Origin of the sequence: Mycobacterium scrofulaceum (assembly GCF_002086735.1) — a bacterium.
Lineage (GTDB): Bacteria > Actinomycetota > Actinomycetes > Mycobacteriales > Mycobacteriaceae > Mycobacterium > Mycobacterium scrofulaceum.
The window spans coordinates 56271-110794 of record NZ_MVIJ01000006.1; the positions used below are offsets into that span (position 1 = coordinate 56271).

Genomic DNA, 54524 nt, shown 5'->3' on the forward strand with positions numbered 1-54524 from the left:
TCGAGGTGGACATAGCGGACGGCGTCACCAATTTCGTCGGCCACCGCCTTGCCCTCGTCGTCGAGGATGTCGCCGATCACCACCTTGGCGCCTTCGGACACCAGCAGCCGCGCGTGCTCGGCGCCCATCCCGCGAGCGCCGCCACTGATGAGTGCGACTTTGCCTTCTACCCGTCCCACAGGGACTCCTTTCGTTTTAGGTGTTCACCAAAGTGGTTGGTGCGTAAAGACCTTTCCCGGTGACCAGCGGCAGGTCGAGCGTGGTCCGGATGCCGGGCGGCGCGGCGATGACCGCGGGGATGGCGTTGACGATGCGGCCCGCGGCACCCGCGATCGCGGCGTGGTTGTGGTCGCCCTTGCGACTGCTCGGGATGATGTCGACGGCGTACGACGGCTCGCCGGTGATCTCGACGCGGTAGGAGCCGTCGCCGGCGGCGGGCTGGGGCAAGTCCGGTCGCAGGTCGGGCCGCAGACGGGTGACGTGTTCGATGACGACCGCGGGGTGACCCCTGACCATGCCCCGGATCTCGAACTGCAGCACGGCCACGGTGCCCTTGGCGACCCGACCCACCGCGATGTCGAAATCCTCCGGCGCCGGCTCGCGCTGATAAGACTCGCTGATCTCGTCGACCTCGATGCCCAGGCCGGCGGCCAGCTGACGGATGGCGGTACCCCAGGCGATGCTGAGGATGCCCGGTTGCAACAACATCGGGATCTCGTCCATGGGGCGGGCAAATCCCATGTAGTGCATCACCTCCGCGCCGTCGTAACTCGCGTAGTCGTGAATCTCCATGCAGCGCACCTGCTCGATGCGCTGGCAGGTCCCGGCGAGCGCGAACGGGATCAGGTCGTTGGCGAATCCCGGGTCGACTCCGCTGATGAAAATGCTCGAATTGCCCTGCCGGGCGGCCTCTTCGACGCGGTCGATGTACTTGTCGGGCATGACGCCCCACGGGTATTGCAGCAGCCCGGGCGAGGACCCGACGACGTTGACGCCGGCGGCCAGGATGCGCATGACGTCGGCCATCGCCTCGGGCAACCGGGTGTCGCCCATGGCGCAGTACACGACGCACTCCGGCCGGGTGGCCAGCAGGGCGTCGAGGTCCGAGACGGCCGCCACGCCGGTGACGACGCCGGGCTCGAGGCCGACGCCGCACAGTTCACCGGCGTCCTTGCCCACCTTCTCCGGGGTGGACACGCACACCCCCGTCAGCTCGAACTGCGGGTTGGTGATGAGCTCGGCCAGGGCCAACCCTCCGACGTTTCCGGTACCGACGTGGCCGACGCGGATCGCCATGAGAGTCTCCGTCCTTTGAGCGCCCAAAACTTTTCTAGACAGTAGTCCATTAAATTTGTGGCGCATACCGGCGGACTCCTCACACTCCGCCGGGCAGAATGACTCGCTGATGACACCGCGCGAAGATGTCCGGTTTCCCTCCGGTGGCGATCTGATCAGCGCCTGGCTCTACCGGCCGCCGGGCGGCGGGCCAGCGCCGCTGCTGGTGATGGCGCACGGCCTGGGCGCGGTGCGCAGCATGCGGCTCGACGCCTACGCGCAGCGGTTCAGCGCGGCCGGTTACGCCTGCCTGGTGTTCGATTACCGCAACTTCGGCGACAGCGAGGGCCGACCGCGTCAGCTGCTCGACATCGGCATGCAGCTTGCCGACTGGGCCGCCGCGGTCGCCTACGCCCGCACGCTGCCGGGTATCGACCCTCGTCGAATCGCCCTGTGGGGCACCTCTTTTGCGGGCGGGCATGTGATCGCCACGGCGGCCCGGCTGCCCGGCATCGCGGCCGTCGTCTCGCAATGCCCGTTCACCGACGGCGTCGCGTCGGCGCGCACGCTGAGCCCATGGATCTTCTCCCGGGTCGGCGCGCTGGCCGCCCGCGACCTGATCGCCGCCCGCTTCGGACGCTCGCCGGTGATGGTTCGCACGGTGGGCCGGCCGGGCGAGGTCGCCCTGATGAACGCGCCGGACGCCTATCCGGGCTACCTGAGGCTGGTTCCCGAGGGTGTGCACGTCCCCGAGGAGGTGGCCGCCCGGATCGCCCTGAAGATCACCGCGTATCGGCCGGGCCGCCTGGCCGCCAAGGTCACCTGCCCGATCCTGTTCTGTGTGTGCGAGGCCGACTCGGTGGCGCCGGCGGGGCCGACGCTGCGCTACGCGGCCAAGGCCCCACGCGGCGAGGTGAAGCTCTACCCCGAGGGCCATTTCGCGATCTACGTCGACGAGGCGTTCGACCGCGTCGTCGAAGACCAGCTCGCCTTCCTCGACAAGCACCTCAAGGGCGCCTAGCCGGCTAGGAACTCAAGGACCGAGCGGGGAACTCGTGCGGATCCCTTCGTCGCGGATCAGCCCGCGCAGCAGCGCGGTGCTGAATTCCGCGGCGATCTCCTTGGCGCTGCGGCGTCCACTCGGGCGCAACCACCGGTAGGCGCCCAGCGTCATGCCGATGTATCCGAGCGCCAGGACGTGGGAGTCGCACTGGTAGAACTCGCCGCTGGCGATCCCTCGGTCGATGAGGCCGTGGACGTGCTCGTAGACCTGGGTTTCCTTCTCCCGCACCGCGGCGACCTGCTCCTCGGTGAACCACTCGGCGATGTACGGCTGCTCCTGGAAGTACACGGCGGCACCTTCGGGATTGGCGGCGATCTGGTCGAGCAGGCGGACGGTGTACTGGTACAACGCCTCCCGCGCGGTCATCGAGGGATCGTCGTGCACGGCGGCCAGCGTGCGCTCGGCGGCCTGCTGGTAGATGTCGTAGAGAATCAGCGACTTGCTGGCGTAGTAGTGGTAGACGGTCGCCTTGTTCAGTCCGATCACGTCGGCGACGTCGTCCATCCGGGTGCCGTGGTAGCCGCGGGCGGCGAACAGCTTGGTGGCGACCGCCAACAACTCCTCGCGCCGCGTTCGTCCGTTCTCGGATGGCATCTGTACTCGCTATCGTCAGTGCCGGGCGGGACGGTGGTGTGCCGGGCAAGGCCAATTATCAATCAACTGGTTGGACAGTTTAGGCAAACGCCGGGTGTCGCCCCGACCAGGATGGGACTAGACTCCCGTTCAGAAAGCTCAAGTCGCGACTGGAGGGGTGGCCTGATGGATCCGAGCCCGGACTACGACGCTAGCGACGAAATCGAGTTCTTCTTCCGCTACGTCCCGTGGGGCCTGCGCGGTGTCGTCGACGGCAACGGCTACCCGCCGCCCGCCTACCCCCCGGTTTAGGCTGACATCCGGCCCTACAGGGCCTTCAACTCCTCGGCGACCTCGGTCACCGACTTCTTCGCATCCCCGAACAGCATCGTCGTCCCGTCGGCGTAGAACAGCGGGTTGTCGATGCCGGCGAAGCCGGAGTTCATCGACCGCTTGAGCACGATCACCGATTTGGCCTTGTCCACGTTGAGGATGGGCATGCCGTAGATCGGGCTGGACTGTTCGTTGCGGGCGGCGGGGTTGGTGACGTCGTTGGCGCCGATGACGATCGCGACGTCGGTCCGGCCGAACTCGTCGTTGATGTCGTCCATGTCCTTCATCGCGTCGTAGTCCACCTCGGCCTCGGCCAGCAGCACGTTCATGTGCCCGGGCATCCGGCCCGCGACCGGGTGGATCGCGTACTTCACCGGCACGCCCTTCTCCTCGAGCAGGCTGGCCATGTCCTTGACGGCGTGCTGGGCCTGCGCGACGGCCAGCCCGTAGCCCGGGACCACGATCACCTGGTTGGCGTAGGCCATCTGGATCGCGGCGTCGGCGGCCGAGGTCGCCTTGACGTGTTTGTCGCCGCCGTCCCCGCCGGCGCCCGGGGCCACGCCCCCGCCGCCGAAGCCACCGGCGACGATCGCCGGGATCGAGCGGTTCATCGCCTTGGCCATGAGGTTGGTCAGGATCGAACCGGACGCGCCGACGATCATGCCGGCCACGATCATCGCGGTGTTGTTCAGCGCCAGGCCGGCGGCCGCGGCCGACAGCCCGGTCATCGCGTTGAGCAGCGAGATGACCACCGGCATGTCGGCGCCGCCGATGGGCAGCACCACCATCAGGCCGAGCACGCCGGCGGCGACGAGCAGGCCGATCATCCACCACAGCGACGCCCCACCGGTGCCGGGATGGGCATGGATGCCGACGACGATCGCCGCGGCCACGGCGCCGGTCAACAGCAGCAGGTTGATCGGTTGCTGGGCCTTGCCGAAGCCGATCGGCGCACCGGAGATGATTTCCTGCAGCTTGCCGAACGCGACGATCGATCCCCAGAACGAGATCGAGCCGATGATCGCGGCGAACAGCGAGGCCACCACGATGTGCACGGTCGGCGACTCGCCATGCTGGAAGGCCGAAAAGCCCTTGGTCTCCATGAATTCGGACAGGGCGATCAGCGCGACGGTGCCGCCGCCGACGCCGTTGAAGAACGCCACCAGCTGCGGCATGGCGGTCATCTTGGTCAGCCGCGCCGGGGGCACGCCGAGCACGACACCCACGACCAGGCCCGCGATGATCAGCACCCACGACTCGGTGTGGCGGATCTTGATCAGCGTCGCCGCCACCGCGAGGGCCATGCCGACGGCCGCGATCAGGTTCCCCCGCACCGCGGTCTTCGGGCCGGTGAGGCCCATCAAGCCGTAGATGAAGAGGGCGAACGAGATGACGTAGAGGACGGTGACGAGGTAGTTCATTTGGCGGCCAGATCCTCCGTCTTGACGGGCGCGGCTTTCTTCTTGCCCTTGAACATGCCCAGCATCCGGTCGGTGACGATGAAGCCGCCGATGACGTTCAGCGTCCCGAACACCACCGCGACGAAGAGGATGATCTGCACCGCGAGCGACGGATGCTCGACCTCGCCGAAGACCACCAGCGCGCCCAGCACCACGATGCCGTGGATCGCGTTCGTACCCGACATCAGCGGCGTGTGCAGCGTGTTGGGCACCTTGGAGATGACCGCGAACCCGACGAACCCGGACAGCACCAGGATCGCCAGATTGGCCAATAGCTCGTCGTACATGTAGTCCTCTCTTACCGGGTCACTTGGCCCGGGTCACGCACGCCGCCGCGACGACCTCGTCGTCGAAGTCGGGGGCCAGCTTGCCGTCGGTGATCAGCAGGTCCAGCAGCGCCGTGATGTTCTTGCTGTAGAGCTCGCTGGCGTGCTCGGGCATCGTCGCGGGCAGGTTGAGCGGCGAGGCGATGGTGACGTCGTGCTTGACGACCGTCCGCCCCGGCTCGGTCAGCTCGCAGTTGCCGCCCGTCTCGCCGGCGAGGTCCACGACCACGCTGCCGGGCTTCATCGACTCCACCGCCGCGGCGGTCACCAGGCGCGGCGCGGGCCGCCCCGGGACCAGCGCCGTGGTGATGACCACGTCGAACCCGGCGATCGCCTTCTCCAGCGACTTCTGCTGCTGGGCGCGTTCCTCCTCGGTGAGCTCGCGGGCGTACCCGCCCTCACCGGCCGCGTCGATCCCGATGTCGAGCCACTGCGCTCCCACCGATCGCACCTGGTCGGCCACCTCCGGGCGCACGTCGTAGCCGGAGGTGCGCGCGCCCAGCCGTTTGGCGGTCGCCAGCGCCTGCAGCCCGGCCACGCCGACGCCGAGCACCAGGACGCTGGCGGGCTTCACCGTGCCGGCCGCCGTCGTCAGCATGGGGAAGAAGCGGGTCGACTCCGAGGCGGCCAGCAGGACGGCCTTGTAGCCGGCCACGTTGGCCTGCGACGACAGCGCATCCATCACCTGGGCCCGCGAGATCCGCGGAATGGCCTCGAGGGCGAACGCCTGCACGCCGGCCTCGGTGAGCGCGCCGATCGAGTTGTCCGCGTTGCGCGGCGCCAGGAACCCGATCAGGGTCTGCCCACGGCGCAGCCTGGCGACCTCTTCCTTGGTCGGCGGTGCCACCTTGACCACGATGTCGGCGGCCCAGGCGTCCCCGATGCCGGCGCCGGCCTCGGTGTAGAGCTGGTCGGGCAGCAACGCGCCTTCACCCGCTCCGGACTCCACCGTTACCGCCACACCGCTGTTGATCAGCGACGCCACCGCCTTGGGCACCAGCGCGACCCGCCGTTCGTCGGCGCCCGACTCGGCGACCACCCCTACCGTCGTCTGCGCATCTGTCATGGCGCGTACATCTGCTTTCCCGCACTTTCCTGCCGTGTGAATGTGCCGCTGGCTGGCCGCACGCTTCGCTACCTTAACGCCTGCCGGGTTTCACCCCCGCCGTGCGATCGCCCGGGCCCGGATACCTCGTCAGCTGCCGATCGACTCCCGTCGATGGTTCGTCACCCGGAGCGCGAGCAGTAGCGCCCGCACCGTTGTGGAGTCACAAGACGGCGTTGTGGCCGGCGACTACCAGAGCGGGATGTCCCGGCCGTGTTCCCCCGCGGGTCGGGGCCCGAAATACCGGCGCTCGGACTCGTCGATCGGCACGTCGTTGATGCTGGCCTCGCGCCGGGCCATCAACCCCGACGGGGAGAATTCCCACAGCTCGTTGCCGTAGCTGCGGTACCACTGCCCGCTCGCGTCGTGGCACTCGTACTGGAACCGCACGGCGATGCGGTTGTCGTGGAAGTCCCACAGGCTTTTTCGCAACGCGTAGTCGAGTTCGCGCTGCCACTTGCGGGTCAGGAAGGCCACGATGTCGTCGCGGCCGACGACGTGTTCGTCGCGGTTTCGCCATTGCGAGTCGGGCGTGTAGGCCAGGCTGACCCGCCGCGGGTCGCAGGTGTTCCAGGCGTCCTCGGCGGCCTGCACCTTCTGCAGGGCCGTCTCGCGGGTGAACGGGGGGAACGGGGGGCGGGATTCGCTCATGGCGTCCATATCTACCGCGAGCAGACACAAAATCGCACTAATCCGCCCGGCGGCAGGTGACTTTGCGTCTGCTCGTGGCCACGACGGGCACGTGTCCTATCGTGACGGCATGGACTTCGCGATGTCGGCCAAAGCCAACGACTACCACGAGCGACTGTCCGACTTCATGACCGAGTACGTCTTCGGAGCCGAGGCCGAATACGACAAGTACCGGGACGAAGCCGGCCCGAACGATCACACCGTCCCGCCGATCATCGAGGAACTGAAGGCCAAGGCCAAAGAGCGCGGCCTGTGGAACTTGTTCCTGCCGGCGGAGTCGGGCCTGACCAACCTCGAGTACGCCCCGCTGGCCGAGTTGACCGGCTGGAGCCTCGAGATCGCGCCCGAGGCGCTCAATTGCGCGGCCCCCGACACCGGCAACATGGAGACCCTGCACCTGTTCGCCACCGAGGAGCAGCGCAAGCAATGGCTGGAGCCGTTGCTCAACGGCGAGATCCGCAGCGCGTTCTCGATGACCGAGCCCGCGGTCGCGAGCAGCGACGCGCGCAACATCGAGACCTCCATCGTGCGCGACGGCGGCGACTACGTGATCAACGGCCGCAAGTGGTGGACCTCGGGGGCGTCGGATCCGCGCTGCAAGATCCTCATCGTGATGGGCCGCACCAACCCCGAGGCGGCGAGCCACCAGCAGCAGTCGATGGTCCTGGTGCCGATCGACACCCCGGGCGTGACGGTGGTCCGCTCCACCACGGTCTTCGGCTACCAGGACCAGCCCGGGCACTGCGAGATCATCTACGACAACGTCCGGGTGCCCGCGACCAACCTGCTCGGCGAGGAGGGCGGCGGCTTCGCGATCGCCCAGGCCCGGCTGGGCCCCGGCCGCATCCACCACTGCATGCGCGCGCTCGGCGGGGCCGAACGCGCGCTGGCCCTCATGGTGGACCGGGTGCAGAACCGGGTGGCGTTCGGCCGCCCGCTGGCCGAGCAGGGCGTGGTGCGGGAGGCGATCGCCAAGTCGCGCAACGAGATCGATCAGGCCCGGCTGCTCTGCCACAAGGCGGCGTGGACCATCGACCAGCACGGCAACAAGGCCGCCCACACGCTGGTCTCGCAGATCAAGGCGGTGGCGCCGCAGGTGGCCTGCAACGTGATCGACCGCGCGATCCAGGTGCACGGCGCCGCCGGGGTCAGCGAGGACACCGTGCTGGCCCGCTCGTACGGGTGGCATCGGGCCATGCGCTTGTTCGACGGCCCCGACGAGGTGCACATGCGGACCATTGCCCGCGCCGAACTCGGCCGGGAGAAGTCTCCCCTCGCCGCGGCGGTCACGTCGCATGACTGAGACGCTGCGGGAGCTGTCCGGCGCATGGAACTTTCGTGATGTCGCCGACGAGACGCCCGGGCTCCGGCCCGGACGGCTGTTCCGGTCCGGTGAACTGAGCCGCCTCGACGACGAGGGCCGCGCGACGCTGCGCGGGCTGGGTATCACCGACGTCGCCGACCTGCGCGCCGTACGCGAGGTTGCCCGCCGCGGTCCGGGACTGGTTCCCGACGGCGTCGACATCCACCTGCTGCCCTTCCCCGACCTGGGCGACGAGGAACAGACCGAAGACGACGCGCCGCATGAAACCGCGTTTCGCCGGCTGTTCCAGGGCGATCCCGACCAATCCGACGAGGCCGTCAACGAGGCCGCCGTGCGCCACATGATCGACGAATACCGGCAATTCCCGTCGCGCAACGGAGCGCAACGCGCTGTGCGGCACGTCTTTTCGCTGCTGGCAGCCGGGCGTTCGGTGCTCACGCACTGCTTCGCGGGCAAGGACCGCACCGGCTTTGTGATCGCCACGGTGCTGGAGACGGTGGGCGTCGACCGCGACACCATCGTCGCCGACTACCTGCGCAGCAACGCCGCGGTACCGCAACTGCGCGACCACATCTACGAGATGATCCAACAGCGTTCCGACGTCGAACTGACCCCGGAGGTCGTCACGTTCACCAAGGCGCGGCTGGCCGACGGTGTCCTCGGTGTCCGCCCGGAGTATCTGGCCGCCGCGCGTCAAGCCATCGACGAGGCGTACGGCTCACTGGACGCCTACCTGCGCGACGCAGGCGTCGCGCAGGCGGACGTCGACCGCCTGCGCAACGAACTGCTCGTCTGATCCGGCCGGCTACAGCTTGAAGTTGGCCTGCTTGGCCGCGGAGAGGTCGTCGATCTCCGACCAGTGCGCGGCCACATCCTGCACCGACGGCGGCGTGTCGAAGTTGGCGCCCTCGTTCTGGAACAGCGCCACCCGCTGCACCTTGCCGCCGCCGACGACGAAAACGGAAGCGGTATTGGGGTTTTCCTCGGTGCACAGGTAGGCCACCACCGGCGCGACGTACTCGGGCGTCAGCTTCTCGAGCACCTCCTTGGGCAGGATGTCCTCGGTCATGCGGGTCGCGGCGATCGGCGCGATGGCGTTGGCGTGGATGTTGTACTTCGCCCCCTCCTGCGCCAGCGTGTTGATCATGCCGACCAGGCCGAGCTTGGCCGCGCCGTAGTTGGTCTGCCCGAAGTTGCCGAACAGGCCGCTGGTGGAGGTGGCGACCACGATGCGACCGTAGCTCTGCTCCCGGAAATGCGGCCAGGCGGCGCGCAGCACGTTGTACCCGCCGTAGAGGTGCACCTTGAGCACGGCGTCCCAGTTCTCGAACGTCATCTTGTGGAAGGTGCCGTCGCGCAGGATGCCGGCGTTGCTCACCACCCCGTGCACGGCCCCGAACTCGTCGAGCGCCGTCTTGATGATGTTGGCGGCGCCCTCCGGTTCGGCGACGCTGTCGTAGTTGGCCACCGCCCGGCCGCCCGCGTCCTTGATCTCGTTGACGACCTGGTCGGCCATGTTGTGGCCGGCCCCGGTGCCGTCGCGGGACCCACCGAGGTCGTTGACGACGACGCTGGCGCCCTCGCGGGCCAGGGTCAGGGCGTATTCACGCCCCAGTCCCCCGCCGGCTCCGGTGACGACGATGACGCGATCCTGCACTCCGGGCATCAGGTTCCTCTCTCGGGTGAAAACTGCTTTCTGGCAAGCGATTTGCTGTGGCGGTTCAGAACATCCGGCGGGCCATCTTGAATGCCCGCGCCGTGTACGGCGGGTAGATGAAGCTCGACAGGTCGGGCCGGGTCGGCTTGGTCAACACCGACTTGCGGTGGCTGAACTCCTCGAAGCCGTAGCGGCCGTGATAGGCGCCCATCCCGGAGGCGCCGACACCGCCGAACGGCAGCTTGGCCGTCGACACCTGGAAGGCCAGGTGGTTGACCAGCATGCCGCCGGCCGGCACCTCCTTGATCACCCGCTCGCGGGTCCCGCGCGTCTTGGTGAACAGGTAGGCGGACAGCGGCTTGGGCCGCGAGTTGACGAAACGTATCGCGTCGTCCAGGGATTGGACGGTGATCACCGGCAGCACCGGCCCGAAGATCTCGTTCTGCATCAACGGGCCGTCCGGGTCGGGGTCGACCACGACCGCGGGCTGGATGCGCAGGGTCGACGGGTCGCATTTGCCGCCGACGATGACCTTGCCGTCCCCACCGGCGAGGTAGCCGCTGATCCGGTCGAACTGACGCTGGTTGACGATCCGCATCCCGTCGGGCTTGTCCGACGTGAACTTGGTGATCGCCGCGCCGATCTTGCTGACCAGCTCGTCGCGAATCTTGACGTCCGCCAACACGTAGTCGGGGGCGACGCAGGTCTGCCCGGCGTTGAGCAGTTTCATCCAGGCGATCCGCTTGGCCGCCACGTCCACGTCCGCGTCGGCCGCGACGATCACCGGGCTCTTGCCGCCGAGCTCCAGCGTGCACGGGGTCAGGTGCGGCGCGGCGCCCTCGTACACCTTGCGGCCGATCTCGGTGCCGCCGGTGAACAGCACCCGGTCCAGCCCCTGCGCGATGAGTTCCTGGCTCACCGCACCGTCGCCCTCCACCACGGCGATCGCGTCGCTGTCGAGGTATTTGGGCACCAGCTCGGCCATCAGGTGGGCGGACGCCGCGGCGATCTCCGACGGCTTGAGGATGACGGCGTTGCCGGCCGCGATCGCACCGACCGCCGGGCCCAGCGTGAGGTAGAACGGGTAGTTCCACGCGCCGATGATCAGCACGGTGCCGTACGGCTCGTATTCGATCCACCCGCGCCCGGGCAGCTGCGGCACCTCGAGCAACTGATATTTGCGGCGCGTCCATTTGCGCACCCGCTTGGCCGCGTACTTCGCTTCACCCGCCGTGGTTGCGATATCGGCGATGAACGCCTCGAAGGGGCTGCGGTCCAAATCCTCGGCGAGAGCGGCCGCGATCGCGGCCTCGTTCTCTTCCATCAGCTTGGCGAGCTGCAACAACTGCCGTCTGCGCCATTCGACGTCCCGGGTGCGCCCGGTGGCATAGGTCTTGCGCAGCCGCTCCACCGTCGCGGGAATGTTCGCCGGCGCAGATGCGGCGCCGTTGGCGACTGATGCCTTGGGTGTAACCGATTCGGTGGTCATCGTTGTCCTTCCCCTGCTTCGGTTCATCCCGGACGCGCCCGTTGCTCGTCGCACGAGCGCTCGTGGGTGATAACCGCGATCCTAACCATCCGGTTGGGAGAGCAGTAAGGAAGATCCTGCGGGGTGCGCTGGAGCCGCCGTCAGGGTTCGATCGCGCTGACGATCAGAGCCGTTCGGCGATGACGAAGTCGGAGAAGGCGTCCTTGTCGTCGTCCAGCTCGACGCTTTGCACCCTGCGGTTGAGGCGGTGCATCTCGTCGATCGAATTCTGCGCCGTCGCGCGCCAGCCGTGCTCGTTGAGCCACTGGGTGAGGTCGGCACGGTGCTCGTCGCGGTACATCAGCTCGCCGACGTCGACGGTCTCCTCCAGGCCCAACTCGTCGGCGACCTTCTTGAACCGTTCCCGCATCTTCTGGCGACGCTCCTCGGCGTGCATGGGGGCGGTTTCGGCCGAGACGCGGCTGCCGGCCGGGCTCAGCTCGCCGATCTGGGTGAACAGCTTGTCCTGGGCCTCGGCGGGGAGGTACATCAGCAATCCCTCGGCCAGCCAGGCGGTCGGCTTGGTCGGGTCGAAGCCGGCGGCGCGCAGCGCGGCCGGCCAGTCTTCACGCAGGTCGATCGCGACCTCACGGCGCTCGGCGGACGGGGTTGCGCCGCTTTCGGCCAGCGTGGCCGACTTGTAGTCCAGCACCTGCGGCTGGTCGATCTCGTAGACGACGGTGCCGGCGGGCCAGTCCAGCCGGTAGGCCCGGGAGTCCAGCCCCGACGCGAGGATCACCACCTGCCGGATCCCGGCGGCGACGGCGTCGGCGAAGTAGGAGTCGAAGAAGTGGGTCCGCACCGCCTGGTAGCCGCGCATGTGTTGGATCCGTGCGGCGGATTCTTCGTCGATGGCCTCGATCTTGGCCACGACCTTCGGGTCCAGCATGGCCTCCCACAGGACCGCGGCACCGGCGTTGTTGACCAGCAGCCGGGCATAGGGGTCGCGGATCAGCGGGTCGGGCTGCTCGGTTTCGATGGCCCGCGCGGCGGCGACCATCACCGCGGTGCTGCCGACACTGGTCTTGATGTCCCAGGTGTCGTCGTGGGTGCGCAGTGAGCTCATCGAGTTGCTCCTCGGGTCTGGGGGTGGACGTCAGGCTGTCGGTTGGCCGAGACGGGCCCGCAGCAGCGTGCTGCGGACCGCGTCCTCGGCCAGGTCTTCGGGTACTGGGCGGCCCAGCCGGGCCATTTCCTCGCGGTTGTCCACGGTCCGCACCTGCCAGCCGTGGTCGGTCAGCCATTGGGCCGCATCCGATCGGTCCGGCTCGTGATAGGTCAGCGCCTGCACGTTGACGTCGAGGCCGAGGCGTTCGCGCATCCGCAGCCAGCGCTGCGAATTGCTCCGCGAGTTCATGCCGAACGCCTCGATCGCGACCTGGCTGCCCGGTGCGCTCAGCGCAGTGAACATCTCGAACAGGCGGTCTTGGGCGTCGCTCGGCAGGTACGGCAGCAGGCCCTCGGCCAGCCAGGCGGTCGGTCGGGTGCGGTCGAATCCCGCCGCGGCCAACGCGGCCGGCCAGTCGTCGCGCAGGTCGACGGGGACCGGTCGGCGGCTCGCGGTGGGGGCGGCGCCATGCTGTTGCAGCACCGCGGCCTTGTACTCCAGCACTTTGGGCTGGTCGATCTCGTACACCGCGGTGCCGTCCGGCCAATTCAGGCGGTAGGCCCGCGAGTCCAGACCGGCGGCCAGGATGACCACCTGCCGGATCCCGGCCTCGACGGCGTCGGCGAAGTACTCGTCGAAGAAATGCGTGCGCACGGCCTGGTAGTCGATGCCGATGCGATGCGCGCGGCGACCGTCCTCGTCGCCGTCGAGCCAGGCCAACTCCGGATCGGTGAGCCGGGCCCATGCCGGACCGGCCGACGAGACGAGGACGCGGGCGAACTCGTCACGGATCAGTGGATTGCTCCCGGCGGTCTCCGCCGCCCGCGACGCGGCGACGCCCAGCGCGGTGGCACCGACGAGTTCGGTGATGGCCCAGCTGTCGCCGGCAGATCTCAGGGAAGGCGGTAACGACGCGTCCAGATCAGTCATGACCGGTCCATCGTACCGGGATAAGTTAGTTAGCCTATACGCTTTGTGCGCAACCTCACTGCGCCCGGGTGGGCGCCAGCCCGCTGGCTCCCCCGGGTCCGCGGAGCGCCCCTTCCAGCAGCCGCTGCATCGTCCCGGTGATGCCCAGGAGGTCCTCCGGGCTCTGGACGAAGCCGGCGTACAGGCCCACCCCGCACATCAGGACCAGCAGCGCCTCGACCAACGCCGCCGCGTCGATGTCGGCCGCGACCTCGCCGCGCCCGATCGCGTCATCGACGGCCCGGACCAGAAATTCGCGGACGATTCGCACGGAATCGTTTTCGGTCGTGCTCCATTCCGGATGGCGCTGCGATTCGAGTACCCCGGTGATTATCAGGGCCGATCCGGCGGGATTTTCGGAATTGGCGCGCACCGCAACGGAAATGAACGCGGCGAGCTGCGCCGGCAGCGTGGTTTCACGCTCGGCCTGTTCGATGCCGGTTCCGATGACGGCTTGATTGGTTTGCTCCAGCACCTCCCGATACAGGACCCGCTTGCTGGAGAAGTAATGGTTGATCGCCGGCCGCGTGAGGTCGGCGCGAGCCGCGATGGCCTGGAAGGTCGCGCCGTCGTACCCGCGTTCGCTGAACACCAGCCGAGCGGCCCGCATGATGCGCTGTCGCGTCTCGTCCGCCTTCGCGGCAGGTGGCCGTCCCGGCCGACGGCTCACCCCTGAAGACACCGTTAGAGTGTGCCACCGCCGTGGTGCGGCATCAGGGCATTTGGCGGAATGCTGCCAAATTTGCCGGCCCGGTAGTCCTCCAGCGCCTCGATCAATTCCGACCGCGAGTTCATCACGAAAGGCCCGTAATGGAATACCGGCTCCCGAATGGGCCGGCCGCCCAGAAGCAGCAGATCCATCGCGGTCGTGCGCGTCGATTCCTGCGCCCGGTCGGCGCCCACGGTGATGCGATCACCGGGTCCGAGTACCGCCAATTGCCCCTGGCGAATGGGGTGGGCGACGGGACCGACATATCCGCTCCCGGACAGCACGTAAACCAGCGCATTGAAGTCGCGCCGCCACGGCAGGTTCAGCCGGGCGCCGTTTTCGATCGTGGCGTGCGCGAGCGTGATGGGCGTGTGGGTGACGCCGGGCCCCCGGTGGCCGTCCACCTCGCCGGCGATGATGCGGACCAGCGCCCCGCCGTCGGCCGAGGCGACCAACGTCGCGTCGCCCCCGTCGATGGCCTGGTACCGGGGTGGGGCGAACTTGTCGCTCTTCGGCAGGTTCACCCACAACTGGACGCCGTGAAAGAGGCCCCCGCTCTCGACCAGTTCGGCGGGCGGCGTCTCGATGTGCAGGATGCCCGAACCCGCGGTCATCCACTGCGTCGCGCCGTCGGTGATGAGGCCGCCGCCGCCGTGGGAGTCCTGGTGGGCGAACCTGCCGTCGATCATGTAGGTGACGGTCTCGAACCCGCGGTGCGGATGCCAATCGGTCCCCCTCGGCTCGCCTGGCTGGTACTCCACCTCGCCCATCTGGTCCATGTGCACGAACGGGTCCAGCGCGGCGGCGCTGACCCCACCGAAGGCCCGGACGACGGGGAATCCCTCGCCTTCGTAGCCGCGCGGGCCGGTGGTGATCGACCGGATCGGGCGCTCGGTGTCGGCGGGGCCGGCGGTGCCGACGCGGGGCAGCGCCAGCGTGTTTGCCGTGATAGCGGGCATGTGTCCTCCATATCCAGAACTACCCATATAACCGGACCGCAGTCCAGTTATTCCCCCACACCCTCCGCGCGAGAAACTATTGCGTAGTGCAATATTTGCTGTAGGCGGATGGTCATCGCGACCGCCGGCCCGTTCAGCGGGCGCACGGCGGTCACCGGGGGAAGGATGCGTGCATGGGGCAAAAAACGACGGCCGTCGCTCCGGCACGCACGAGCCGGACAGTCTCGGACGCGGCGGGCCGATTTGCCGGCTGGATGCGCGCGAACCGGCTCGGATTGTTCTGCGTGGCAATCCTCGTCGGCCTCGGCGCCGGGCTTGGCGCCGTGGCGTTCCGCTACCTGATCTACGGCTTCACCTGGCTGGCGACCGGGCACGACGAGTTCGGCCAGGACGGTTGGGTGGGCAGTGACCACCTGCCCTGGCTGGGTCTCGGCTTCTTCGTCGTCATCCCCGTCGTCGGTGGCTTGCTCTACGGGCCGCTGATCTCCCGGTTCGCCCGCGAGGCCCGCGGCCATGGCGTCCCGGAAGTCATGATCGCGGTGGCGGAGAACGGGGGGCGCATCCGCCCGCAGGTGACCGTGGTGAAAGCCCTGGCCTCCGCGCTGTGCATCGGTACGGGCGGGTCGGTCGGCCGGGAGGGGCCGATCGTGCAGATCGGCGCGGCGCTGGCGTCCGGCTTCGGCCAGTGGGTGCGCATGCCGGAAAACCGGCTGCGGGTGCTGGTGGCCTGCGGCGCCGCCGGGGGCATCTCGGCCACCTTCAACGCCCCGATCACCGGGGTCTTCTTCGCCGTCGAGCTGATCCTGCGCGAACTCTCCGTCGAGGGGATCTTCACGATCATGCTGTCGTCGATGGTCGCCGACGTGGTCGCCCGCGTGTTTTTCGGCTCGGACCCCTTCCTCACCCAGCTGCCGGAAGGCATCGAGCTGAACCACATCGCCAACTACCTGCTGGTGGCGCTGCTCGCGGCGATCGCCGGGCTGATCGGGATCCTGTTCAAGAACGTCCTCTACAAGACCGAGGACCTGTGCGACCGCGTGTGGGGCGGGCGCCCCGATTGGGCGCGGCCCGCGGTCGGCGGGGTGGTGCTGGGTCTACTCCTGCTCGCGCTGCCGCAGCTCTACGGGGTCGGCTATCCGGTGATGTACGCCGCCTTCGCCCACCACTACGCGATCTGGTTCCTGGTGCTCCTCGCGGCCGGCAAGATGCTGGCCTGCAGCCTGACCATCGGGATCGGCGGCTCCGGCGGCGTGTTCGCGCCCTCGCTGTTCGTCGGGGCCACCTCGGGTATGGCCTTCGGACTGTTCGTCCAGCACACGATCGGCACGGCCGTCGGGCATCCCGCGCTCTACGCGATAGTCGGCATGGGCGCCGTATTCGCCTCGGCCACGCGCGCCCCGCTCACGGCGCTGGCGAGCACCGTCGAGATGACCGGCGACTTCACCCTCACCCTGCCGGTCATGCTGGCCGTCGCCGTCGGCACGACCGTCTCCCGCGGTGTCTCCTACGGCACCATCTACACCACCAAGCTGCTGCGCCGGGGCATCGACATCGACCGCCCGACTCCGACCCACGCCTTTGCGGACCTCACCGCGGCCGACGCCATGCACCGATTCGCGGTTCCCCTCGATCTCGCGCACCCCGGCGGCGACGGCCATCGCGACTTGACGGGCTTGCTGGGCCCGGTTACGCGCGTCCGCGAACCACAGGCGCTCTTCGCCAACGACAGCCTCGCCCAGGCGTTGCGCCAGCTCGTGCTCTACGGGCGCGACGGGCTGCCGGTCATCGACACCGAGGCGCGCTCCGTCCAGGGTTGGCTGACCAATCAGAACGTGTTGCGGGCGGTCGGCGCCTACTTCACCGACGTCCAGCCCGACGCCGTCGCCGGCCACCAGGCCGCCGAGCCCGCCGGCCCCCCATCGGCGACCCCCGAACACGACCCACACAGCCAGCTCGAGGGCTATTGCATCGTCGAACACACGCTGGACGGTGACTCGGTCGCCGTCGGCCGAAGCCTCGGCGACCTGGACTGGCCGGCGGGCCACTTCCCGGTCTCGGTGGTGCACCACCGGCAGCTCGTCGAGCCCGAGGCCTCCCTACGGCTCGCCTCGGGCGACCGGGTCAACGTGCTCGCGCCCAAACACAATGGGCACCAAGCGGATTCGGCGTCCGGCTAGGACGCGCTACGCGCACTGCTCGCGGCGTCCTTCTCCGTGGACGAGCCCTCGTGGGTCAGCTTCCCGCCCGCGTTCTCCAGGTGCGCCCGGACGAACCACTGGAACTTCTCCAGGTTTCCGGCCTGGTCGATCAACAGGTCCTGGGTGACCGGGTCGAGTTCCTCGGTCTCCCCGATGTACTTGCGGATGTCCTCGACGATCCCGGTGTAGACGAGATCCAGCGCGGCCAGGTGCGCCTGGACGCAGTCGCGCCCGACGGAATAGTCGTCCCAGGTGCGGTCTTTGATGATCGCTCCGGGCGTGCCCTGCGGCGATCCGCCGAGGGCGGCAATCCGCTCGGCGACGTCGTCGGCGAAACCACGGACCGCCTCGACCTGCGGGTCGATCATCTCGTGCACGCCAATGAAGTTGGGCCCCACCACATTCCAGTGGACGTGCTTGAGCGTCAGGTGAAGATCGTTGTAGGTGCTCAATTGCTTCTGCAGCAGTTCGGTCAACCGGGCGCCCTGCTTGTCGGTGAGCCCCGGGATGGTGAACTGTGTCATCGATTTGCCTCCGTTTCGCACACGGTCACGTGCTCAAAGGGGGTTACCCGGAGGTGGTGGCGGAAAACCCGGCCCGGGCGAGGCCATGACCACGTTTAGAGTTCGCTGATCTGCTGAACCGGCAGCCGGGCCCCCCGCCTCGGTTCGTAGGCCAGGCCGCTGGCCTCGAGAAGCCGCACCACTCGGTGGCGGTGCGGCCGCATCGGTTCGAGCAGTTCGAGCATGCCCGCGTCGTCGACCGGGTGGCCGACCAGCGTCCAGCCGATCATCTTGGGAACGTGGTAGTCGCCGACCGAGAGGGCGTCGGCGTCCCCGAACGCCCGTTGCGCCGTCTCGGCGGCGGTCCACTCCCCCACCCCCGGCAACGACGTCAACGCCGCGCGGGCCTGTCCGGCCGGGCGGGAGACCAGCCGCTCCAGTGCGGCCGCCCGTCGCGCACACGCCACCACGGTCTGCGCACGCCTCGGGTCGACATTGGCGCGGTGAAACTCCCACGACGGGATGTGGCGCCATGCCTCGGCCGATGGGGGCACGCGCATCCTGTCCGGCGCCGGTCCCGGGGCCGGCGAGCCGTACCTGGACACCAGCAGGCGCCACGACCGGAACGCGTCGGCCCCGGGCACCCGCTGCTCGATGATCGCGGGAATCAGCGCCTCCAGCACCAGGCCGGTGCGGCCCAGGCGCAGGTGCGGAACGCGCCGGTGCGCGGCGGCAACGGTTGGGTCCGAGGGAACGAAATCCGTGGCATCGTCGTCCAGGCCGAGCATCCCGGGAAGCCTGTCGACGAACTCCGGCGCCCCGCCGCCCCACGCCACGCAATGTGCGGCGTTGGCGGCAGCGCGGCTGATCCGGGCGGTGACGGGACCGGTGGGCAACAGGCTGGTCCGCCAGATGGCGCCGTCACCGGGCGCGTGGAAACAGGGATCGCCGAGCCCGCGCCGCAGCGGCGCCAACGTGTGCCCGAAGCTGGCCGGCCCGGGGAACGTGACAGTGCGCGCGCTTTCCACCGACCCATTCTCCGATTGACCGTTAACGATGTGCCAAGTCAATATTGCGATGTGATGACGCCGTTCGATGATCCGCAGGGCGAACTGGCCTGGATGTTCCTGCAGAGTACGAGCGAAGGGGGCGACCTCGACGAGGGTTTCGCGCTGCTCAGCGACGACTTCACCTACTGGTCACTGGTCACCCGCTCCTCCTGCGACAAGCAGGCCTTCCGCCGCACGGTCGAGCGGCGCAAGCAGGACCTGGAGCTGACCATCGACCTGGTGCGCTGTGTCAACGAAGGAGAGACCGTGGTGGTCGAGGCGCAGGCCAACGGCACCACCACCAGCGGCGTCGAATACGACAGCCCGTTCGTCTGCATCTTCGACACGCGCGACGGGCTGATCGTCTCGATGCGGCTGTACAGCGACACCCGGGCGCACGAGGCCGCGCTCCCGGGGTGGATCTGTTAGGACGCCGAGACGCTGATGTCGGCCTTGTTCGGGTAGAACGCGACATGCCCGGCGATCGCCGCGACCGCGGGATAGGGGTGCTCGTAGGTCCAGATCGCGTCCTCGACGGTGTCGCCGGCCGAACTGGTCACGCTGTAATAGCTGGCCTCACCCTTGAAGGGGCAATAGCTGCTGGTGTCCGTTCGGGTCAGCCGGTCTTGCACCACGTCGCTCATCGGGATGTACTGCACCGCAGGCAGAGTCGCTTCGCGCAATTCGAGGGCCGCCGTCGTGTCGGCGACCAGCTCGCCGTGGACGCGAACCTGCACCCGCCCCTTCGTCGGCTCGATGGTGATCGGGTGTCCGGCACTGGGCTCTTTGATTTCGGGGTGGCTCATGGTCTCCTCCTAGACGCCGATAGCCAGTGCAACACGGGTCGGACCGCGAGACTTCCCGATCACGGCGGTCCGAACGCGTAGCGGTGGTACTGCGCCATGTTGGCCATGGCTGGAACCAGCGACATGACCCGGCCCATCACGTGGTAGGCGCGCGGAAGTCGCTCGAAGGTGTCGGATTCAAACCACCGCACCCAGGAGAGCAGTCGAGTGCCGGGCACCGCCGCGAGTATCTCGCCCGGGCCGTCGATGCCCCAGCTCAACCTCGATCCCGACCGGCGCACCACGGCGTTCATCCACTGAGACTTGATCCCTACCCGGTTGAACGCGTCGAATTGCAGCTCGCCGCGGCCGAAGCGGTCTACGACCCTTCGCAGCAGCGTGATGCCGTCCTGTTCGCGCAGATACATGGTCAGGCCTTCGGCGATCATCAGCGCGGGCCGGCCAGTGGGTATCTTCGCCAGCCAGGCCGGATCGGTTACCGAAGCCGCGACGACGTGGCAGTGCTCGGCGGCGGGGTAGAGCCGGGTGCGCAGGTCGGCGACGTCGGGGTAGTCGATGTCGTACCACTCCACCAGCGGGCCGGGTTGGAGCCTGAAGTACCGGCCGTCCAGTCCGCAACCCATATGCAGCACAACGGCGCTCGGATGCGCGTCAAGGAATTGGCGAGCCCAGATGTCCAAGTGCGCGGTGCGGGTCGTCACCGATGCTGATTTGCGCGGGGTGATTGTGGTCTTGACCCAGTCGTACTCGATCCGCCCGACGGCCTCCTTGGCGTAACGGTCACCCAGGATCGCGTTTGGCAGGTCCGCGTCCAGCGCCTTGGCATACAGCGTCGCCAGCATCGTCTGCGGCGGCCCCTCGAGGTCGACGCGTATGCGGTCCACGGGCGGCGCCTATTCGGGTTGCGTGGCCGGTGTGTTCTTTCGGGGGGTCCGCATGGCCGCCCAGAACCGGGCAGCCTCGCGGATCGATTCCTCGACCGGGCGTGGCTGCCAGCCCAATTCGCGCCTGGCCTTGGTGCTGTCGACGTCGGCTTCGGACCGCATCATGCGCACCGACGCGAGGCTGAGCTCGGAATCCTTGCCGGTGAGCCGGGCCTTCAGGCTGCCCAGGGCGGAAAGGGCGTACAGCATCGGCACCGAAATCGAGCGCTGCGGCGGCGACACCCCGGCCTCGTCGGCGGCGATGCGTACGACGTCGTTCAACGCGATCATCCGCTCGGAGACCAGGTATCGCTCGCCGATGCGGCCCCGCTCGGCGGCCAGGATCATGGCCCGCGCGGCGTCGTCGACGCCGACGACCTCCAGCTGGATGCCGTTCATTCCGAAGGGCAGCTTGCCGAACACCGCGCCGGCGATGAAGGCACCGTGCGGGGTGCCGCCCCAGTCACCGCTGCCATAGGTGGTCGACACGCACATCGCGACGGCGGGCAGCCCGGCCTCGGCCACGTAGCGCATCACCAGGTCTTCGGCCTGCACCCGGGATTGGACGTAAGGGGTCTGGCCGCGCGGGCTGATCACGTCGTCTTCGGTCGCCACGTGCCCCCGTCGCCGGCCCACCGTCGCGTAGGTGCTGGTGAAGACGAACCGGCGCAGGTCGGGTTGGTTGACGGCGACGTCGAGGACGTTGCGCAGACCCTCGACGTTGGTGCGAAACAGCGGCGCCGGGTCACGCAACCACGCGCGGGTGTCGACGACGCAGTAATAGACGTCGTCGACGCCGTCCATCGCCTCGCGCAGTGTGGCGTCGTCGAAGACGTCGCCGTGAAAGCGGGTCAGCTCGAGGTCGTCGATCGAGCGGGTGTTCGCGTTGGGGCGCACCATCGCCCGCACCGGCACGCCGTCGGATACCAGCTGGCGGGTGACGTGCGAACCCAGAAAGCCGTTGGCGCCGATGACGAGTTTGGGTTTGACGCCCACCGATTCCCCTTCTGTCACGGTTGTCCGCCGCCGTTCTCCCGCATCCAGCGCGCGGCGTCTTCGTCGAGCGTGCCGAGTTCCTGTGCCTTGCGGCACCACTTCATTCCGGCCCGCAGGAAACGCAGCGGGTTGTAGATGTCTTCCTGACGGCGCCACAGGCCGTCGCCCGCGTAGGTGACGATCGAGATGTTCGTCGCGCTGATCACGCTTCCGTCGCCCGGGTCGCGCATGGGGTTGTCCAGTTCGCAGATGACCCGCCCGGTGGACTCGTCGATGACCGACCACAGCGAGGGGAACGCCACCATGTGGCTGCCGGGGTAGGTCGTCATCGTCCGCGTGATCCACTGGCGGACCTCGTCGCGGCCCCGCATCGTGCCGGCGGCGTGTTCGACGTATTCGACGTCGGGCGTGTACTGCTCGACCCAGGCGTCCCAGTCGTGCGTTTCGGCGGCCCGGGCCACCGTCTGCTCGAATTTCTCGAACGCGTCGGACAGCTCGCTGCGGGAGAAATCTTGCGTGATCATGATGCGGCACTTCCCGAAATCGTCGCGACGTTGCGGCTCATCGGCGGAGTGTAGCCTGGGCAGCACTGCGGCCGGTCAGGAGGACGAGCGCCGGTCAGGGAGGACGAGCATGGCAACCCAAAAGGCGATCCTTGCCGGCGGCTGTTTCTGGGGGATGCAAGAACTCATCCGCAAGCAGCCGGGTGTGGTTTCGACCCGGGTCGGTTACACCGGCGGCGACGTCCCGAACGCGACCTACCGCAACCACGGCACGCATGCCGAGGCCGTCGAGATCGTCTACGATCCGGCGGTCACCGACTATCGCACCGTGCTGGAATTCTTCTTCCAGATCCACGACCCGACAACGAAAGACCGCCAGGGCAACGACCGCGGCCCCAGTTACCGGTCGGCCATCTTCTACCTCGACGAGGAGCAGAAGCGGATCGCGCTCGACACCATCGCCGATGTCGAAGCGTCCGGGTTGTGGCCCGGCAGGGTGGTGACCGAGGTCAGCCCCGCCGGGGACTTCTGGGAGGCCGAGCCCGAGCACCAGGATTACCTGCAGCACTACCCCAACGGGTACACCTGCCACTACATCCGCCCGGGCTGGAAGCTGCCCCGCCGGGCCACCGCCGGCCAGTAGGCGCTCCCGCTTCCGTGACGGCAGTGTGGGCCCGCACCGCGGCGGCCACCGGATGTTGTCGGCCACAACATCGACATGGCGGCCCGGCGGGACCGAGAATCTAACGCAACGGATGTGAGAGGCGCTCCCTGCTGGGTGCGCCCTTCACATGCGCGGAACGTCCGTTGCCGAAGGGAGTCTCGGGGTCATGTCGTCTCAACCCACCGTCTGGGATGCCACCTACGATCTGTTGCGCACACTGGGTTTGACGACGGTGTTCGGCAATCCGGGGTCGACCGAGCAGACGTTCCTCAAGAACTTCCCCGACGACTTCACCTACGTGCTGGGCCTGCAGGAGGCGTCGGTGCTGGCCATGGCGGACGGCTTCGCGCAGTCGACGGGCGAGCCGGCCCTGGTGAACCTGCACACCGCCGCGGGGACCGGCAACGCGATGGGCAGCTTGATCGCCGCGTACAAGAGCAACACCCCGCTGATCGTCACGGCCGGACAGCAAACCCGGGAGATGATCTTGTCCGAGCCGTATCTGACCAACACCAGCGAATCGCTCCTCCCCCTGCCATGGGTGAAGTGGGCGTATCAACCCGCCCGCGCAGAAGACGTGCCCGCGGCGTTCATGCGGGCCTACACCGTCGCGGTGCAACCCCCGGCCGGTCCGGTGTATCTGTCCATCCCCCTTGATGATTGGGACAAGCCGGCGCTCGGGCCGGCGGTGGTCCGCTCGGCCAGCCGGCGCAGCGCCCCGGACGCGTCCCGCCTCGGTGAATTCGCCGACCGCATCAACAGGGCCCGCCGCCCCCTGTTGGTCTTCGGCCCCGAAGTCGATCGGGCCGGGGCGTGGGGCGCCGCCATCGCGGTCGCCGAGAAGGTGCACGCGCCGGTTTACGCGAGCGCGCTGCCCGACCGGGTATCGTTCCCCGAGGACCATCCCCTGTATCAGGGCATGCTGCCGATGACGATCGCGGAGGTGAACGCGGTGCTGCGCGGCCACGATCTGGCCATCGTGGTCGGCGCCCAGGTTTTTCGCTACTACCCGTACGTTGCCGGCGACCATCTGCCCGCGGGCACCGAGTTGCTGCACATCACCGCGGACCCGTGGCTGGCGGGGGCCGCGCCGGTGGGTGACAGCCTGCTCGGCGACACCCTGCTGGCGCTGCGGCAGCTGGACCCGCTGATCGAGTCCAAGTCCGACCGGCCTACACCCACCCCGCTGGACCGCGGCCCGGGCACCGTCGAAGCCGCCAGCGCGCCGTTGACCCCGGCTCAGGTGTACTCCGCGCTGAGCACGGTCAAACCCGCAGAGGCCGCGCTGGTCAACGAATCGACGTCGACCATGGCCGAGCAGGCCCGCTGGCTGCCCACCCTGCAGACGCATTCCTTCTTCGCCACCGGCAGCGGCGGGATCGGGTGGGGAGTGCCGGGCGCGGTCGGTGTAGCGCTGGGTGACCGCGCCCGCGGCCGCAAACGCGCGGTCGTCGCGACCATCGGCGACGGGTCGTTCCAGTATTCGATCCAGGCGATCTGGACGGCGGCGCGACACAAGTTGCCGATCGTGTTCGTCGTGATGCGCAACGGCGAGTACTCCGTCTTGAAGTCGTTTGCGTTGCTGGAAAAGACGCCCGGGGTACCCGGGCTGGATCTGCCCGGCCTCGATATCCAGTCGCTGGCGACCGGGTTCGGGTGCCGGGCCGTGACGGTGGGCGGTACCGAGGAATTGGTCAAGGAGTTCGAAGCCGCGCTCGGCGCGAACGGGCCCACCGTCATCGTGGTCCCCACCAAACCGCAACTCGCGCACCTGGGCTGACACCGGATGCGAGCCATCGAGGTCACCGGAACCGGCGGCCCGGAGGTACTGGACTGCGTTGACAGACCGGTGCCCGAAAAGCGCAGGGGCAGGTGCTGATCAAGGCCGAGGCGATCGGCGTCAACTTCATCGACACCTACTTTCGCGCCGGGCTGTACCAGCAGCCATTGCCGTTCGTCGTGGACAGCGAGGTCTGCGGGACGGTGGCCGGCATCGGTGGCCGGACGGACCGGGTGCGGGTCGGCGATCGGGTGGCCACGTCCGATGCCGTCGGACCGGTCCCGCCCGTGGACCCGCAGCGGCTCAACGCCGCCGTGTCGGTGTACCTGCCCCGCCGGATGCGCACCCACTTCAATCGAACATACGATGAGTTCGCCTGGCGCTCAAGCGAGTTATTCGATGCCATCCTGTCCGGCGACGTCAGCGTGACCACCGGAACCAAGTACAGCCTTTCCGATGCCGCCGACGCCCATCGCGACCTGGAGGCGCGAAAGACCCACGGGTCGACGGTCTTGATCCCCTGACACAGCCGCCCCGGGGCACGCGGCACCGATTAGGCTGCCGCTATGACAGCCGATTCCGCCGACGCGCAACTCGCCGAGCTCGGTGTGACGCTGCTGTCCCGCGCCGACGAACTGGCCGACACCATGCTGGGGCTCATGCGAAGCGATGTCGGTTTTCACCGGTCAGTGGCGCTGGTGAGCGACGACCAGTTGCGGAGCACGGTGCGCAACCACCTCGATTTCATCCTCGGCGTATTCGGTGAGCCGGAGCGCACCTATGACACCACCGCGGCCGCGATGACCGGTCGCAACCGGGCCGTGGCCGGGGTACCCCTGCCCGCGGTGATGGACTCCTACCGGATCTGCGCCCGATTCCTGTGGGACGAATTGCGCTCGGAGGCCATCCGTTCGGCGACGGTGACCGACGCCGGATTGGTGCGCGCCGCGTCGGCGATGTGGATGGCACTCGACGAGTTCACCACCGCGATGGTCACGGGATACCAGGACGAGGTGGCACGCCGACTCGTCGGCCGCCAACGGGAACGCTCGGCAATGGTGCAGGCGCTGATCGACGGCCGGCTGCCCGACACCGTGGAGCTGTGGAATGCCGCCGACGCCTTGCGAATCTCGGTGCACGGGCCGTATGTGGTCGTGTGCGCGGAATTGGCCAGCGTCGGCCGGTCGGTGTTGCCCGACGTCGAGGACCACCTGTCTGCCCTCGGAATTTCCTCCGCCTGGCGGCTGCAGCCCGACGTCGAGATCGGCATCGTGCGCCTCGGTCCGTCCGCAAAGCTGGACCTCGTGGTCGATCGGCTCCGCGAATATCCGGCCACCCGAATCGGCGTCAGCCCCCCGATCGATGACCTCGCGGATACCGCCACCGCATTGCGCCACGCACGCATCGCGATGACGGGGTGCCGGCCCGACCGCTCACCCGTCACCGTCTTCGACCGAGACCTGCTGGCGGTGACGGCCGCGGCCGCCCCCGATGTGATGGACCGCGTCGCGGCCAACGTCCTTCGCCCCCTTGATGATCTGCCCGACCACGACCGGGAGGCGCTACTCGACACCCTGGAGGCGTGGCTGGACAACGGGGGCTCCGCTGAGCGCGCCGCACAGGCGCTGTTCGTCCATCCCAACACGGTGCGCCAACGCCTGCGCAAGCTCGAGCAGCGAACCGGGCGCGCGGTGACCGAGCCCCGCGCCGCCGCGGAGCTGTGCATCGCGCTGGAAGCGGTACGCCGCGGCGCGAAACAGGTCACCGGCCCGGCGATTCGCTGACGACGCCCGGCTCAGCGCCGGTGCGCCACGATCCGACCGCCGTCTTTCGGCGTGTAGGCGACGCCCCGGCCGTGCCACTTCTCCCCGGGTGCCGTCGTGGTCTCGATCGTGAAGTGGCGCAGCACCGTTCGCAGCACGACATCCATCTCCATGTTGGCGAAGGCCGCGCCGACGCAGCGGCGGGTGCCGCCGCCGAACGGTATCCACGCGAAGGCCGACGGCTTGGTCCCGACGTACCGCTGCGGATCGAAGCGCTCGGGGCTCGGAAAAACAGCCGGGTTTTCGTGGATCTGGGCAATGCTCACCAGGATTGACTCCCCGCGCGGAATGACCCACTCGCCGAGTCGATACCGCGGTAGGTAGACGCGCCGGGCGGCGAAATCGATGACGGTCCGGGCCCGCTGGACTTCCAGGATAGTCGCCTGACGCAGCTCCTGGCCGCCATCCTGACCGGCATTGTCGGCCTCCTCCACCAGGGCCGCCAGCACATCCGGGTGACGCGTCAGCCGCTCGAACGCCCAGGCCAGCGTGGACGCCGTCGTTTCGTGACCGGCGGCCAGCAGCGTGAGCAGCTCGTCGCCGATGTCCTTGCGCGACATGGCCGAACCGTCGTCGTAGGTGCTGCGCAACATCAGTGCGAGCACGTCGGTGCGCTCGTCGAAGTTCGGATCGGCCCGCTCGATTTCGATGAGCCTGTCGATGATGGTGTCGTACTGTCGGCGCCACTCGTCCAGGCGCCCCCACGGGCTGAAGCGCCCGTAATTGCGTTGCGGCTTGGGCATCGTCGCCATCCGCGAGCCGAGCGTCACCCACGGCGGGATGAGCCGGCGCAGCTCGTCGAGTTCGGCTCCCTCGGCCCCGAAGACGGCGCGCAGGATCGCGTTGAGCGTGATGCGCATCATCGACGGGAGCGTCGCGAAGGGCTCCCCCTCCGGCCAGCCGGCGGTCTCGCGCAGCGTCTCCTCCTCGATGATCGCCTCGTACTTCTTCATGCTCTTGCCGTGGAACGGCGGTGCCAGCAATCGCCGCCGGCGGCGATGGTCCTCCCCGTCGAGGGCGAACACCGACCCCGAGCCGAACAGCCGGCTCAGGTTGGGCTGGATGTTGCCGAGCTCGTCCGGGCTGGTCGTGAAGATCTGCTTGGCCAGCTGCGGGTCGCCGACCACCACGACGCGGCCGTAGATCGGCAGGTTGAGGGTGAAGACGTCGCCGTGCCGACGGGCCAACCGCTGGATCATCGCCCGCCGCGACACCGCAAAGCCCAGCCCCTGCAACAGCTTCGGGAGCCGGGTCGCGGGGGGCAACCTGACGGCGGCGGTTGCCGGTGGGGCGGTGGTCACTTCACTCATGGCGGGCTACTCCCCCGTATCTGACCCCGGACGCCGGGGTGGTACTGCGGTGTACCAGAACGTTGGGAGCTACGGTACTCTGTGGTACCGCGGCGTGACAAGGGTGCCGTACCTATCGAAAGGGGCCGCCGTGAGCCCGATGGCGACACCAACGGCTGACGAAGCGGTCCTCGGCGACCCGTTCCGGGTCAGGTTGCTCGACGGCCTCGCCGCCTCGATCACCGAGCGCGGCTACCGCGCCAGCACCGTCGCCGACGTCGTCCGTCACGCCCGCACGTCCAAACGCACCTTCTACGACCATTTCGCGAGCAAGGAAGAGTGCTTCCTGGAGCTGCTCGGATCCGACAACGAGAAGCTGGGCGAGTACATCGCGGCGGCGGTCGATCCCGAGGCCGATTGGCACCGGCAGATCCGTCAGGCCGTCGAGGCGTACGTCGGCTACATCGAGGCCCGGCCGGCCATCACGCTGAGCTGGATCCGCGAACTCCCCTCTCTCGGTGCCGCGGCCCGCCCGGTACAGCGCCGCGGGCTGCAGCTGCTGTCCGGCCTGCTGGTCGACCTGAGCGCCAGCCCCGGCTTTCGACGGGCCGAGCTGCCCCCGCTGACCGCCCCCCTGGCCGTCATCCTGCTGGGGGGTTTGCGCGAACTCACCGCCCTCGCCGTCGAGGACGGGCGGCCGGTGCGGGAGATCGTCGAACCCGCCGTCGACGCCTCCATAGCCCTGCTCGGCCCGCGACACTAGAGTCAACCGCAGACCCCTCAACCCGACGGAGGACCTCCCGATGCGGCTATCGACCCGAAACCAGCTCAAAGGGACCATCACCGAGGTCGACCTCGGCAGCGTCATGGCAATCGTGAAGGTCAAGCTCGACGGCGGTGACCAGGTCGTCACCTCCTCCGTCACCAAGGACGCGGCCACCGAACTCGGGCTCACGGTCGGCCAGCCCGCGACCGTGTTCATCAAGTCCACGGAAGTCACCATCGGCGTCGACTAGCGCATGGCCAACACGATGCGCGCCGAGCGCTTCTACGCGGACACCAAAAGGGTTGCGCTCGAGGATGTTCCGATACCGGAGCCCGGTCCCGGCGAGGTCCTGGTCAAGGTCGCCTTCTGCGGGATCTGCCACTCGGACCTGAGCCTCATCAACGGCACCTTCCCGGCGCAGCAGCCCGTCGTGACCCAGGGCCATGAGGCGTCGGGCACCATCGCGAAGTTGGGCCCGGAGGTGACCGGCTGGGACGAGGGCGACCGCGTCGTGGTCGCCGCCGGCCGGCCCTGCCAACGCTGCGCGAACTGTCGGCGCGGCGACGTGGTGAACTGTCTGCGGATCCAGTTGATGGCGTTCGCCTACGACGGCGCGTGGGCGGAATACACCGTGGCGCAGGCGGCGGGTCTGACCCGGGTCCCCGACAACGTTCCGCTGGAGCAAGCCGCGATCCTGGCCGACGCGGTGTCCACGCCGTTCGGAGCCGTCGTGCGGACCGGGAAAGTCGCGGTGGGCGAGTCGGTCGGGGTGTGGGGCGTCGGCGGTGTCGGCACCCACATCGTCCAACTGGCGCGGTTGGTCGGCGCGGTGCCGATTATCGCCGTCGACATCAACCCCGCGGTGTTGGAGCGGGCCTTGGCCCTCGGCGCGGACTACGCGTTCGACTCCCGCGACGACGACCTTCACGACAAGATCGCCGGGGTCACCGGCGGCCGGCTGCTCGATGTGGCCTTCGACGCCGTTGGCCTGAAGGCGACTTTCGAGCAGGGGCTCGACTGCCTCACCCCCGGCGGCCGGCTGGTGGGCGTCGGGATGAGCGCCGAGGCGCCGACCGTCGGACCCACCTCGCTGTTCGGTTTGACCCGCAAGCAAGTGCTCGGGCACCTGGGCTACCAGAACGTCGACATCGAGACCCTGGCGAGGCTGGTTTCTGCCGGACGCCTTGACATTTCACGGTCGATCAGCGAGATCATCACCTTGGAGGACCTGCCGCACGGGATCGAGATGCTCGAGCGCCAAGACGGCAACCCCATCCGCATCCTCGTCCGGCCCTGAGGGCGCCGGCCCCGCCGCGACACATAACCGGTTGCGACGACACGCCGAAACGCCGCGCAAAGGTTTATGTTTCGTCGCGCAGGAAGGCCCGGACCCGGTCCAGCACCAGCTCCGGGCGCTGGTCGACGATCCAGTGGCCGACGCCGTCGACCAGCTCCACCTTGAAATCGCTGATGTGGTCGGCATATCCGTCGGTCAGGTCGGGCGTGATCACCGGGTCTTGGGTGCCGGTCAGCCAGCGCACCGGCACCTCGACGCGGGCGTCGTCGTACTCGCCGCGCATCCAGCGCATCATCTCGCCGGTTTGAAAGCTGCGATACCACCGCGAACCCGCCTCCGCGTGCCCGGGCTGCCGCATGCACTCGATGTAGAGGCGGGTGTCCTCCTCCGGCAGCGCGTACCCGCCGCCGACCCAGGAGCCCATCCACCGGCCGATCCGGGAGTCGAGATCGCTGATCATCCGCGGGCCGATGACCGGCAACGAGATCGGGATCTGATACCAGAACCGCCAGATATTGCGCACCGCCCGCAGATCGCGCTTCACCCACGGCGCCACAGTGTTCACGCCGAAGAACCCGGTCACCTTTTCCGGGTGGCGCAGCATCATGATGAACGCGACCGGCCCGCCCCAGTCGTGGGCGACCAGCTTGACCGTTTGAACATCGAGGCGATCCAGGACGGCGGCCAGGTCCTCGGCCATCTCGGCCTTGGTGTAGCTCGAGCGCGGCGCCGAACTCCACCCGGCGCCCCGCAGGTCCGGGCACAGCACCCGGTAGCCGTCGGCGGCCAGCGGGCCGATCTGGTGGTGCCACTCCCACCAGTTCTGCGGGAATCCGTGCACCAGCATCACCGCCGGCCCGTCGGCCGGACCCGCGTCCGCGACATGGATCGTCACACCGCTTCCCACGTCCACATACCTGTGTTCGACACCGTCCAGCTCCGGCATAGTGACCATGCCTTGAGAACGTAGCGGCCCGCCCCGGGTTAGGCCAGAAACCGCTCGGCATACGGCGCGAAGCGGCGACGCAAGTCGCTCTCCTTCAGCCCGAACATCTCGCAGGACGTCGCGACGGCGCCCAGCCGGCCGCGCCGGTGCGCCGCCAGGTAGCCCTCCACCGCCGTTCGGGCCTGCGCGGTGAACGGCTCACCGGCCAGGGCGTATACCCGCTCGGCCACACCGATTTCGTCGGTCATGAAGTCGTCGAACCGGACGTCGATCGAGCGGTCCGGGCCGATCGCGTCGCGGTCGCGGACCAGTGCGGACAGCATGTCGTCGAGGCGGTCGATCCACGACGCCGCGATCCGCTCCACCGGCACCGGCGAACGGTGCATGCGCGCCGAGTAAGTGATCATCGCGATCATGGACAGCGCCACCGGCACCGGATCGCGGTGCGTGAAAACCACGATGCTGCCGGGGAATACGCGCGCCAGCACCGGCACCTGCTCGAGGTGCTGGGGCGACTTGAGCAGCCAGCGCCGGCCGCCCCGCAAAAACTGCATGGCCTTGAGCTGGCGGGCGAGGTGCTGGTAGTGCGGCGTCTGGTCGTGGGCCTGGTAGTAGTCGCGCCAGCGCGGCACGTCGGCCAGGGTCTCGAACAGCATGGTCGAGAGGTCGTTGGCGAGCAGCTGGATCTCTTCGTGCACGTGGTCGGTGGTCATCTCGTGCATCAGCGGGAAATGGGGCATCACGGTGTTGATCACCGCGACCGCGACGTCCATCCGGGCCCGCCGCGGGTCGGGCTCGACGCCGGCCTCGGTCGGCAGGGGGAACGGCTCGACGCTTTCCCAATAGGGCATGGTGCGGAAGGTGGGCGGCGCGGCCAGCAGGTTGTGCAGGTGCGTGGTGCCGGTGCGGGGCAATCCGGCGATCACCACCGGAGGTTGCAGCGCGATGTCGTCGATCTCGGGGTGCCGGCTCAGCAGGTCGGTCAGCAACAGCCGATTCTTGAGCAGTTGCAGCAGCTGCCCGAAGAAGTTCACCACCCCGGCCGCGTGCAGCCCGTCGATCTCGCGCAGCGCGGCGAGGTAGACGTCGAGCCGCTCGCGATAGTCCGGCGCGCCGAAGTCGTCCAGGCCGGTGTCGGCGGCGGCCCGGGCGCGCAGCGCGTCGGCATCCAAGGGGCAGTCCGGGGCCAGCGTGGCCATCATGTCGAGGAGTTGCTGCGCCTCGGCGCTGAAGCGCGGCTGGGCGAGGTCGTCGAGGCGAACGGCGTCGGTCACGGCGACTTATGTTACTTTCGGTTTCGTAATGGTTGTGGATTTTGGCCGACCCCGTGACCCGCGCATCGACGGTGCGGTGCTGAGCGCGACGGTCGAACTGCTCGCCGAGACGGGCTATGTCGGGCTGTTGGTCTCCGCGATCGCCGAACGCGCCGGGACCAGCAAGCCCGCGATCTACCGGCGCTGGCCCAGCAAGGCGCACCTCGTGCACGAGGCGGTGTTCCCGATCGGCGCCGCGACCGAGCTGCCCGACACCGGGTCGCTGCCCCACGACCTACGCGAAATGGTCCGCCGCTCAATGGTTTTCCTGACCACACCGGCCGCCAGGGCGGCCCTGCCGGGACTGGTCGGCGAGATGGCCGCGGACCCGACCCTGCATTCGGCGCTGCTGGAGCGCTTCGCCGGCGTCATCGGCGGCGGCCTTACCGAGTTGCTGGACCGGGCCGCGGCGCGCGGCGAGGTCCGGCCCGACGTGACGGCCACCGAACTCACCGATGCCATCGCCGGCATCACGTTGATGGGATTGCTCACCCGCTTCACCGCACCCGACTCCGGACTCGGGGACGCCTGGGTCGATCGCACCACCACGTTGCTCCTGAAGGGAATCAGCGCATGACGCACGAAACGACGGCCGCGTGGCAGGACCTGCTCGGTACCCTCGCAGCCCTCGACCGCTCCTTCACCGAAGGCGACCGCGCGGTGACCGACGACCGGCACGTCGCCGACGGCTACCGCATGCTCGCCAGCACGCTCGGCGTGGCCTTCGACACCTACCTGTTCACCGAGCCGGGGCGGCCCCAATTCGTCGCGGTGAACACACCGTTTCGGCGGGACCGTCGCTGGGGCGGCGACAACACCGACGCCTACTACTTCGTCTGCCCGGTCGATCCGCGGCGGCGCTACCGGATCAGCGGCAATCGCGGTGACAGCATGTACTTTTCGGTGACCGCCTACAACGAGCCGTCACCGGGAGCGTGGTCCGACCGGGTAGTCGCGATCGTCCGCGACACCGACCTCGACGTCGACACCAAGGGAGACTTCACCTTCGAACTCGGCCCCACCCCCGAGGCCGCGGTGCTGATGACCCGCGACTACCAGGCCGACCCGCTGACCGGCCGCCCCGTCACCTGGCGGATCGAGGCGCTCGACGAGCCGGAACCGATCCGGCACGGCGACGCCGAAACCGCGGCGCGGCTGCGGGCGATCACGACCTGGATGCGCACCATGTTCGCGATCGTGCCGCTCGCCGTCGGGACGCGCGCCGACGACGAGCACGCCCTCGGCCATCGAACCGCCCATGCCGCAAACGAATTCGCCGATCCCTATCAGGTGCCCGACGCCAACTTCGGTTGGTCGGCCCGCGACGCCTGCTACTCCTATGGCAGCTTTGTGCTCGACGACGACGAAGCCCTGGTCATCACGCACCGGCCACCGTCGTGCCGGTTCTGGAACCTGGTGGTGTGGAACCAGTTCATGGCCACCTTCGGCGCCTCGGAGGGCCCCGACGTCCGCTGCTCGATCAACGGCCACAGCGCCGCGCCGAACAGCGACGGCTCGGTGACGATCGTCCTGTCCCCGGAACCGACCGGCCACCCGAATTCGCTGACCACGGTGGGCTATCCGCGCGGCAACCTCGCCTTCCGGTGGTTTTTGGCCGACGGGGTGCCGGAGCGGCCACGGGTGAAGCTGATGAAGGCGACCGAGGCGCCGACCGCTACCACCTAGCCCGTCGAAGCTGGGGCCTACGCACGCGAAAGGCCTTGAATTCGTCCATAGTCCCCACACTCGGCATCAAGCCGCCGCAACCAGCTCGATGGCCCGGCCGAGCGTGTGCAGCTTCGCCGCCGGCGTGTCGCCGGCGGGATACAGCCGCACGGTGTTCACGCCGGCCTTCCGCCACACGGCGAGCCGGGCGCGGACCATCTCCTCGGTGCCGATCAGCGTGGTGGCCAACACCATCTCGTCGGTGACCAACGCGGCCGCTCCGTCGCGGTCACCCCGTTGCCAGCGCTCGCGCACCTCGGCGGCGATGTCGGCCCAGCCCTGCCGGCTATAGGCCTGGTTGTAGTAGTTCGTGTTCGACGACCCCATCCCGCCGAGGCTGAACGCGAGCTCCTTCTTGCGGCCCGCGACCATGCCGCGCAGTTCCTCCTCGTCGGAGGCGAAGGCGACCTCGGCGCCCTGGCAGATGTCGACGTCGGCGCGCGTGCGGCCGGCCGCGGTCAGGCCCTCGTCGAGGTGGGCGAAGTACGCGGCGCCGGCGCCCTCCGGGACGAAGCTGGTGCCCAGCCAGCCGTCGGCGACCTGCCCCGTCAGCCGCAGCATCGCCGGTGACAGCGCGGCCAGGTAGATCGGGATCGGATGCTCGGGCCGCGTCGACAATCGCATCGGCACCGCTTCACCGCCGGGAAGGGGGATCTGAAACTGCCTGCCGGAGTGCGAGATTTTGGCCCCGGTGAACGCCTGGCGCACGATGGCGACGGTTTCGGAGATGCGCGCCAGAGGCCGGCTGAACGCGACACCGTGCAGGCCCTCGATCACCTGCGGGCCTGAGGCGCCCAGCCCGAGCAGGAACCGCCCGCCCGACAGGTTGGACAGCGTGATGGCGGTCTGGGCGACCATGACGGGCGAGCGAACGCCGACCTGCAAGACGCCCGAGCCCAGCAGGATCCGCTCGGTCCGCGCCGCGAGGTAGCCCAGCGCGGACGGGGCGTCGGAACCCCAGGCCTCGGCCACCCAGCACACGTCGAGGCCCAGCTTTTCCGCCTCGACGACGAAGGCCGTGGTTTCCCGGCCGGCGGTCGACACCTCGACCGTGGTGGCGCTCCGCATCAGCGCACCCCGTGTTCGGCCAGCCTCTTGATCGTCGCCAGTGTCTTGCCGATCGCGGCCTCGATCTCGCGGAGCCGCACGAACACGATCTTCTGTTCCTTGTCCGGCATCGCCTCGATCGCCACGGACAACCCCGACCGTCCAGGCCCCATCTGCATCCAATAGCTCAGGTCGGTGCCGCCGTCTCGCGGCGTCAGCCGGAATCGCCATGCCGCCGCGGGCCTTTCCGGCTTGCCGACCGCCCAGGCGAACTCGCGTGGCTCGTCGCACGCGACGATCTGCGAGGTGCTGCTCCACTGCCCGAAGGCCTCGTTATGGTTGTGCCCGACGAAGCGGGCGCCGACGCGCGGCGCGTCGGCGCCCTCGGCCCACTCCACGGCCTGCAGCTCGTTGCTCAGCGTGGGCATCAGCTTGATGTCGGAGACCAGGCTCCATACCCGGGCGGGATCCGCATCGATCCACGTCGATGCCTCCACCGTCGGTTTGTCCGCGTAGCGCGCGCCGGTCCACTCCACGCAGCCCATTGTCCCCCGCGCGCAATGCCCGGTTTGCGCGTGGGGGACGTGGGCGAACAGTCAGGCGGCCGCGGGGACCGGCTCGGCCGGCCGGTCGGCGGAGACCTTCTGCAGCACCGAGTCCGGGAAGGTCAGCCGGACGATCTTGCGGACGACGGTGCCGAACTGCCGCAGCAGCGGGCCGCGGTTGTAGGGGATGCCATAACGTTCGCAGATCGCCTGCACCTCCGGTGCGATCTCGGCGTAGCGGCGCGCCGGCATGTCCGGGAACAGGTGGTGTTCGATCTGGTGGGACAGGTTGCCCGACAGCAGGTGAAACAGCTTGCCGCCGGTGAGATTCGCCGAACCGAGCACCTGGCGGAAGTACCACATGCCGCGGGACTCGTCCTTGGTCTCCTCGACGGTGAACTCCTGGGTGCCGTCCGGGAAGTGTCCGCAGAAGATGATCATGTACGACCACACGTTGCGCATCAGGTTGGCCGAGAGGTTGCCCGCGAAGACGAACGGGGCGAACGGCCCGGCCAGCAGCGGGAAGGCGACGTAGTCCTTGAGGGTCTGCCGGCGGGTCTTCTTCCAGATCTCGCGCAGCACCTCACGCTTGTCGGCGAGCCGGATCTCGCCCGCGCGGATGCGTTCGGTTTCCAGCTCGTGCAGCGCGACGCCGTACTGGAACAGCACCATCAGCAGGAAGGCGTAGAGCGGGTTGCCCAGGTAGTAGGGGTGCCACTTCTGGTCCTCGCTCATCCGCAGGATGCCGTAGCCGATGTCGCGGTCCATCCCCACGATGTTGGTGTGCGTGTGGTGCATGTAGTTGTGCGAATGACGCCATTGATCGGCCGGGCACGCGGTGTCCCACTCGAAGGACCGGCCGGAGATCGCCGGGTCGCGCATCCAGTCGTACTGGCCGTGCATGATGTTGTGGCCGATCTCCATGTTGTCCAGGATCTTGGACAGGCCCAGCATCGCGGTGCCCAGCGGCCACGCGGGCGGCAGGAAGAGCAGCGCACGGCCGCCCACCTCGAGCGCGCGCTGCGCCTTGATGACGCGGCGGATGTAGTCGGCGTCCTCCGCACCCAGGCCGGCCAACACGCGTTCCCGGATGGCGTCCAGCTCACGGCCGAACTCCTCGGCCTGTTCGGGGGTCAGGGTGATCTTGTTCTGTGTCATGGCTTTTCCTCCAAGGCTTTCGTTGGCGTTAGAGCGAGAGATCGACATCGCCGACCGGGACGGACACGCAGATCTGCACGTCCTCGTCGGGCCCGGTCGACACCGCGCCGGTGATCAGGTTGCGCACCGTTCCGGCGGTCTTGCGCCGGGTGCAGGTGTGGCAGATTCCCATCCGGCAGCCGTTTTCCGGTGACAGGCCGGCCGATTCGGCCTGTTCCAGCAGGGGGCGGCCGTCATCGACGACGTCGATCCCGCTGTCGGAGAAGGTGACCCGTCCGCCCGACGGGTTGGCCGGCGCCTCGAACGACGGGGGCACGAAGCTCTCCGTGTAGACGTTGTCGCAGTGACTCCGGACTGCGTCGACCAGAGCCGTTGGCCCGCAGACGAACACCGCGTCGGGCGACGGCATCGCGGCGGCCAGGTGCGCGGCGTCGAATCGGCCGACCAGGTCGCCGCCGCCGGATCGGGTGTAGCCGTGCAGCACGCGGACGCCGGGCAGGCCGGCGAGCTCGGCGCGGTAGCAGGCCTCGTCGGCGGTGCGGGCGTAGTGGATGAACGCGATCTCACCCGGGTGCCCCTCGGCGACCAGCGTGCGCAGCATCGCCATCACCGGGGTGATGCCGCTGCCGCCGGAGACAAACAGGATCCGCCGCGGCCGCTGCTCCGGCAACACGAAGTCGCCGCCGACGCCCGCCAAACCGACGACCATGCCGCGGCGGGCGTGCTCGTACAGGTGGTTGGAGACCAGGCCGCCGTCGTGGCGGCCGATGGTCAGCTCGAGGCGGCCGGCGCCCTCGGCATTGGCCGGTGAATAGCAGCGGGTGAACCGCCGGCCGTCGATCTCGACGGTGAGGTTGACGTACTGGCCGGCCTTGACGGAGGCCGTGAAACTTTCGTTGGGGGCGAGGGTGAGGGTGACGCTGCGGGCGGTGGTGCGGCGCACGTCGACCACCTTGGCGCGGGCTTCGCCCAGCGTCCAGGTCGGCGCCACCAGCTCGGTGTACCGGTCGACGCCATGGGGACCGGTGAGCAGATCGAGGAGGTCTGAACCCAACACTCGCTTCCGAAAAGTCCGAGCGAGGGCCCGACGAGAAGTCTGAACGGTTTGAGTGAACATATGTACACCGTGCCGCCATACCACCCGGTCAGTCAAGGGTTTACTGCAGGTCTGTGGTAGGGTTCACATAGTGAACAGCCGTACTCCTAGCTCACGGGTGCGCGGTTCTGGTCGCGAGCGCTCACGCGAAAGCCGGTCGCGCGAGGAGCGCAAGGAGGCGACCCGTCGCGCCATCATCGCCGCGGCGCTCAAGCTCTTGCAGGACCGCAGCTTTTCCAGTCTGAGCCTGCGGGAGGTCACCCGCGAAGTCGGGATCGTGCCCGCCGCCTTCTACCGCCACTTCGAGTCGATGGAGGCCCTGGGGCTGGTCCTGATCGACGAGTCGTTCCGCAGCCTGCGCGACACGCTGCGCGACGCCCGCGCCGGCAAGCTCGATCCCAACCGGGTGATCGAATCGTCCGTCGAAATCCTGGTCGCCAGTGTCGCCCAGCGACGGGAACATTGGCGATTCATCGCTCGCGAACGCAACAGCGGGCTCAGCGTGCTGCGCTACGCCATCCGCACCGAGATCCGGTTGATCACGTCCGAGCTGGCCACCGACCTGGCCCGCTTTCCGCGCCTGCACGAGTGGACGACCGAGGACCTCAACGTACTGGCGACGCTGTTCGTCAACGCGATGATCGTCATCGCCGAAGCGATCGAGGACGCGCAAAGCACCGAGGCGCTGGAAGACATCCGGCGGATCGCCGTCAAGCAGCTACGGATGATCGCGATCGGGATCGCGGGCTGGAAGAGCACGCCTTAACGGCGGTTCGCGCGCCCCGGTCGGAGTGAACAGTCGAACACTGGCCGCGTCACTCCGTCGTCTGAGTGAAGTCCGGCGCCGCGTTCTCGTCGACGACCTCGTACAGCGACTGCCCGTCCTCGGGGGCCCCGTCGATCTGGCCGCGGTGCGCCCGCCCGGGCGGACCGTCGGCACCCACCTCCGCGACGTCGTCGGCGGAGACGTCCGGCTCCTCCTCGGCGAGCCGGGCATCGAGCGATTCGCCCTCGCGCTCCTCCCGCGCCGTCATGCCGAACTTGTTCGCCTCGCTCCAGCCCTCGGGGGGATCGACGACGATGTCGCCGTCGTCGTTGTGCACTTCGTCGGAATCGGTGCCTTCGCTGGCGTTCAGGGTGTCCCCGGGTCCGCCTTCCTCGGGGAAGTCCGCGGGGTCCACCGACTCGTCGCCTTGCGGGTTTTCGCTCATGCGAGGACGGTTGCCCGCCGGGTCGGGGGGCTAAACGCTACCGCGGCGCGCGCCACATCGCCCACATCGACGGGCCGCCCTCGGGCAACACGATCTCGCGGGTGACGACGAATCCGAAACGCTCGTAATACGGCACATTTTCGGGCTTGCTGGACTCGAGGTAGGCCGGGCAGTACTCCGCGTCGCAGCGGTCCAGCCGCGACCGCATCAGCGCCTGCCCGAAGCCCTGCCCGCGGACCGAGGGGTCGCTGCCGATCGCCGCGAGATACCAGTGCGGCTCCTCGGGATGCGTGCGCTTCATCAGCTCCTGCACGGCGCGCGCCTTGGTCGCGCGCAGGCCGAACACCCGCAGAAACGTCGGGGTCATCGCCAGTTCGCCCAGCCGTGTCTCGCGCCACCGGTTCGGCGGGTCCCACAGGGCCGCCGCGCCGATGTCCGGGCCGCCGCGGGCCACCTCGACGCCGCCGCACCCCAGATGATGGTGGCGCGTCATCGTCGCGAACACCCGGTACAGGTTCGCCGTCCTCGTCCCCTCGTCGGGCAGCAACCAGGTCATCACCGGGTCGTCGGAGAACGCGCGGGCCAGGGTGCGGCACAGCTCGCGGACGTCGGCCTTCCGTGCGGGGCTTGCCTGGGGAGTCATCCCAGCAGGCTAACGGGTCAACCGCAGCCCGGGTGTCATCGCCGGCTCCGGGGGTACGTTACGACGGTGACCGGCGTTTCGCGGCGCGCGTTCGGGCGGATGGCCGCCGGTGCGGGCATGTTCGGCGCCGCCGGCTGTGGGCGGCCTGGCAGCGACCGCGCCACGCCCGCCGCCCCGCCGCCGCCCGCCGCCAAGGCGGTGGGTGTCGTGCTCTCCCACGAGCAGTTCCGCACCGACCAGCTGGTGGCGCAGGCGCGGGCCGCCGAACAGGCCGGCTTCGGGCATGTCTGGGCCAGCGACCACATCCAGCCCTGGCAGGACAACGAGGGCCATTCGATGTTTCCATGGCTGACGCTGGCTTTGGTGGGCAACGCCACCGACCACATCTCGTTCGGCACCGGGGTCACCTGCCCCACGTACCGGTACCACCCGGCCGTGGTGGCCCAGGCCTTCGCCTCGCTGGCGATCCTCAGCCCCGGACGGGTGTTCCTCGGCGTGGGCACCGGGGAACGGCTCAACGAGCAGGCGGCGACCGACAGGTTCGGCACGTACGCCGAACGCCACGATCGCCTGATCGAGGCCATCACCCTCATCCGGGGGCTGTGGTCCGGAGCGCGAACGTCGTTCGCCGGCCGCTACTTTCAGACCGACGCGTTGAAGCTGTACGACACGCCGCCGACGCCCCCGCCGATCTTCGTGGCGGCCAGCGGACCCAAGAGCGCGACACTGGCCGGTCAATACGGCGACGGCTGGATCGGTCAGGCCCGCGACATCACCAACCCCACCCTGGTGGCCGCATTCGAGAGCGGCGCCCGGGCCGCCGGCCGCGACCCCGCCGGCCTGGGCAAGCGCGCCGAGCTGTTCGCCGTGGTCGGCGACGCCGCCGAGGCCGCCACCGCCGCCGGGCTGTGGCGCTTCACCGCCGGCGCCGTCGACCAGCCGAATCCGGTCGAGATCCAGCGCGCCGCCGAGGTCAACCCCATCGACAAGGTGCTGGCGAACTGGACCGTGGGCACCGACCCGGCCCCGCACATCACGGCGGTGCAGGAGGTCGTCGACGCCGGCGCTGTGCCGTTCCTGCACTTCCCCCAAAGCAATCCGGTGACGGCCATCGCGTTCTACCGCGCCAACGTGTTGCCCAAGGTGCGCTAGTTCGGCTTGCGCTCGACCTCGGGCTGGATGTAGACGACGCGCACCGCGGGCACCGTCTGCCGAACGCGCGCCTCGGCGTTCTTGATCACGTCGGCGGCCGTGGCGAACTCCTGTTCGGGCCCGAAGACGACCTTGGCGGCGACCACCATCTGGTCCGGGGCGAGGTATTCGGTGCGCAACTCCACCACGGAGTCGACATGCTCGGCCGCCTGCAGGGCGGACCGAATCATCATGCATTGGTGCATCGTTGCGCCCTCGCCGATCAGCAGGCTGTGCGTCTCGACGATCAGGACGACGGCGATCACCGCGAGCAGCGCGCCGATGCCCAGCGTGCTGACCGCATCCCACAACGGGTTTCTGGTGGCGGCCGTCAACGTCACACCGGCGAACGCCACGCTCAGACCGAGCAACGCGGCGCTGTCTTCCAGCAGCACCACCGGCGGTTCGGGGATGCGTGAATTGCGGATGAAACGCCACCAATTGTCGGAGCCCTTGAGCCGCTTGGACTCCCTGAGCACCGTCCGCAGGCTGATGCCCTCCAAGACGGCGGCGACGACGAGGATCACAATGGCGACGCCGGGGTCGGTCAATTGCTCGGGGTGGGAGAGTTTGCGGTATCCCTCGTACATCGCGGCGACCGCACCGAGCACGAACACCAACAGGGCCACGACGAACGAATAGAAATACCGGCTGCGGCCATACCCGAACTGGTGCAGGGCATCTGGACGCCTGAGCGCCTCGTGCTTGCCGACCATCAACAGCACTTCGTTGATGGTGTCGGCGAGGGAGTGCACCGATTCCGCGAGCATGGCCGAGCTTCCGGTGACCAGGAAGCCGACGAACTTCGCCGCCGCGATCCCGGCGTTGGCGGCGAAGGCCACGACGACGGACTTCGTTGTACCGTCGGCCGCCATCGCCTAGAGCTACCCCCGACACGGCCGGCCGAAACGACCCCAGTCTTGCCACGACCGCGCCCCGGCTTCCGGCGCCGGCGCGGAGTTTGCGCCCCGCGGGCCCGGGTACCCGCAGGCCACTTCGAGTGACAAGCCCAACTGGAAGGCAAGGCATGGACGCAATCACTTTTCTTCGCCACGACCATAAGAGCGTTCTCGGGTTGTTCGAGACGCTCGACGGGGCGCCGTCGGGGGCGGGCGCCGAAGCCAGCGGCCTGGAAACGGTGGTGAACAATCTCATCATCGCCGAGTCGCAGCACGAGGCCATCGAGGAGCAGTTCTTCTGGCCGGCGGTGCGCAGGGCGCTCGGCGACGGGCTCGTCGACAAGGCGATCGAGCAGGAGCAGGCGGGAAAGCAGCTGTTGCAGCGGCTCGAGGACGGCAAGCCCGGCGAGCCCGACTACCACGAGGCGTTGCAGGAGTTCGTCCGGGCGGGGCGCGAACACATCGCCTACGAGCAGGACGTGGTCTGGCCGCAGGTGGAGCTGGCGATCGGCCGGGAAGAGCTGGAGAAGATCGGCGAAAAGCTGGAACAGGCAAAGAAAATCGCTCCCACCCGGCCCCACCCGGACACCCCGCCCAACCCGACGGTGCTCAAGACGATGGGGATGGGCGCGGCGGTCGTCGACCACGTGCGCGACGCGGTGACCGGCCGCGGGGCGGACAACCCGCCCGATCCGCAGATCAAGTAGGCAACGCGAAGGCCGGGTGCTGGATATCTCAGCACCCGGCCTTCTCGTCTCCAATCAGCTTGTGGGCAGCCGTTGTTCGTGCGTGAAGGGCTTCTCGGCCTTGATGGCCGGGGATCCCTGCGGGTTCTGTTCGGCGCCCTTGTTCTGCCGGGTGTCACCGCCCAACCACTGCTCCTGCGGCTTCTCCACGTACTCCCATTCCATGCCCTCCGGCCACGGTCCCTGACCCTGGTTCCACGGGCCGCGGATCGATTCGCCGCCACCGTCGGACATGTTGAACGCGACGTTCTGGAAGCGCGGGTCGGCGGCCAGCTGCCCCGGCGGGAAGTTCACCGGAAGCTCGTTGAGCGCCGCGGTGAATTGCTGATAGTGGGCCACTTCACGGGTCATCAAGAAGTTCAGGGTGTCTTGCACACCCGGATCGTCGGTGAACTGCTTGAGGTATTCGTAGACGATCTTCGCCCGGGACTCGGCGGCCAGGTTGCTGCGCAGATCCACCGTCGGGTCGCCGTTGGCGTTGACGTAGGAGCCCATCCACGGCACGCCCTGGGAGTTGCTCACGTCCGGGCTGCCCCCGTTCAGCGCCAGATACAGCGGGTTGACCGCGACTTGATGAATGATCTGGTCGCGACCGTCGCCGCTGGCCACCGCGGGCATCCAGTCGCACGTCTCGTTGGCCATCTTCAGGTTGTCGTTGAGGCCGTCCAGCAACATGGTGATCATCGAGCCGACCATCTCGAGGTGGCTGAGTTCCTCGGTGGCGATGTCCATGAACAGGTCGTACATCTTGGGGTTCTTGTCGCGCAGGACGAACGCCTGGGTGAAGTACTGCATGGCGGCCTTGAGTTCGCCGTTGGCGCCGCCGAATTGCTCCTGCAGCAGGGTCGCAAACCGTGCATCGGGCTCGCTGACCCGGACCTCGAATTGAAGAGCTTTGTTATGGATGAACACTGGGCCTCCCCGGGGGGTTGAGATCGAGCTGGTCGACGGCGGGTACCCGGGGGCGATGTGAACAAACGTTGCCGGCCGCCACCCGCCGGCCTCCGCCGCCACGCCCACCGACGATCGGGACCGGACGGTTGCACGTCGTGCGCGATCGTGGAGAATCCGCCTCTATGGACTTATCGGACCCGAGTTCCCGGCACGGGCTGGCGCAGCGCATGGCCGAGCTCGCCCGCGACATCGCCGCCCCACGCTCGCTCGATCAGGTGCTCGCCGACGTGACCACCGCCGCGGTGCAGCTGATACCGGCGGCGGACATCGCGGGGGTGCTGCTGATCAAGGGGGCCGGGGAGTTCGAATCGTTGGCGGACACCGACAGCCTGGTTGCGCAGCTGGACAAGCTGCAGCACGACTTCAGCGAGGGTCCCTGCCACGATGCCGCCCTCAAGCAGACGATCGTGCGCACCGACGACCTGCGCGACGAACCCCGCTGGCCCCAATACGGGCCGGCCGCGGTGGAACGCGGTGTGTTGAGCAGCCTCTCGTTCAAGCTGTACACCGCGGAACGCACGGCGGGGGCGCTGAACCTGTTCAGCTTCCAGCCAGGCGCATGGGACACCGAGGCGGAGACCGTCGGCACGGTGTTCGCCGCGCATGCCGCCGCGGCCATCATGGCGAGCCGCCACGGCCAGCAGATGCAATCGGCGCTGTCGACGCGCGACCGGATCGGCCAGGCCAAGGGCATCATCATGGAGCGTTACGGCGTGGACGAGCTGCGCGCGTTCGACCTGCTCCGCCGCCTGTCCCAGGAGAGTCAGGTCAAGCTCATCGACATCGCGCAGCGCGTCATCGATACCCGCGGCGACAACTGATCCTTCGTCGCCGCCCTCTACGATGGGGTGGCTTCATCGATGAGTCCGGCGCGCCGCGGCGCCGGGGAACGGGTGGCCACCGTGTGGGATTTCGAAACAGACCCCGAATACCAGGCAGAGCTCGACTGGGTCGAAAAGTTCATGGCCGACGAGCTAGAACCGCTCGATCTGGTCGCTCTCGACCCCTATGACAAGAAGAACGCCGAGATGATGGCGATCCTGCGACCGTTGCAGCAGCAGGTCAAGGACCAGGGGCTGTGGGCCGCGCATCTGCGGCCGGAGCTCGGCGGCCAGGGCTTCGGTCAGGTCAAACTCGCTCTGCTCAACGAGATCCTCGGCCGCTCCCGCTGGGCGCCCTCGGTGTTCGGCTGCCAGGCGCCGGATTCGGGCAACGCCGAGATCCTGGCGATGTTCGGCACCGACGAGCAGAAGGCCCGCTACCTGCAACCGCTGCTCGACGGCGAGATCACCTCGTGCTACTCGATGACCGAACCGCAGGGCGGTTCGGACCCCGGCCAATTCGTCACCGCCGCGACCCGTGACGGCGACGATTGGGTGATCAACGGGGAGAAGTGGTTCTCCACCAACGCCAAGCACGCCTCGTTCTTCATCGTCATGGCCGTCACCAACCCCGAGTCGCGCACGTACGACAAGATGTCGCTGTTCATCGTTCCGGCCGAGACGCCCGGCATCGAGATCGTCCGCAACGTGGGCGTGGGAGCCGAATCGTCGAAGCGCGCCAGCCACGGCTACGTCCGGTACAACCACGTCCGCGTCCCGGCCGATCACGTGCTGGGCGGCGAGGGCCAGGCGTTCATGATCGCCCAGACCCGGCTCGGCGGTGGCCGCATCCACCACGCCATGCGCACAATCGCGTTGGCGCGCAGCGCGTTCGACATGATGTGCGAGCGCGCGGTGTCGCGCAAGACGCGGCACGGGCGGTTATCCGATTTCCAGATGACCCAGGAGAAGATCGCCGACAGCTGGATCCAGATCGAGCAGTTCCGGCTGCTGGTGTTGCGCACCGCGTGGCTGATCGACAAGCACCACGACTACCAGAAGGTGCGCCGCGACATCGCGGCGGTGAAGGTCGCGATGCCCCAGGTGCTGCACGACGTCGTGCAGCGGGCCATGCACCTGCACGGCGCGCTCGGTGTCTCCGACGAGATGCCGTTCGTCAAGATGCTGGTGGCCGCCGAGTCGCTGGGTATCGCCGACGGCGCCACCGAGCTGCACAAGATGACGGTGGCGCGCCGCACCCTGCGTGAATACCAGGCGGTGACAACGCCTTTCCCGTCCGCGCACATACCGACCCGGCGCGCGGAGGCGCAGGCGCGGCTGGCCGACCGACTCGAGCATTCCATCGCCGAGTTTTAACCGCGGAGCAGACGCAGAATCGCACCCACCCAGCCGCCGTGATGCGATTTTGTGTCTGCTCGCGCTTTCAGGCGCGCTTTCAGGCGCGCTTTCAGGAGATGTAGCGGACGATGCTCTCAGCGACACACGCCGGCTTGGGCGAGCCGTCGATTTCGACCGTGGTCGACATGGTGGCCTGGACGGCGCCGTTGCCGACATCGTCGACGCTGACCAGCGAGGTCTGTGCGCGCACCCGCGAGCCGACCGGCACCGGGGCGGGAAAACGAACCTTGTTGAGGCCGTAGTTGATTGCGAGCTTGATGCCGTTGACCGTGTAGATCTGGTGCTGCAGGCGCGGCAGCAGCGCGAGGGTCATGAAGCCGTGGGCGATCGTCCCGCCGAACGGGCCCGCGGCCGCCCGTTCCGGGTCGACATGGATCCACTGGTGGTCGCCGGTCGCGTCGGCGAACAGGTTGACGTCTTGCTGGGTGATGGTCACCCAGTCGCTGTGCCCGATCGTCTCGCCGGTGGCGGCCGCGAGATCGGCCACTGATTCGAAGGTGCGCATCGAAGGTCCTCCTTGACTCCGGGTGGTAACAATAGCGCCGACGTCATGGGGGCCTCCCCGGCCCGCCCCGCTCGCGAGAGCGCGCCCGGACGGATCCGCATTTCGTTTGGCCGCCGCCACCCGGGGAAGCCCTGCTGGACGCGAACCGCACGGAGGGAACCACATGCCTGATCGCAAGCGCCCCACGACCGAACCGGACGCGCACACCGCGCCGACGCGTCGGCGCCCGTCGGAACAAGTCCGCGAAGCGCGGACCGTGCGCCTGGACGTCCCGCTCGTCGGACGGGTACGCGTTCCGCACGTCGACCATCTCGCCTTCTACGGCGTACTGGCCGCGCTGGCGGCGCTTCAGATTCTGGAATGGCCCATGGTCCTGGTGCTGGGGGCCGGCCAGGCGCTGGCCGAAAGCCAGCACGACCGCGTGGTCCGCGGGTTCGGGGATGCGTTGACCGAGGTTTGATCGAGCGTGCGCCGGCTGCGGCGCAGCCACCGCGGCGCCAACATCCGCGGTCCGGTTTGGCGGCGCAGGCCCGGGGAACCCGTCAGCAGTCAAGAGCCGCACCGGAAGGAAGCACATGGCAGACCCGAAAGGCCACAAGACAGAGTCCGACGTCGAACCGGAGGCTCACGAGTCCCGGTCGCGCGCCGCGGCCGGAGAGGCCGACGGCTCGTACGTCGGGGCGGCCGGCTCCGACGATTCCTTCGACGCCGGGGAGACGGGAGCCGAGGCGCGAAGCCGGCAAGGCTGACGGCGCTCCAACCCTCTCCGTCACCAGGCGGCCAGTTACGAAAAGCCATACAGGACCACGGCGAACCCGACCAGCACCACGGTGATGGCCGCGAGTGCCCGGTGCCGGTCTTGGATCCAGCACCTGATCCGTTCGAGGTGCGGATCGATCCGTGGCCCGACGACGAGGTAGGCCACCACGGGTGCCGCGACCGTCGAAGTCGCCAGGACGGCGTAGTAAGCCACGGCGACGACGGCGTCGACCGCCGTCAATCGTGAAGTGGCGATCTGGGTTCCGACGGCCGCGCTGGCGGCCAACACCTTGGGATTGGCGAGCATCGGAAGCATCCCGATCGCGGCCGCCACGGTGGGCGTGATCGTCCCGACGCCGCCGTCCCACCCCGTGCGGGCCGTCGCGTGGGCGCGCCGCCACCACAGCCACGCACCGAATGCCACCAGTCCGGCACCCACACCCACGACCACCCAATCGCCCCATGGGGGCGCGGGTCCCACCAGATCATCGAACAATCGCGGGGCGTGCATGAACGCCGTCGTGAGCACAGTCAGCGACACCAACCGGCCCAGCAAGTACGCAAGGCTGGACGAGTAGGGCCGATCGTTGTGGATGAGCAGCACCAACGACACCACGATCGGTACGGGTGAAATCGCCACCACCAGTGCCGGTGCGGTCAATTTCGCCAACACCAATCCCGAGAAGACCGACACACCAATACCTTTCACACGCGCAAGGCGCCGCATCGGGCGGCGGCCCGGCCCCGAGGACCGGTGGTCAGTGCGTGGTCAGCCGAGCGCGCCGATCGCGGCCTGCAGCTTGGCGGTGGCCTGGTCCGCGACGTCCTGCAAGGCCCCCTGCTCGCCGGTCACCTTGACCATGAGTTGCGGATCCATCGCCTCGACGAGGACGGCATCGGCTTCGGCGGGGTCGGTTCGCACCACGACGTTGCACGGCAGCAACTGGCCGATCTGGCGGTGAATGCCCAGCGCGCGATGGGCGAGGGTCGGGTTGCAGGCACCAAGGATGACGTAGTCCTCCATGTCCTCCCCGAGCTTCTGCTTGAGGGTGGCTTTGACGTCGATCGTTGTCAGCACACCGAATCCCTGCTCGGCCAGCGCCTTGGTGGTCCGCTCCACCGCGTCGTCGAACGACGTGTGCAAGGTCGCGTTCAATCCTGATGTCATTTCTTCTCCTCTGTCTCGATCTACCCGAAATCTCGGCCGGCACGAACGCAACTCGCTTCGGCGCGGGCTCGCCCCCCGTTAGGCCGCGGCGCGGGGGCGCTGCAGCTGGGAGAACTGCGGAACCGCGGCCAACGTCGCGACCGCGTCGAACAGGGCGAGCGCGGCGTCCGCGTCCGGCGGCGCGGTGAGGACCGGCCCGAAGAAAGCGCGCCCGTCGATCCGCAGAATCGGACTGCCACCGGTTTCGCCGAGCGCATCCTGTCCCGCCCGGTGCGCCTTCCGGACGGCCTCGTCGAGGGCGGCCTCCGCCCCGGCCTTCGCCGCGCTGTCGGCCGCGCCCGCCGCGCTCAGAACGTGCGCGACGAGATCGTCGTCGAGGGGCTCGGAGCGGTCGAAGTACCGCTCGCCGAAGGCAAAGTACGCGTCCGACCACCCGCCGGCGCCGTTTTGCTGAGCGATGGCGGCCATCAGCCGGCCGGCGCGTTGCGAGTCGCGCATGCGGGCTTGCTGAGGGGGCAGGAGTTCCCGCCCCTCGTTGAGCACGGCGAGACTCATCAGCTGCCAGTCGACATCGAACCCGGCCTGCTCGGCCACGGCGCGTAGCCACTGCGCGGTGTTCCACGAGAACGGGCACACCGGATCGAGCCAGAGTGTGACTTTGGCTGCGGTTCGATCAGTTTGATCGGGCGGCATTGCCCATTCCCCTTTCGTGGTCGCCGGCGATTACGCCAGGCTCAGGAACAGCTTTTCCAGTTCCTCCATCGAGACGGCCGGCCTCTCGTCGGACCCGCCCTCCGGCCGTACGATGCACTCGCGCAGCCCCGAGGCGATGATCTTGAAACCGGCGCGATCCAGCGCCCGCGACACCGCGGCCAACTGTGTGATGACGTCTTTGCAGTTGCGCCCCTGCTCGATCATCGCGATGACCCCACCGAGCTGACCGTGGGCCCGGCGCAGCCGGGCGAGGACCGCGTCCATGTCGCCCGGGTCGTGTCCGGTGACGTCGGCCGCAAGCGGCCAACCACCGGGAACTTCGTTTGCCATGACTCCTTCATACCATACCCGGCGGGGTATCGTCCGCAGGCTGGCAATACCCTGGGGGGTATGGTAAGACTGGTTCCGGGGTTGGAGTCACCATGTGCGGGTACGCAGGCACGCGATGACGGGTGATGTGTGCCTGCCGGCCCTCAGGTGCGGGCCAAATGGCCCTATTGGCCGCGCGGCGCGGGGCTGAGACTCCGTACCAGTAACACCAGGTCACGAGGGAAAGGAACGTCCGTGTCCACGTTTCTCAGACGGGCCTGGGTGCCACTGGTCGTCGTGGCGGCCGTGGCCCTCGGCGGGATGGCCGTCGACCAACTGCGCGGCGTCTTCGGGTCCGACCCGATCTTCACGGCGACCGGCAGCACCGCGGAACCGCTCGTTGCCTCGCACATCAAGCGGGTCACCTACGAGGTCTACGGACCCAGCGGCACGACGGGAAGCGTGAGCTACTTGAACAAGAACGCACAGCCGGAGCAGGCCGACTTCAGCACGCTGCCCTGGACTTTCACGATCACCACGACCGTGCCCGCCGTGATCGCCAGCGTGGTGGCGCAGGGCGACAGCGATGACATCGGCTGCCGCATCAGCGTCAACGGCGAAGTCAAGGACGAGCGATCCTCGGCCGGGCGCCACGCTCAAACGTCCTGTCTGGTGAAAGCCGGATGAACACCGACAACGAAACCCGTCCGAGGTTCATGCGGTTCGTCCGAACGTTCGCGTGGCCCATCATCATCGGCTGGCTGCTGCTCACCGTCGCGCTGAATGTGCTTGTCCCGCCGATCGAGTCGGTGGCACGCAAGCACGCGGTCACGATGTCACCCCAGGATGCGCCGGCGATGATCGCCGCCAAGCGCATGGGTGCGACGTTCCACGAGTCGGATTCCGACAGCATCGCCATGATCGTCCTGGAAAGCGATAAACAACTCGGAGACGAGGCGCACCGCTACTACGACGGCCTGGTGCAAAAGCTGCAGGCCGACCCCAAGCACGTGCAGCACGTCCAGAACGTGTGGGGCGACCCGCTGACCGCCGCCGGTGTCCAAAGCAAGGACGGCAAGGCGGCCTACGTCGAGCTCAACCTGGCCGGCAATCAGGGCAGCACCCTGGGCAACGAATCCGTCGACGCCGTGCGCAAGATCGTCGACAAGTCGGAGCCCCCCAAGGGGCTCAAGGTCTACGTCACCGGCCCCGCCCCGCTGACCACGGACATGAACGAAGCGGCCGACAAGAGCATGTTCAAGATGATGGGCGTCACGGGCGTGGTCATCATGATCATGCTGTTCATCGCCTATCGATCCGTCAGCACGGTGCTGCTGGTCCTGGTCATGGTCGGCTTCGAGATGGGCACGGCCAGAGGGCTTGTCGCGCTTCTCGGCAATTACGAACTCTTGGGGTTCTCGACGTTCGTCGTGGCGATGCTGTCCTCGTTGGCGATTGCGGCGGGGACCGACTACGCGATCTTCCTGATCGGGCGCTATCAGGAGGCGCGCCAGGCCGGCCAGGATCGAGAAACCGCGTACTACACGATGTTTCGCGGCACCTCGCACATCATTTTGGGCTCGGGGTTGACCATCGCCGGGGCCACGTTCTGCCTCCACCTGGCGCGCCTGTCGTATTTCAAGGCACTCGGCATCCCGTCCGCGCTGGGCCTGCTGGTCGTCGTGGCGGGAGCGATGACCGCGGCACCCGCCGTCGTCGCGGTGGCCACCCGCTTCGGCCTGCTCGACCCGAGACGAATGATCAAGACGCGCGGGTGGCGGCGCATCGGCACCGCGACCGTGCGCTGGCCCGGCCCGGTGTTCGCGGCCTCGCTGGTCATCGCCATCGTCGGCATCCTGATCATGCCGAGCATGAAGATCAGCTACAACGACCGCTTCTACACCCCCCCGGGCGTTCCGTCGAACATCGGATACGCGGCCGCCGAACGCCACTTCAGCGCCGCCACCATGAACCCCGACATCCTCATGATCGAGAGCGATCACGACATGCGGAACAGCGGCGACATGATCATCCTGGACAGGCTCGCCAAAGACATCTTCCGGTCACCGGGAATCGCGATGGTGCAGAGCATCACCCGGCCGCTGGGCGGCCCGATCGAGCACACCTCCATACCGTTCCAGATCAGTGCGCAGTCGATCCCGATCCAGCAGAACCTGCAGTTCATGCGGGACCGCACGAACGACATGCTCAAGATGAGCGACGACCTCGGCGCCATGATCGTCTCGATGCAGCGCATGCAGGGCCTGCTCGGGCAGATGAGCGACGCCACCCACCACATGGTCGGCGATATGCACGAGATGCAGGCCACGCTGGACGAGATGCGGGACCACCTGGCGGATTTCGACGACTTCGCCCGACCGCTCCGTAGCTATCTCTACTGGGAACAGCACTGCTACAACATCCCCGTCTGCTGGGCCACCAGGTCGGTGTTCGAGGCGATCGACGGTGTCGACAAGTTCAGCGAGAACATGAGCACGCTGATCAAGGACGTCAACAACGTCGACGCGATCATCCCGCAGATGCTCGCGCAGTTCTCGCCGATGATCGCCGTCGCCAAATCCATGCAGGGAACCCTGCTCACGATGCACAGCAGCTTCTCGAACCTGGTCACCCAGATGGCGCAGATGACCGACACGGCCAGCGCGATGGGGCAGGCGTTCGACGCCTCCCGCAGTGGTGACTACTTCTACCTGCCCCCGGAAGCCTTTCAGAATGCCGACTTTCAGCGCGGACTGAAGCTCTTCCTGTCCCCGGACGGAAAGGCCGCGCGCTTCATCATCACCCACGACGCCGACCCGGCGACCCCGGCGGGCATTTCCGCCGTCATGCCGGAACTGGCGGCCGCGCATCAAGCGGTCAAGGGAACGACCCTGACCGGCGCCAAGTTCTACCTCGCCGGAACGGCGGCCATCTATCGCGACATCCAGTCGGGGTCGCATTACGACCTGCTGATCGTGGGACTCGCGGCGCTGACGCTGATCTTCGTCGTCATGGTGATCATCACGCGCGCGCTGGTCGCGTCCCTGGTGATCGTCGGCACGGTGCTGTTGTCGCTGGGCGCCGCCTTCGGGCTCTCCGTCCTGGTCTGGCAACACCTGTTGGGCCTGGACCTGAACTGGATCGCACCGGTGTTCGGGTTGATCATCCTGCTGGCCGTCGGCTCGGACTACAACCTGCTGCTGGTGTCGCGGTTCCAGGAGGAGATCGGCGCCGGGTTGAAGACCGGCATCATCCGATCCATGGGCGAGACCGGTGGCGTCGTCACCACCGCGGGACTCGTCTTCGCCTTCACCATGATGTCGATGGTCGCCAGCGACCTGCGCTCGATCGGCCAGGCCGGCAGCACGATCGGGCTCGGCCTGCTGTTCGACACGCTGATCGTGCGCTCGCTGATGACGCCGTCGATCGCCGCGCTGCTGGGGCGGTGGTTCTGGTGGCCGATCCGGGTGCGCCCGCGCCCCGCCAGCGAGATGCTGCGGCCCTTCGGCCCACGCAGCCTCGTTCGGTCCCTCTTCCTGGGTGAGGCCGCCGACGCGCCCGCCACCAAGCCGGAGAAAGCGATGGCCTCGACGTCCCGGTGAAACCGGCGGGCAAGATGGGCCCTGTGCGGCTGCTGCTGATCTCCGACACCCACGTCCCCAACCGCGCCCGCGACCTGCCCGCCCGGGTCTGGGACGAGGTGGAGGCGGCCGACGTCGTCGTACACGCCGGCGACTGGGTGGTGCCCGAACTGCTCGACCAACTCGAAAGCCGGTCGGCCCGGTTGGTCGCCTGCTGGGGAAACAACGACGGCCCCGCATTGCGGGCGCGGCTGCCCGAACGGGCGGACGTCACCCTGGCGGGGGTGCGGTTCACGGTCGTGCACGAGACCGGCGCGGCGACGGGCCGCGAGGCGCGGATGTCGCGGCTGTATCCGGACACCCAGGTGCTGGTCTTCGGGCACAGCCACATCCCCTGGGACACCACCAGCGAGTCCGGGTTACGCCTGCTCAATCCGGGCTCGCCGACCGATCGGCGCCGCCAACCGCACTGCACCTACATGGTCGCCCGGATCGGCGACGGGGCCCTGACCGACGTCGCCCTGCATCGCCTGCCGCGGTAGCACCTACATCATCGGCGCCCCCCCGGCCCGATCGACGTGGTCGTGCTGATCGTGGCGAACGTGCCCGGAATCGCCTCTGCCGCAACACTGTTGCACCGGCTCGTCGGCTAGCGCGACGGCCGGCGTCCCGGCGGCCGGAAGAGCGGCACGGTTTCGACGCCCAATCGTGACCTGGCAGTGACGATTCCGGGCCGAAGCCCAATCGTTAGCCAACCGCGATCTGAAGCTCCGGCCGTGACAGGCGATTTGCGCCCTCCCTCCGTGTTTGACTGCCCAGCGAACAGATTCGACCGCCGAACGCGGCAGTGAAAAGTTGGGATGGGTAGAGAGCTATGAGGTTCTTCGAAGAGTTGCGGAAGTTGCGTGGCGCCGCGGCAACCATGCCGCGGCAACTGGCGGTCGCGGCCATGGGGGCTGCCCTGATGTCCGGCCTCGTAACCGCCGCCGGCGTCTCGGCTACCGCGGGGGCATTCTCGAAGCCGGGGCTTCCGGTGGAATACCTGGAGGTGCCGTCGCCGTCGATGGGCCGCAACATCAAGGTTCAGTTCGAGGGCGGCGGACCGCACGCCGTGTACCTGCTCGACGGCCTGCGCGCCCAGGACGACTACAACGGCTGGGACATCAACACCCCGGCCTTCGAGGAGTTCTACCAGTCCGGCCTGTCCGTGGTGATGCCGGTCGGCGGCCAGTCCAGCTTCTACAGCAACTGGTACCAACCGTCGGCGAGCAACGGCCAGAACTACACCTACAAGTGGGAGACGTTCCTGACCCAGGAAATGCCGCTGTGGCTGCAGGCCAACAAGCAGATCTCACCGGCAGGCAACGCCGTGGTGGGCCTGTCGATGTCCGGTGGCTCCGCCCTGATCCTGGCTTCGTACTACCCGCAGCAGTTCCCCTACGCCGCCTCGCTGTCGGGCTTCCTGAACCCTTCCGAGGGCTGGTGGCCGACGCTGATCGGGCTGGCGATGAGCGACTCGGGTGGCTACAGCGCCAACAGCATGTGGGGCCCGTCCACCGACCCGGCGTGGAAGCGCAACGACCCCATGGTCCAGATCCCGCGGCTGGTCGCCAACAACACCCGGATCTGGGTCTACTGCGGCAACGGAACCCCGAGCGACCTCGGCGGTGACAACATGCCGGCCAAGTTCCTGGAAGGCCTCACGCTGCGCACCAACCAGCAGTTCCAGAACACCTACGTGGCCGCGGGCGGGCGCAACGGGACGTTCAACTTCCCCGCCAACGGCACGCACTCGTGGCCCTACTGGAACCAGCAACTGGTCGCGATGAAGCCCGACATCCAGCAGGTGCTGCTGGCCAGCAACACCACGGCCCAGCCGGCACAACCGGCACAACCGGCGCCGGCGGCACCGGCACAGCCGGCCGCCTGAAAACCCGCCAAGCCAGCATCGGCAGCAGCGCACCGGTCAGCGCTGCTGCCGATGCTTTTTCTCGGACCGTTCCATCAACAGAGCGCGCCGGTCCTGGTGGAAATAGGTGTATCCGGTCGTCACCGCACACACAGACGTGGCCATCACCAGCATCCAGGTCCCGTTGAC

The 54524-nt window shown here is 68.2% G+C and carries 61 protein-coding genes and 2 pseudogenes (2 of these 63 cut by a window edge); 27 read left to right on the top strand and 36 right to left on the bottom strand.

All coding sequences use genetic code 11. The annotated features are described in order from the left end of the window. Both BST44_RS05975 and BST44_RS05980 read right to left on the bottom strand, forming a co-directional pair. Positions 1-179, bottom strand: partial view of a glucose 1-dehydrogenase gene (locus BST44_RS05975; protein ID WP_083175682.1) — the 5' portion only. Its footprint begins 562 nt before the window's first position; only the first 179 of its 741 coding nucleotides appear in the window; the start codon lies at positions 177-179; its stop codon lies beyond the left edge, outside the window. 16 nt (positions 180-195) lie between these two features. Next, a complete protein-coding gene (locus BST44_RS05980) occupies positions 196-1296 on the bottom strand; it encodes an NAD(P)H-dependent amine dehydrogenase family protein (protein WP_083175684.1) in 1101 nt (366 codons plus the stop codon). A 109-nt stretch (positions 1297-1405) separates the two neighbouring features. On the opposite strand from BST44_RS05980, the gene BST44_RS05985 reads away from it, so the two are divergent. Beyond that, positions 1406-2296 (top strand): alpha/beta hydrolase, encoded by an 891-nt coding sequence (locus tag BST44_RS05985; protein WP_083175686.1) that lies wholly within the window; start codon positions 1406-1408, stop codon positions 2294-2296. A gap of 12 nt (positions 2297-2308) precedes the next feature. On the opposite strand, the gene BST44_RS05990 is transcribed toward BST44_RS05985, so the two are convergent. Next, positions 2309-2932, bottom strand: coding sequence for a TetR/AcrR family transcriptional regulator (locus BST44_RS05990; RefSeq protein ID WP_083175688.1), 624 nt, complete (start codon positions 2930-2932; stop codon positions 2309-2311). A gap of 162 nt (positions 2933-3094) precedes the next feature. Here BST44_RS05990 and BST44_RS29425 point away from each other — a divergent pair, with 162 nt between their 5' ends. Further along, positions 3095-3223, top strand: a complete 129-nt coding sequence (locus tag BST44_RS29425) for a hypothetical protein (protein ID WP_170826102.1) — start codon at positions 3095-3097, stop codon at positions 3221-3223. 14 nt (positions 3224-3237) lie between these two features. Here the strand turns inward: BST44_RS29425 and BST44_RS05995 are convergent, their stop codons facing one another. The 4 genes from BST44_RS05995 to BST44_RS06010 all read right to left on the bottom strand — a co-directional run bounded on the left by BST44_RS05995 (position 3238) and on the right by BST44_RS06010 (position 6786). After that, entirely contained in the window at positions 3238-4665 is a 1428-nt protein-coding gene (locus tag BST44_RS05995) for an NAD(P)(+) transhydrogenase (Re/Si-specific) subunit beta (RefSeq protein WP_083175690.1), read from the bottom strand. Beyond that, a complete protein-coding gene (locus BST44_RS06000; protein ID WP_066949393.1) occupies positions 4662-4991 on the bottom strand; it encodes an NAD(P) transhydrogenase subunit alpha part 2 in 330 nt (109 codons plus the stop codon). Before BST44_RS06000 ends, BST44_RS05995 begins: the two co-directional genes overlap by 4 nt. A 19-nt stretch (positions 4992-5010) precedes the next feature. Further along, positions 5011-6096 carry a Re/Si-specific NAD(P)(+) transhydrogenase subunit alpha gene (locus BST44_RS06005; protein ID WP_083175692.1) on the bottom strand — a complete coding sequence of 362 codons (1086 nt, stop codon included), beginning with the start codon at positions 6094-6096 and terminating at the stop codon, positions 5011-5013. 228 nt (positions 6097-6324) lie between these two features. Continuing rightward, entirely contained in the window at positions 6325-6786 is a 462-nt protein-coding gene (locus BST44_RS06010) for a nuclear transport factor 2 family protein (RefSeq protein ID WP_083175861.1), read from the bottom strand. Between the two features lie 121 nt (positions 6787-6907). Here BST44_RS06010 and BST44_RS06015 point away from each other — a divergent pair, with 121 nt between their 5' ends. Further along, a complete protein-coding gene (locus tag BST44_RS06015; RefSeq protein ID WP_083175863.1) occupies positions 6908-8128 on the top strand; it encodes an acyl-CoA dehydrogenase family protein in 1221 nt (406 codons plus the stop codon). Further along, a complete protein-coding gene (locus tag BST44_RS06020; protein ID WP_083175694.1) occupies positions 8121-8945 on the top strand; it encodes a tyrosine-protein phosphatase in 825 nt (274 codons plus the stop codon). Before BST44_RS06015 ends, BST44_RS06020 begins: the two co-directional genes overlap by 8 nt. Before the next feature lie 9 nt (positions 8946-8954). On the opposite strand, the gene BST44_RS06025 is transcribed toward BST44_RS06020, so the two are convergent. The 6 genes from BST44_RS06025 to BST44_RS06050 form a co-directional block, all read right to left on the bottom strand. Beyond that, positions 8955-9815, bottom strand: coding sequence for an SDR family oxidoreductase (locus BST44_RS06025; RefSeq protein ID WP_083175696.1), 861 nt, complete (start codon positions 9813-9815; stop codon positions 8955-8957). A gap of 55 nt (positions 9816-9870) precedes the next feature. Further along, entirely contained in the window at positions 9871-11295 is a 1425-nt protein-coding gene (locus BST44_RS06030) for an aldehyde dehydrogenase family protein (RefSeq protein WP_083175698.1), read from the bottom strand. A gap of 163 nt (positions 11296-11458) precedes the next feature. After that, a complete protein-coding gene (locus BST44_RS06035; RefSeq protein WP_083175700.1) occupies positions 11459-12400 on the bottom strand; it encodes a class I SAM-dependent methyltransferase in 942 nt (313 codons plus the stop codon). 30 nt (positions 12401-12430) lie between these two features. Then, complete coding sequence (locus tag BST44_RS06040) at positions 12431-13372, bottom strand: class I SAM-dependent methyltransferase (RefSeq protein WP_083175702.1); 942 nt, start codon at positions 13370-13372, stop codon at positions 12431-12433. Between the two features lie 55 nt (positions 13373-13427). Further along, positions 13428-14093 carry a TetR/AcrR family transcriptional regulator gene (locus BST44_RS06045; RefSeq protein ID WP_083175704.1) on the bottom strand — a complete coding sequence of 222 codons (666 nt, stop codon included), beginning with the start codon at positions 14091-14093 and terminating at the stop codon, positions 13428-13430. Between the two features lie 2 nt (positions 14094-14095). Further along, entirely contained in the window at positions 14096-15079 is a 984-nt protein-coding gene (locus BST44_RS06050; RefSeq protein WP_083175706.1) for a pirin family protein, read from the bottom strand. Positions 15080-15252: 173 nt separating this feature from the next. Here BST44_RS06050 and BST44_RS06055 point away from each other — a divergent pair, with 173 nt between their 5' ends. Further along, the gene (locus BST44_RS06055) at positions 15253-17256 is read left to right on the top strand and encodes a chloride channel protein (protein WP_083175708.1); all 2004 of its coding nucleotides are present in this window, start codon (positions 15253-15255) and stop codon (positions 17254-17256) included. On the opposite strand, the gene BST44_RS06060 is transcribed toward BST44_RS06055, so the two are convergent. Both BST44_RS06060 and BST44_RS06065 read right to left on the bottom strand, forming a co-directional pair. After that, on the bottom strand, positions 17253-17801 hold the full coding sequence (locus BST44_RS06060; RefSeq protein WP_083175709.1) for a Dps family protein: 549 nt from the start codon (positions 17799-17801) through the stop codon (positions 17253-17255). The genes BST44_RS06055 and BST44_RS06060 overlap by 4 nt on opposite strands. A gap of 95 nt (positions 17802-17896) precedes the next feature. Next, entirely contained in the window at positions 17897-18808 is a 912-nt protein-coding gene (locus BST44_RS06065; protein WP_083175711.1) for a DNA-3-methyladenine glycosylase family protein, read from the bottom strand. Between the two features lie 54 nt (positions 18809-18862). Here BST44_RS06065 and BST44_RS06070 point away from each other — a divergent pair, with 54 nt between their 5' ends. Beyond that, on the top strand, positions 18863-19258 hold the full coding sequence (locus BST44_RS06070) for a nuclear transport factor 2 family protein (protein WP_244184737.1): 396 nt from the start codon (positions 18863-18865) through the stop codon (positions 19256-19258). Here the strand turns inward: BST44_RS06070 and BST44_RS06075 are convergent. Genes BST44_RS06075 through BST44_RS06090 form a run of 4 tightly spaced genes read right to left on the bottom strand, consistent with a single transcriptional unit; the run spans position 19255 to position 22078 of the window. Continuing rightward, positions 19255-19635: a DUF427 domain-containing protein gene (locus BST44_RS06075; RefSeq protein ID WP_083175714.1), complete on the bottom strand. Its 381-nt coding sequence runs from the start codon at positions 19633-19635 to the stop codon at positions 19255-19257. The genes BST44_RS06070 and BST44_RS06075 overlap by 4 nt on opposite strands. A 59-nt stretch (positions 19636-19694) precedes the next feature. Beyond that, positions 19695-20510, bottom strand: a complete 816-nt coding sequence (locus BST44_RS06080) for a class I SAM-dependent methyltransferase (RefSeq protein WP_083175865.1) — start codon at positions 20508-20510, stop codon at positions 19695-19697. Positions 20511-20528: 18 nt separating this feature from the next. Continuing rightward, positions 20529-21554: an NAD-dependent epimerase/dehydratase family protein gene (locus BST44_RS06085; protein ID WP_083175716.1), complete on the bottom strand. Its 1026-nt coding sequence runs from the start codon at positions 21552-21554 to the stop codon at positions 20529-20531. 14 nt (positions 21555-21568) lie between these two features. Next, positions 21569-22078 (bottom strand): nuclear transport factor 2 family protein, encoded by a 510-nt coding sequence (locus BST44_RS06090; protein WP_083175867.1) that lies wholly within the window; start codon positions 22076-22078, stop codon positions 21569-21571. 109 nt (positions 22079-22187) lie between these two features. Here BST44_RS06090 and msrA point away from each other — a divergent pair, with 109 nt between their 5' ends. The 5 genes and pseudogenes from msrA to BST44_RS06110 all read left to right on the top strand — a co-directional run bounded on the left by msrA (position 22188) and on the right by BST44_RS06110 (position 26285). After that, positions 22188-22700 (top strand): peptide-methionine (S)-S-oxide reductase MsrA, encoded by a 513-nt coding sequence (gene msrA, locus BST44_RS06095; protein WP_083175718.1) that lies wholly within the window; start codon positions 22188-22190, stop codon positions 22698-22700. A gap of 187 nt (positions 22701-22887) precedes the next feature. Next, positions 22888-24501, top strand: a complete 1614-nt coding sequence (mdlC, locus tag BST44_RS06100; protein WP_083175720.1) for a benzoylformate decarboxylase — start codon at positions 22888-22890, stop codon at positions 24499-24501. Positions 24502-24507: 6 nt separating this feature from the next. Continuing rightward, positions 24508-24776, top strand: a pseudogene (locus BST44_RS31665) (alcohol dehydrogenase catalytic domain-containing protein); the annotation flags it as partial. A 117-nt stretch (positions 24777-24893) separates the two neighbouring features. Then, positions 24894-25025, top strand: a pseudogene (locus BST44_RS31670) (zinc-binding dehydrogenase); the annotation flags it as partial. Positions 25026-25067: 42 nt separating this feature from the next. Continuing rightward, a complete protein-coding gene (locus tag BST44_RS06110) occupies positions 25068-26285 on the top strand; it encodes a PucR family transcriptional regulator (protein WP_083175722.1) in 1218 nt (405 codons plus the stop codon). An 11-nt stretch (positions 26286-26296) separates the two neighbouring features. Here BST44_RS06110 and BST44_RS06115 read toward each other — a convergent pair whose 3' ends face one another. After that, positions 26297-27634 carry a cytochrome P450 gene (locus BST44_RS06115; protein ID WP_083175723.1) on the bottom strand — a complete coding sequence of 446 codons (1338 nt, stop codon included), beginning with the start codon at positions 27632-27634 and terminating at the stop codon, positions 26297-26299. Positions 27635-27773: 139 nt separating this feature from the next. Here BST44_RS06115 and BST44_RS06120 point away from each other — a divergent pair, with 139 nt between their 5' ends. Genes BST44_RS06120 through BST44_RS06130 form a run of 3 tightly spaced genes read left to right on the top strand, consistent with a single transcriptional unit; the run spans position 27774 to position 29676 of the window. Then, entirely contained in the window at positions 27774-28376 is a 603-nt protein-coding gene (locus BST44_RS06120; protein WP_083175725.1) for a TetR/AcrR family transcriptional regulator, read from the top strand. A 40-nt stretch (positions 28377-28416) separates the two neighbouring features. Next, positions 28417-28629: a TOBE domain-containing protein gene (locus BST44_RS06125; protein WP_083175727.1), complete on the top strand. Its 213-nt coding sequence runs from the start codon at positions 28417-28419 to the stop codon at positions 28627-28629. Positions 28630-28632: 3 nt separating this feature from the next. Then, a complete protein-coding gene (locus BST44_RS06130) occupies positions 28633-29676 on the top strand; it encodes a zinc-binding dehydrogenase (protein WP_083175729.1) in 1044 nt (347 codons plus the stop codon). Positions 29677-29740: 64 nt separating this feature from the next. Here the strand turns inward: BST44_RS06130 and BST44_RS06135 are convergent, their stop codons facing one another. Together BST44_RS06135 and BST44_RS06140 are read right to left on the bottom strand one after the other, a co-directional pair. Next, positions 29741-30631 carry an alpha/beta fold hydrolase gene (locus BST44_RS06135; protein ID WP_083175731.1) on the bottom strand — a complete coding sequence of 297 codons (891 nt, stop codon included), beginning with the start codon at positions 30629-30631 and terminating at the stop codon, positions 29741-29743. 29 nt (positions 30632-30660) lie between these two features. After that, positions 30661-31896 (bottom strand): sulfotransferase family protein, encoded by a 1236-nt coding sequence (locus BST44_RS06140; RefSeq protein ID WP_083175733.1) that lies wholly within the window; start codon positions 31894-31896, stop codon positions 30661-30663. 28 nt (positions 31897-31924) lie between these two features. On the opposite strand from BST44_RS06140, the gene BST44_RS06145 reads away from it, so the two are divergent. Both BST44_RS06145 and BST44_RS06150 read left to right on the top strand, forming a co-directional pair. Continuing rightward, positions 31925-32512 (top strand): TetR/AcrR family transcriptional regulator, encoded by a 588-nt coding sequence (locus tag BST44_RS06145; protein WP_083175735.1) that lies wholly within the window; start codon positions 31925-31927, stop codon positions 32510-32512. Beyond that, a complete protein-coding gene (locus BST44_RS06150; RefSeq protein ID WP_083175736.1) occupies positions 32509-33621 on the top strand; it encodes a DUF1214 domain-containing protein in 1113 nt (370 codons plus the stop codon). Before BST44_RS06145 ends, BST44_RS06150 begins: the two co-directional genes overlap by 4 nt. 66 nt (positions 33622-33687) lie before the next feature. On the opposite strand, the gene BST44_RS06155 is transcribed toward BST44_RS06150, so the two are convergent. From BST44_RS06155 to BST44_RS06170, 4 genes are read right to left on the bottom strand one after another with little or no spacing between them, the layout of a single operon-like run. Continuing rightward, complete coding sequence (locus BST44_RS06155; RefSeq protein ID WP_083175738.1) at positions 33688-34728, bottom strand: LLM class flavin-dependent oxidoreductase; 1041 nt, start codon at positions 34726-34728, stop codon at positions 33688-33690. Beyond that, positions 34728-35252, bottom strand: coding sequence for an SRPBCC family protein (locus BST44_RS06160; RefSeq protein WP_208619734.1), 525 nt, complete (start codon positions 35250-35252; stop codon positions 34728-34730). The genes BST44_RS06155 and BST44_RS06160 overlap by 1 nt, the downstream gene beginning before the upstream one ends. Before the next feature lie 51 nt (positions 35253-35303). Beyond that, positions 35304-36410, bottom strand: a complete 1107-nt coding sequence (locus BST44_RS06165; protein ID WP_083175740.1) for a fatty acid desaturase family protein — start codon at positions 36408-36410, stop codon at positions 35304-35306. Positions 36411-36438: 28 nt separating this feature from the next. Then, positions 36439-37527: a ferredoxin reductase gene (locus BST44_RS06170; RefSeq protein WP_083175742.1), complete on the bottom strand. Its 1089-nt coding sequence runs from the start codon at positions 37525-37527 to the stop codon at positions 36439-36441. A gap of 97 nt (positions 37528-37624) precedes the next feature. On the opposite strand from BST44_RS06170, the gene BST44_RS06175 reads away from it, so the two are divergent. Further along, the gene (locus tag BST44_RS06175; protein WP_208619735.1) at positions 37625-38272 is read left to right on the top strand and encodes a TetR family transcriptional regulator; all 648 of its coding nucleotides are present in this window, start codon (positions 37625-37627) and stop codon (positions 38270-38272) included. A 49-nt stretch (positions 38273-38321) separates the two neighbouring features. On the opposite strand, the gene BST44_RS06180 is transcribed toward BST44_RS06175, so the two are convergent. Then, positions 38322-38717, bottom strand: coding sequence for a hypothetical protein (locus BST44_RS06180; protein WP_083175746.1), 396 nt, complete (start codon positions 38715-38717; stop codon positions 38322-38324). Between the two features lie 37 nt (positions 38718-38754). Beyond that, on the bottom strand, positions 38755-39360 hold the full coding sequence (locus tag BST44_RS06185) for a GNAT family N-acetyltransferase (RefSeq protein ID WP_083175748.1): 606 nt from the start codon (positions 39358-39360) through the stop codon (positions 38755-38757). Between the two features lie 66 nt (positions 39361-39426). Here BST44_RS06185 and BST44_RS06190 point away from each other — a divergent pair, with 66 nt between their 5' ends. Then, positions 39427-40512 (top strand): F420-dependent hydroxymycolic acid dehydrogenase, encoded by a 1086-nt coding sequence (locus BST44_RS06190; protein WP_083175750.1) that lies wholly within the window; start codon positions 39427-39429, stop codon positions 40510-40512. On the opposite strand, the gene BST44_RS06195 is transcribed toward BST44_RS06190, so the two are convergent. After that, positions 40509-41426 (bottom strand): cation diffusion facilitator family transporter, encoded by a 918-nt coding sequence (locus BST44_RS06195; RefSeq protein ID WP_083175752.1) that lies wholly within the window; start codon positions 41424-41426, stop codon positions 40509-40511. The genes BST44_RS06190 and BST44_RS06195 overlap by 4 nt on opposite strands. A 152-nt stretch (positions 41427-41578) precedes the next feature. On the opposite strand from BST44_RS06195, the gene BST44_RS06200 reads away from it, so the two are divergent. Continuing rightward, entirely contained in the window at positions 41579-42157 is a 579-nt protein-coding gene (locus BST44_RS06200) for a hemerythrin domain-containing protein (RefSeq protein WP_083175754.1), read from the top strand. A gap of 54 nt (positions 42158-42211) precedes the next feature. Here the strand turns inward: BST44_RS06200 and BST44_RS06205 are convergent, their stop codons facing one another. Further along, positions 42212-43108, bottom strand: a complete 897-nt coding sequence (locus tag BST44_RS06205; protein WP_083175756.1) for a manganese catalase family protein — start codon at positions 43106-43108, stop codon at positions 42212-42214. 164 nt (positions 43109-43272) lie between these two features. Between BST44_RS06205 and BST44_RS06210 the strand changes: the two genes are divergently transcribed. Next, entirely contained in the window at positions 43273-43971 is a 699-nt protein-coding gene (locus tag BST44_RS06210) for a GAF and ANTAR domain-containing protein (protein WP_083175758.1), read from the top strand. Between the two features lie 39 nt (positions 43972-44010). After that, a complete protein-coding gene (locus tag BST44_RS06215; protein ID WP_142274370.1) occupies positions 44011-45348 on the top strand; it encodes an acyl-CoA dehydrogenase family protein in 1338 nt (445 codons plus the stop codon). Positions 45349-45439: 91 nt separating this feature from the next. On the opposite strand, the gene BST44_RS06220 is transcribed toward BST44_RS06215, so the two are convergent. Further along, on the bottom strand, positions 45440-45895 hold the full coding sequence (locus tag BST44_RS06220) for a MaoC family dehydratase (protein ID WP_083175760.1): 456 nt from the start codon (positions 45893-45895) through the stop codon (positions 45440-45442). Positions 45896-46058: 163 nt separating this feature from the next. Between BST44_RS06220 and BST44_RS06225 the strand changes: the two genes are divergently transcribed. Both BST44_RS06225 and BST44_RS30330 read left to right on the top strand, forming a co-directional pair. Continuing rightward, positions 46059-46355 carry a hypothetical protein gene (locus tag BST44_RS06225; protein ID WP_083175762.1) on the top strand — a complete coding sequence of 99 codons (297 nt, stop codon included), beginning with the start codon at positions 46059-46061 and terminating at the stop codon, positions 46353-46355. 115 nt (positions 46356-46470) lie between these two features. Beyond that, positions 46471-46644: a hypothetical protein gene (locus BST44_RS30330; protein ID WP_167380160.1), complete on the top strand. Its 174-nt coding sequence runs from the start codon at positions 46471-46473 to the stop codon at positions 46642-46644. A gap of 35 nt (positions 46645-46679) precedes the next feature. Here BST44_RS30330 and BST44_RS06230 read toward each other — a convergent pair whose 3' ends face one another. The 4 genes from BST44_RS06230 to BST44_RS06245 all read right to left on the bottom strand — a co-directional run bounded on the left by BST44_RS06230 (position 46680) and on the right by BST44_RS06245 (position 48866). After that, on the bottom strand, positions 46680-47348 hold the full coding sequence (locus BST44_RS06230) for a GAP family protein (protein WP_158086638.1): 669 nt from the start codon (positions 47346-47348) through the stop codon (positions 46680-46682). A gap of 75 nt (positions 47349-47423) precedes the next feature. Next, entirely contained in the window at positions 47424-47822 is a 399-nt protein-coding gene (locus tag BST44_RS06235; protein ID WP_083175766.1) for a DUF302 domain-containing protein, read from the bottom strand. Between the two features lie 78 nt (positions 47823-47900). Further along, on the bottom strand, positions 47901-48515 hold the full coding sequence (locus BST44_RS06240) for a mycothiol-dependent nitroreductase Rv2466c family protein (RefSeq protein ID WP_083175768.1): 615 nt from the start codon (positions 48513-48515) through the stop codon (positions 47901-47903). Positions 48516-48545: 30 nt separating this feature from the next. Beyond that, positions 48546-48866, bottom strand: a complete 321-nt coding sequence (locus tag BST44_RS06245; RefSeq protein ID WP_083175770.1) for a metal-sensitive transcriptional regulator — start codon at positions 48864-48866, stop codon at positions 48546-48548. 234 nt (positions 48867-49100) lie between these two features. Between BST44_RS06245 and BST44_RS06250 the strand changes: the two genes are divergently transcribed. From BST44_RS06250 to ag85C, 4 genes are all read left to right on the top strand, one after another. Further along, entirely contained in the window at positions 49101-49532 is a 432-nt protein-coding gene (locus tag BST44_RS06250) for an MmpS family transport accessory protein (protein ID WP_083175772.1), read from the top strand. Further along, a complete protein-coding gene (locus tag BST44_RS06255) occupies positions 49529-52447 on the top strand; it encodes an MMPL/RND family transporter (RefSeq protein WP_083175774.1) in 2919 nt (972 codons plus the stop codon). Before BST44_RS06250 ends, BST44_RS06255 begins: the two co-directional genes overlap by 4 nt. Positions 52448-52470: 23 nt before the next feature. Next, positions 52471-52968: a metallophosphoesterase family protein gene (locus BST44_RS06260; protein ID WP_083175874.1), complete on the top strand. Its 498-nt coding sequence runs from the start codon at positions 52471-52473 to the stop codon at positions 52966-52968. Positions 52969-53300: 332 nt separating this feature from the next. Further along, entirely contained in the window at positions 53301-54356 is a 1056-nt protein-coding gene (gene ag85C, locus BST44_RS06265) for a diacylglycerol acyltransferase/mycolyltransferase Ag85C (protein WP_083175776.1), read from the top strand. 36 nt (positions 54357-54392) lie between these two features. Here ag85C and BST44_RS06270 read toward each other — a convergent pair whose 3' ends face one another. Further along, positions 54393-54524: the 3' portion of a YoaK family protein gene (locus BST44_RS06270; protein ID WP_083175778.1), read on the bottom strand. The gene runs 585 nt beyond the window's last position; the window shows 132 of its 717 coding nt (coding positions 586-717); the start codon falls outside the window, past its right edge; its stop codon occupies positions 54393-54395.

What these genes read in the sequence shown, in the direction of transcription:
- BST44_RS05980 (WP_083175684.1), bottom strand. Translation starts at nt 1,296, where the DNA reads ATGGCGATCCGCGTCGGCCACGTCGGTACCGGAAACGTCGGAGGGTTG.
- BST44_RS05985 (WP_083175686.1), top strand. Translation starts at nt 1,406, where the DNA reads ATGACACCGCGCGAAGATGTCCGGTTTCCCTCCGGTGGCGATCTGATC.
- BST44_RS05990 (WP_083175688.1), bottom strand. Translation starts at nt 2,932, where the DNA reads ATGCCATCCGAGAACGGACGAACGCGGCGCGAGGAGTTGTTGGCGGTC.
- BST44_RS05995 (WP_083175690.1), bottom strand. Translation starts at nt 4,665, where the DNA reads ATGAACTACCTCGTCACCGTCCTCTACGTCATCTCGTTCGCCCTCTTC.
- BST44_RS06000 (WP_066949393.1), bottom strand. Translation starts at nt 4,991, where the DNA reads ATGTACGACGAGCTATTGGCCAATCTGGCGATCCTGGTGCTGTCCGGG.
- BST44_RS06005 (WP_083175692.1), bottom strand. Translation starts at nt 6,096, where the DNA reads ATGACAGATGCGCAGACGACGGTAGGGGTGGTCGCCGAGTCGGGCGCC.
- BST44_RS06010 (WP_083175861.1), bottom strand. Translation starts at nt 6,786, where the DNA reads ATGAGCGAATCCCGCCCCCCGTTCCCCCCGTTCACCCGCGAGACGGCC.
- BST44_RS06015 (WP_083175863.1), top strand. Translation starts at nt 6,908, where the DNA reads ATGTCGGCCAAAGCCAACGACTACCACGAGCGACTGTCCGACTTCATG.
- BST44_RS06020 (WP_083175694.1), top strand. Translation starts at nt 8,121, where the DNA reads ATGACTGAGACGCTGCGGGAGCTGTCCGGCGCATGGAACTTTCGTGAT.
- BST44_RS06025 (WP_083175696.1), bottom strand. Translation starts at nt 9,815, where the DNA reads ATGCCCGGAGTGCAGGATCGCGTCATCGTCGTCACCGGAGCCGGCGGG.
- BST44_RS06030 (WP_083175698.1), bottom strand. Translation starts at nt 11,295, where the DNA reads ATGACCACCGAATCGGTTACACCCAAGGCATCAGTCGCCAACGGCGCC.
- BST44_RS06035 (WP_083175700.1), bottom strand. Translation starts at nt 12,400, where the DNA reads ATGAGCTCACTGCGCACCCACGACGACACCTGGGACATCAAGACCAGT.
- BST44_RS06040 (WP_083175702.1), bottom strand. Translation starts at nt 13,372, where the DNA reads ATGACTGATCTGGACGCGTCGTTACCGCCTTCCCTGAGATCTGCCGGC.
- BST44_RS06050 (WP_083175706.1), bottom strand. Translation starts at nt 15,079, where the DNA reads ATGCCCGCTATCACGGCAAACACGCTGGCGCTGCCCCGCGTCGGCACC.
- BST44_RS06055 (WP_083175708.1), top strand. Translation starts at nt 15,253, where the DNA reads ATGGGGCAAAAAACGACGGCCGTCGCTCCGGCACGCACGAGCCGGACA.
- BST44_RS06060 (WP_083175709.1), bottom strand. Translation starts at nt 17,801, where the DNA reads ATGACACAGTTCACCATCCCGGGGCTCACCGACAAGCAGGGCGCCCGG.
- BST44_RS06070 (WP_244184737.1), top strand. Translation starts at nt 18,863, where the DNA reads ATGACGCCGTTCGATGATCCGCAGGGCGAACTGGCCTGGATGTTCCTG.
- BST44_RS06075 (WP_083175714.1), bottom strand. Translation starts at nt 19,635, where the DNA reads ATGAGCCACCCCGAAATCAAAGAGCCCAGTGCCGGACACCCGATCACC.
- BST44_RS06090 (WP_083175867.1), bottom strand. Translation starts at nt 22,078, where the DNA reads ATGATCACGCAAGATTTCTCCCGCAGCGAGCTGTCCGACGCGTTCGAG.
- msrA (WP_083175718.1), top strand. Translation starts at nt 22,188, where the DNA reads ATGGCAACCCAAAAGGCGATCCTTGCCGGCGGCTGTTTCTGGGGGATG.
- mdlC (WP_083175720.1), top strand. Translation starts at nt 22,888, where the DNA reads ATGTCGTCTCAACCCACCGTCTGGGATGCCACCTACGATCTGTTGCGC.
- BST44_RS06110 (WP_083175722.1), top strand. Translation starts at nt 25,068, where the DNA reads ATGACAGCCGATTCCGCCGACGCGCAACTCGCCGAGCTCGGTGTGACG.
- BST44_RS06115 (WP_083175723.1), bottom strand. Translation starts at nt 27,634, where the DNA reads ATGAGTGAAGTGACCACCGCCCCACCGGCAACCGCCGCCGTCAGGTTG.
- BST44_RS06120 (WP_083175725.1), top strand. Translation starts at nt 27,774, where the DNA reads ATGGCGACACCAACGGCTGACGAAGCGGTCCTCGGCGACCCGTTCCGG.
- BST44_RS06125 (WP_083175727.1), top strand. Translation starts at nt 28,417, where the DNA reads ATGCGGCTATCGACCCGAAACCAGCTCAAAGGGACCATCACCGAGGTC.
- BST44_RS06130 (WP_083175729.1), top strand. Translation starts at nt 28,633, where the DNA reads ATGGCCAACACGATGCGCGCCGAGCGCTTCTACGCGGACACCAAAAGG.
- BST44_RS06135 (WP_083175731.1), bottom strand. Translation starts at nt 30,631, where the DNA reads ATGGTCACTATGCCGGAGCTGGACGGTGTCGAACACAGGTATGTGGAC.
- BST44_RS06145 (WP_083175735.1), top strand. Translation starts at nt 31,925, where the DNA reads ATGGTTGTGGATTTTGGCCGACCCCGTGACCCGCGCATCGACGGTGCG.
- BST44_RS06150 (WP_083175736.1), top strand. Translation starts at nt 32,509, where the DNA reads ATGACGCACGAAACGACGGCCGCGTGGCAGGACCTGCTCGGTACCCTC.
- BST44_RS06155 (WP_083175738.1), bottom strand. Translation starts at nt 34,728, where the DNA reads ATGCGGAGCGCCACCACGGTCGAGGTGTCGACCGCCGGCCGGGAAACC.
- BST44_RS06160 (WP_208619734.1), bottom strand. Translation starts at nt 35,252, where the DNA reads ATGGGCTGCGTGGAGTGGACCGGCGCGCGCTACGCGGACAAACCGACG.
- BST44_RS06165 (WP_083175740.1), bottom strand. Translation starts at nt 36,410, where the DNA reads ATGACACAGAACAAGATCACCCTGACCCCCGAACAGGCCGAGGAGTTC.
- BST44_RS06170 (WP_083175742.1), bottom strand. Translation starts at nt 37,527, where the DNA reads ATGTTCACTCAAACCGTTCAGACTTCTCGTCGGGCCCTCGCTCGGACT.
- BST44_RS06180 (WP_083175746.1), bottom strand. Translation starts at nt 38,717, where the DNA reads ATGAGCGAAAACCCGCAAGGCGACGAGTCGGTGGACCCCGCGGACTTC.
- BST44_RS06185 (WP_083175748.1), bottom strand. Translation starts at nt 39,360, where the DNA reads ATGACTCCCCAGGCAAGCCCCGCACGGAAGGCCGACGTCCGCGAGCTG.
- BST44_RS06195 (WP_083175752.1), bottom strand. Translation starts at nt 41,426, where the DNA reads ATGGCGGCCGACGGTACAACGAAGTCCGTCGTCGTGGCCTTCGCCGCC.
- BST44_RS06200 (WP_083175754.1), top strand. Translation starts at nt 41,579, where the DNA reads ATGGACGCAATCACTTTTCTTCGCCACGACCATAAGAGCGTTCTCGGG.
- BST44_RS06210 (WP_083175758.1), top strand. Translation starts at nt 43,273, where the DNA reads ATGGACTTATCGGACCCGAGTTCCCGGCACGGGCTGGCGCAGCGCATG.
- BST44_RS06215 (WP_142274370.1), top strand. Translation starts at nt 44,011, where the DNA reads ATGAGTCCGGCGCGCCGCGGCGCCGGGGAACGGGTGGCCACCGTGTGG.
- BST44_RS06220 (WP_083175760.1), bottom strand. Translation starts at nt 45,895, where the DNA reads ATGCGCACCTTCGAATCAGTGGCCGATCTCGCGGCCGCCACCGGCGAG.
- BST44_RS06225 (WP_083175762.1), top strand. Translation starts at nt 46,059, where the DNA reads ATGCCTGATCGCAAGCGCCCCACGACCGAACCGGACGCGCACACCGCG.
- BST44_RS30330 (WP_167380160.1), top strand. Translation starts at nt 46,471, where the DNA reads ATGGCAGACCCGAAAGGCCACAAGACAGAGTCCGACGTCGAACCGGAG.
- BST44_RS06235 (WP_083175766.1), bottom strand. Translation starts at nt 47,822, where the DNA reads ATGACATCAGGATTGAACGCGACCTTGCACACGTCGTTCGACGACGCG.
- BST44_RS06240 (WP_083175768.1), bottom strand. Translation starts at nt 48,515, where the DNA reads ATGCCGCCCGATCAAACTGATCGAACCGCAGCCAAAGTCACACTCTGG.
- BST44_RS06245 (WP_083175770.1), bottom strand. Translation starts at nt 48,866, where the DNA reads ATGGCAAACGAAGTTCCCGGTGGTTGGCCGCTTGCGGCCGACGTCACC.
- BST44_RS06255 (WP_083175774.1), top strand. Translation starts at nt 49,529, where the DNA reads ATGAACACCGACAACGAAACCCGTCCGAGGTTCATGCGGTTCGTCCGA.
- ag85C (WP_083175776.1), top strand. Translation starts at nt 53,301, where the DNA reads ATGAGGTTCTTCGAAGAGTTGCGGAAGTTGCGTGGCGCCGCGGCAACC.